Genomic DNA, 55,132 nt, shown 5'->3' with positions numbered 1-55,132 from the left:
ACATAGAACATATGTGCATTAGTTTTGTGATAAATGACAGGCAGACCACGAGGTCCACCCAGTTGAATGCGGGGGGCGGGGTAAGAGGTGTAAAAGAGACGGGGGCACCAAGAGTGGGGGAAAGAGGGTTCGGACCCGCCAATGGCGGGCTGCTGCTGGCCTGCCTCTGGCGGCACAACGCCAGGTCGGCAGCGAAGCCGATGCGTTACAGGCGCTGGCCGAGCTGGGGGCGCCGGTAGTGGTCAAACCGGCGGGCAGTGTCGGCGGGCAGGGCGTGACACTGGCCGTTACAGCCACTGCCGAGCTACGTGCTGGCTATGCTGCTGCCGCCAGGCTGGGGTGTGGTGTCGTGGTCGAGCGTCAGATTGCCGGCGATACCCACCATGTCCAGCTGGTCGCGGGGGAGGTCCTGTTTGTCTCACGCCGGCGGCCGGCAGGTTTGCTGTCCGATGGACGGCACTCTATCCGCCAGTTGTTGGCCGCAGAGAATTTGCGGCGGAAGGCGCAGTTGTTATGGCAACGTCTGCCCCCGTTACCGGATGATGTGCAGGCCGCCGTGTGTCTGGCGCAGCAAGGCTACAACTGGGACAGCGTACCCGCTGCCGGCTGCCGGATATTCTTGCGGGCAGTGCCCAGTAATCTGGAGGGCTCGCAGGACGATGACCTGAGTACACAGATACATCCGGACAATATCGAACTGGCATGCCGTGCCGCCCGTCGGTTGGGCCTGAGCATGGCCGGGGTGGATATTCTCTCTCCCGACATCAGTGTTCCCTGGCATTGCAATGGTGCCGTGGTGCTTGAAGTCAATCATGCGCCGCAAGCGGACCATGCCAACATGACGCGCTATCTTCCCGTGTTACTGCAACGACTGCTACCTGCTGGTGGTCGTATTCCGGTAGAGGTTTTCGTCGGTGACAACAATGCACTGATTGCGGCTCTTCAACGGCAGCGCGAGTTGATAGCCAGCGGAGTGAATTGCTTTATCTGCAGCGAAACACAGTGTCTCGACCCGCAGGGTTTGCCACAGGTACATGCCGTCAATGGCAGCTTTGCCTGTGTGCAGGCAATGTTGCGTCAGCCGCATGTGCAAGCTTTGCTGGTGGTGCTGCAGCAGGATCACTGGTTGCAGCAGGGCATCCCGCTGGACAAGATCTCGCGCCTGGAGCTGGTGAGCGACAAAATTCTCAGCCCCCTGCCAGGTGACGCCGAGCCAGCCGATTGCGGCCAACTGGTGAGACTACTGCGGCAACATCTGGCTGCTGGAAATGAATACCCATGAGTCATGCTGTCATGTCATGCCCGAAGGGGGCGCAATTAACCATCCGCCTTCCGGCGCTGCCTGCGGCAGAGGATTGGACTGTGGTTGATAGCTGCTTGTTGTCCTGGCTGGAGTACGACATACCTGCCGTAAATACTGCCGTTGAGCCGTCGGTCGCCGGACAGCTGGCGGCACGCATCGCGGCTGCTACCGCCAGCGTGTTACGTGGCTGCGGCATTCCGCTGACGGATGAGCCAGTGGTGAGTTCTGTTGTTCCGCTGGCGCGGGAAGGTTGGGCTTGTGAGCTGCGGTTTCCTTTGCCGGATGGCGTGGCCGAGTTGCCGGTATTGCAGGTTTGCGAGGCGTGCTGCAACTGGCTGCTGCAACTGCTGGCCAGGCCGGAAGCAGAGGCGACCCCCTTGCCGTTTTTTGACCATTTGACACGTGAACTACTGCCACAGCTGCTGCCGCACGCCATTGCGCCACCATCGACCATGGCTCTGCTACTGGCGGCAACTGCCGCCGATGTGCCATGGCGGCATGAGGGCAATGGCGTTTTCCAGCTTGGCTGGGGCTGCAACTTGCGGCATGCATTTACCAGCCGGCTGGACAGCGATTCGTCGATCGGTATCCAGGTGGCAGGTAATAAGCAGCTGACTGCCCTGTGGTTGCAAGGCGCCGGGCTGCCGGCAGCGCGCCATCTACTGGCCAGCAGTGAGCCGCAGGCCCTGGCGGCGGCACGGCAACTGGGTTGGCCGCTGGTGATCAAGCCGGTGGCGCGTGACCGCGGGGAAGGGGTCAGCGTCAATCTGCGGGACGATGCCGGTCTGCTGGCAGCTTTTGCGCGAGGTCGCCAGTTCGGACTACCGCTGCTGGTAGAACAGCAAGCGGCGGGGTATTGCCATCGTCTGCTGGTGGTAAAAGGCGAGGTGATGTATGTCGTCAGGCGCCTGCCGGTAGCAGTGCAGGGAGATGGCCGGCAAACTATCCGCGCACTGATTGCCGCGGCCAACATGCAGGCTCTGCAGTTGCCGCCGTGGCGTCGTCCGCCGCCGTTGCAAGCGGATATGCGCAGTGAAACCTGTCTGCATGCAGCCGGCTGGCAGCTTGATGCCGTGCCGTCCGCCGGGCAGTGGGTGGCGTTGCGAGACATAGAGTCCAGTGCCGATGGCGGCCGTGACGAAGACATGCTGACTGTCGCCCATGCGGACAACCTGGCGCTGGCGGTGCGGGCTGCGGCATTGTTCGGACTGGAGATGGCTGGTATCGATCTGATCACCCCTGATATCAGCCAGCCTTGGTATTGCAACGGCGCCATCATCAATGAGGTGAATGCGGCGCCGGCGTTGGGGGCCAGCGACAGTTCGCTGCAGGCCATGCCGCGACTGTTGCGGCGGCTGTTTCCGCATGGCGGCCGTATTCCGCTGGAGGTCTATGTCGGCGGCAAGCAGGCACTGATTGCCGCTCGCCAGCGGCGCGACGATCTGGTTGCTAGTGGGCGGGCCTGTTACCTTGTTAGCGCTGGCGAGAGCGAGAATGCGGCCGGGCGGCCGCATTACCTGCAGGCCGCCGGTTGCTACCAGCGTTGTCTGGCGCTGCTGACCGACCGCAAGGTGGAGGCATTAATTCTGGTGATGGGCGAGCAGGAATGGCAGCAATCCGAGCTGCCGGTAGATAGGGTTGACCGGGTGGAGTTCATTGCATGAACAAGGGCAAAACGGAAAGCGGATGCGGGTATGTCGCGCGCAGAATGCTGACTGCGGCCATGCTGTTGCTGGTCGCTGCCTGTGTGCAGATCCCGGATCTGGCACAGCGACGCAGTACGGCAGACACCCTGGCAGCAGAGCATGGCTGGCAGGCCACCAGTTTGCCAAGCGACAGTTTCCGCCTGCGAGCCTACCTGCCTCCCGCGCCTGTCGCGGCCAACATGTTGACGGTGTATTTGGAAGGAGACGGCCTGGCCTGGCTATCACCGGATACGCCTTCTGCGGACCCCACACCCACCAACCCGCTGGCGCTGCAACTTGCCTTGCGCGATCGTCAGCCGGCTGCCTATCTGGCGCGCCCCTGCCAGTATGGGTCTGCAGAAGAGAGTCCATGCCGGCAAGTATTCTGGACCAGGCTGCGGTTTGCGCCAGAAGTCGTGCAGGCCAGCAATCAGGCACTGGATCAACTCAAGCAGCGCTTTCGCGCGCAGCGGCTCTTGCTGGTCGGTTATTCCGGAGGAGGAACCCTTGCCGCGTTATTGGCAGCACGTCGGCAAGATGTTGCTGGTTTGATTACCATTGCGTCCAGCCTGGACCATCTGGTCTGGGCGCAGGATAAACGGTTATCCCCGCTGACTGGCTCGCTTAACCCCGCGGATGATTGGCGGCGCTTGCAGTGGGTGCCGCAACGCCACTATGTTGGCACTCTGGACAAACAGGTTGGCCGCATGCCGGTGGCTGCCTATGTTGCCCGCTTTCCGGTAGAGCGGCGGCCCGAGCTGGTGGAAATGCCGGATTTCGACCACCACTGTTGCTGGTTGCAGCATTGGCCGGCGCTCAAACTGGATGCTCTGGCACGCTGGCATCTGTCTGTCGATTAGGTTTTGACCTGCACTGGTTTCGTGGCGCAAATAAAGGAATGCCCGAGCCGCCCCGGCCCCCTGGCGGGCTTATCCCGTGCGTACTGGGTGCGGCGTTTTCTGTACTAAAAGCGATTCAGCATCGTGGCTCAGATCTGAAGCCAGTCAAACTGCCGATCAAATTCGTGGCTTCAGGCCGTCTGGCTGCAGCTTGAGGCTGGGCATCTTCGTTAATGCATAAACCCCCGCAGGGCGGGGGTTTTGGGGGAGTACTTTACAAATACTCTCAGGTGTAAATTAGAACGGAATATCGTCGTCCATGTCATCCATGCGCGGGGCCGGTTTCGGCTCCATGCGGCGTGGCGCGGCCGGCGGTGCTTCGGCGCGCGGAGCCGGGGCGCTGTAGCCGTCGTCCATCGGTGGCATGTCGTCGCGGCGGCCGCCCTGCAGCGACAGTTCGTTGACGCGCACGTCCGGAGAGGTACGTTTTACGCCTTCCTTGTCGGTCCACTCGCGCAGGGTCAGCTGACCGTATACGGTAACCTGCTGGCCTTTGGCCAGGTAGTTCTTCAGCGATTCGCCACGCTTGCCCCATACCTGGCAGCTAAACCAGTTGGTGGTCTTGCGCTCGCCGAAACCGATGTCGCTGGCAACGCGGAAGCTCAGCACCGGCTCGCCGCTGGGGGTGTAACGCAGCTCGGCGTCGGCTGCCAGACGGCCATCAAAAGTAATGCTGTTCATGGAGTTCTCCGGAAAATTCAATCGAGCAGGGCGCCGGTTTCCGGCACGCCTGCGCAGTGTAGCGGTAAGGCCTGTCCATGACTATGGCTTGGCAAGGGGCAGCAGTTTGCGCACGCCGGCTTCATCCCAGCCTTGCTGGGCGACCTTGAGATAGGCCACGCCTTCGTCCTGCATGATCACCACTTCGCTGATGCCATCCAGGGCCAGCAGTTTGCCGGACAGGGTGCTGCTGTCGCCGCGCCAGTTTTCGTCCAGATGGAACATCTGCGTTTTTACTGCCTTGGGCGGCACCATGGTGATGGCAAGCAGTAGCCAGCTGGCCATCAGCAGGCTGGTAAAGCCGAACACGCCGGCAGCGCCGAAGTGACCGTACAGCCAGCCGCCCAGTGCGGCGCCAAGGAACAGGCCGATAGACTGGGACGTATTATACACGCCGATGGCGGTTCCCTTGGCGTCCGCCGGCGCGATCTTGGAGATCAGCGACGGCAGGGTGGCTTCCAGAATATTGAAGGCGATGAAGTACAAGGTCAGCCAGATGACAATCATCCAGAAGCTGGACAGTGCCAGTGCCATGCCCAGTTGCGCGGCAGTCATCAGCGCGACGGCCGCAACAAATACCTGTTTGAGCTTGGCCTTTTTCTCGCCGTAGATAATGGCCGGCACCATCAGGAAGAAACCGGCGACCACTACCGGCAGATACACCTGCCAGTGGTCGGCCTTGTCCAGGTGGCCGGTGCTGGTCAGGGCAAACGGGATGGTGACGAACATCGCCATCTGCGCGGCGTGCAACGCAAAGATGCCGTAGTTCAGGCGCAGCAGTTCCGGGTGTTTCAGTACTGCCGGCAGGCGCTTGGTGTTGGCCTCGGCATCGGAGTGGAAGCGCGACACCACCGGGTCCGGAATCACTTTCCACACCCCGATCAGTGCCAGTAGCGACAGGATGCCGGTGAGGGTAAAGATGCCATCCACGCCGATATGCTTGGCCAGCAGTGGTCCCAGTACCAGGCTGACGGCAAAGGTGGTGCCGATGCTCATGCCGATGATCGCCATGGCGCGGGTACGGTTTTCCTCGCGGGTCAGGTCGGCCAGCAGCGCGGTGATGGCGGCGGAGATGGCGCCGGAGCCCTGGATCACGCGGCCGATGATCAGCCAGGTGATATCGTGGGCGTTGCCGGCGACAAAGCTGCCGGCGGCAAACAGCAGCAGGCCGAAGTAGATCACCTTCTTGCGGCCAACCTTGTCCGACAGCATGCCCAGCGGCAGTTGCAGGATGGCTTGTACCAGGCCGTAACTGCCCAGCGCTATGCCGATCAGAGCGGGATGATTCGTGGCGCCGAGATCTTTTGCATACAGGGCGAATACCGGCAGGATGAGAAACATGCCCAGCATGCGCAGGGCGTAGATACCGGCCAGGCCAAGGCTGGCGCGCAGTTCGAGTGCAGTCATTCGGAGTGTGTTCAGGCTAAGCGGGCAGCAACGCAGGGGACAAGCTGCCGGTACAGTGTAACGCGGGCGGGTTCTGCTTTACGTTTCAACAGGTAACCGCGGCGTGATACCCGCATTGCCCGGCGGGTAGAGCGCGGTACGCCAAGTCCGGTATAGTAGCAGGTTCCCCGAATCACGGTGAGACAGGCATGGACTCCATCCGCATCCGCGGTGCGCGCACGCACAACCTCAAGAACGTCAACCTCGACCTGCCACGGCACCAGCTGGTGGTGATTACCGGGCTGTCCGGCTCCGGCAAGTCGTCGCTGGCGTTCGATACGCTGTATGCCGAAGGGCAGCGCCGCTACGTGGAAAGCTTGTCGGCCTACGCGCGGCAGTTCCTGCAACTGATGGAAAAGCCGGACGTAGATCTGATCGAGGGCCTGTCGCCGGCGATTTCCATCGAGCAGAAAGCCACCAGCCACAACCCGCGTTCTACCGTGGGTACGGTGACCGAAATCCACGACTACCTGCGCCTGCTGTTTGCCCGTGTCGGCGACCCGCATTGCCCGGAGCACGACGTGCCGCTGGCGTCGCAGACGGTAAGCCAGATGGTGGATCACGTGCTGGCACTGCCGGCCGAGACGCGGGTGATGATCCTGGCGCCGGTCATCGTTGGCCGCAAGGGCGAGAACCTCGACCTGTTCGAAGATCTGCGCGCGCAGGGCTTCGTGCGCGTGCGTGTCGATGGCGAGGTGTACGAGCTGGAGGCGGTGCCCAAGCTCGACAAGAACAAGAAGCACACCGTCGAGGTGGTGATCGACCGCCTCAAGGTGCGCGAGGACATGCAGCAGCGGCTGGCGGAAAGCTTCGAGACCGCGCTGCGCCACGCCGATGGCCGTGCCATCGCGGTGGAAATGGATAGCGGCCAGGAACACTGGTTCTCCGCCAAGTTTGCCTGCCCGGTGTGTAGCTACAGCCTGCCGGAGCTGGAGCCGCGGCTGTTCTCGTTCAACAATCCGATGGGCGCCTGCCCCAAGTGCGATGGCCTGGGCGAGATAACCTTCTTCGATCCCAAGCGCGTGGTGGCGCATCCGGAGCTGACGTTGGCCGCCGGCGCCATCAAGGGCTGGGATCGCCGCAACCAGTTCTACTACCAGATGCTGCAGGCGCTGGCCGAACATTACGATTTCTCGCTGGAGCTGGCGTTCGAAGAGCTGCCGCAGCGGGTGCAGCACGTGGTGCTGCACGGCTCCGGCCGCGAGGAAATCAACTTTACCTACCAGTCCGAGCGCGGCACCAAGTTCCAGCGCGCGCACAGCTTCGAGGGCATCATCCCCAACCTGGAACGCCGCTACCGCGAAACCGACTCCAGCACCGTGCGCGAGGAGCTGGCCAAGTACCAGAACAACCAGTGCTGCCCGTCCTGCCATGGCTCGCGCCTGCGGCTGGAAGCCCGCCACATCTTCATCGGCCGCAAGACGCTGCACCAGATCAACCAGATGGCGCTGAAGGATGCGGCCAACTTCTTTGCCGGCTTGGAGTTTGCCGGCCAGAAACAGGCGGTGGCGGAGAAGATCGTCAAAGAAATCAGCGAGCGGGTGTCGTTCCTGAATAACGTCGGCCTTGATTACCTGTGCCTGGCACGCTCAGCCGATACGCTGTCCGGCGGCGAGGCGCAGCGTATCCGGCTGGCCAGCCAGATCGGCTCCGGTCTTACCGGCGTGATGTACGTGCTGGACGAACCGTCCATCGGCCTGCACCAGCGCGATAACGACCGCCTGCTGGCCACGCTGATGCGGCTGCGCGACCTGGGCAACAGCGTGATCGTGGTGGAGCACGACGAAGACGCCATCCGCGCTGCCGACTACCTGGTAGACATGGGGCCGGGCGCTGGCGAGCATGGTGGCAATGTGCTGGTGGCCGGCTCGCCGGAAGAAGTGGCCGCCTGTACCGATTCCATTACCGGTGACTTCCTGTCCGGCCGCCGCGCTATCGCGCTGCCGGCCGAGCGTCGCGCGGTGAACCCGGAGCGGCTGCTGACGCTGGAAGGCGCCAGCGGCAACAACCTCAAGGACGTGACGCTGGAGTTGCCGCTGGGCATGCTGGTCTGCATCACCGGCGTCTCCGGCTCCGGCAAGTCCACGCTGATCAACGACACCTTGTACAAGATTGCTGCCCGTGACCTGAACGGCGCCAGCGAGGAGCCATCGCCGTACCGCGTGGTAAAAGGGCTGGATCATCTGGACAAGGTGATCAACGTCGACCAGAGCCCGATCGGCCGCACGCCACGTTCCAATCCTGCCACCTACACCGGCCTGTTCACGCCGATCCGCGAACTGTTTGCCGGCGTGCCGCTGTCGCGCGAACGCGGCTACGGTCCGGGGCGTTTCTCGTTCAACGTCAAGGGCGGCCGCTGCGAGGCGTGCCAGGGCGATGGCGTGATCAAGGTGGAAATGCACTTCCTGCCGGACGTGTACGTGCCGTGCGATGTGTGCCACGGCAAGCGCTACAACCGCGAAACGCTGGAAGTGCAGTACAAGGGCAAGAACATTACCGAAGTGCTGGAGATGACGGTGGAACAGGCGCTGGAGTTCTTCAGCGCGGTGCCGACCGTGGCGCGCAAGCTGAAGACGCTGATGGATGTCGGCCTGGGCTATATCCGCCTCGGGCAGAGTGCCACCACGCTGTCCGGCGGCGAGGCACAGCGGGTGAAGCTGGGGCTGGAACTGTCCAAGCGCGATACCGGCCGCACGCTGTATATCCTGGACGAACCGACCACCGGTCTGCATTTCCACGATATCGACCTGCTGCTGCAGGTGCTGCACCGCCTGCGCGAAAACGGCAACACCGTGGTGGTGATCGAGCACAATCTGGACGTGATCAAGACGGCCGACTGGCTGATCGACCTGGGGCCGGAAGGCGGTGCCGGCGGTGGCCAGATTATTGCTTGCGGTACGCCGGAACAGGTGGCGGCCAACCCGGCCAGCCATACCGGCCATTATCTGGCGCCGCTGCTGCGGCCGCGGGCATAGTCGTTGCTGTGTTACCGGTAAAACCGGTTAGAATTCAGATATTGGCCGCCGCATACTGCTGGTGGCCGGCTTAGGGGACAGCATGCGTAGTCTGGGCAAGATCGATCACATCCACATCCGCGTCAGCGACAGCGCGCGCGCTACCGACTGGTACAGCCGCGTGCTGGGCCTGGCACCGGATGCGCGCTACCGCCACATGCAGGAGGGGCCGCACGGTGTCGTCATGATGGCGAATCCAAGTTCCACCGTGCGACTGGCCATCAGCCAGGAGGACGGTGCCGGAGCGATTTCCGGCGCCATCGCCTTTGTGGTCAGTGGCCAGGATTTTCTGGAGTGGATCGATCAGCTGGCCGGTGAGCGGGTACTGAACAGCGAAGGCCAGACCATTGCGCGTGACAGCGTGCGTGACCACGGTTTCTTCTGCTCGCTGTCGTTTGTCGATCCGTTCGGCAACCCGTTCGAGATCGTCAGCTACGACCATACCTGGCTGTCCGGCAAGCTCAAGCTGGCCAAGCGTACGCCGGCCTGAGTGAGCGCCGCGCTGAGATGACAAAACCCGCCGCTGGCGGGTTTTGTTTTGCCTGCCGCTTGCCGGCTACAGCACCTGGGCCTTGGCCTGGAAATAACCCTGCATCTGCTGTTGCGGCAGCGGGTAGCCATAGAACACCACGTTGGCCGGCAGGCTGGCCCATTGCTGTACCGCGTTATTGTCCATATCGCTGGTCAGCACGATATCGATGCCTTCCAGCGGGTGACTCGGCTGCTGCAGCAGCTGCAGCAGATCGAAGGTACTGACCCCGGGCATCAGCAGGTCGATGATCAGCACATCCGGCCGTTCCTGGCCGATGGCTACCAGCGCGCTGATGCCGTCATCAAAGGTGCGCACGCGGATCGGCAGCTGCCAGTCCGTCAACATCTGCGCCAGTTGCTGGCGTTTTTGTTCCTGCTTCTCCACGTGGTAGACCAGCAGTTGCGACCGTGCCTTGCGCGCCGCCTTGCCGGTGATATAGGCAGTGAGCGAGACCCGGCTGATGCGACGGTGGCCGCCATTTGTTTTCCAGGCCTTCAGCTGGCCCTGTTCCACCATGCGCTGGATGGTGCTGTAGCTGACGCCGATGATTTCGGCGGCCTGGCGGGTGGTGAAGAATTCCTGGTCTGACATGTCGATTCCGGGCAGAAAGCGCTGCGGCCGCCATGCTACTGGCAGCTCGCGATTTTGGCAATAAATGTGCAATCTGTGCGGTAAAACGTTCAAAATGTGCAAAATAGCAAAATCATTTATAGAAGCATTGACGATACATTTTTGACTGCCGCAAGATGGTTTTGCCCGGCCGCCACAAGCGCCGTATCGCGCAGCTTGCCGGGGCATCGGGCAACAGAAAAGGTCAGTGCATGTCTTCGCGTATCCAGCTTTCTCCCCAGGGCTACATCATCAATCCGCTTACCGGCCAGCAGCAGAAAGTCAGCGCCAACGAATACCGTCTGCTGCGTGCGTTCCCGCGCGACGGGCTGGACAAGGACGGCCTGATCAAGCTGGTATGGGCAGGCCGCGGCCGTGAAGTCGGGGACTCCAGTTACTACAACCTGATCTACCGCCTGCGCCGCAATCTGGCGGCGATCGGTATCGCCGATGGCGTGATTACCAATCCGGGTTCCGGCGTGCTGTTGCGCTGCGAGGTGGAACTGGTGCTGTCGCAGCCGCTGAGCTTCAACGACCCGCAGTAACGCGTACCGCACCGACAAAAACAGCCGGATCAAACGATCCGGCTGTTGCTTTTCCGGCTGCGGCCAACGTTGGCCGCAGGCCTTACCACTTGTAGCTGACAGTGGCGCTGACGCTGCGGCGGGCGCCGTAGTAGCAGCCAGTCAGATCGTAGCAAGACGCCACATATTCCTTGTCCAGCAGGTTGCTGACGTTCAGGCGCAGCGAAGTGCCTTTCATGCCGGCGTAGCGGGCCAGATCGACACGCAGTGCCATGTCCAGCAGGGTGTAGGACGGCAGCTTGGCGGTGTTTTCGTTATCGGCCCACATGCTGCCGATGTAACGCACGCCGCCTCCCAGCCCCAGCCCGTTGCCGAGGTTGTAGTCGGCCCACAGTGTGGCCATGTTCTCCGGCGCCATCACCGGGGTATTGCCGGTGGTGGCGCTGCTCAGGCCTTTGACGATTTCCATATCGGTGCGGGTGTAGCTGGCCAGCAGGCTCAGGTTGCGGGTGAGCTTGGTTTTGGCCTCAAGCTCCAGACCGCGCGAGCGCACGTCACCTACCTGCTTGTAGTAGTACACGCTGGAGTCGTAATAGGCGACGTTGCTCTGCTCCAGCTGGTAGACGGCGGCGGTCAGCAGGGTGTCGGCATCCGGCTGGTACTTGATGCCCAGCTCATGCTGCTTGGTGGTGGACGGGCTGAGAATCTTGCCGTTCTGGTCGGCATTGCCGGCGCCACTGACCTTGAAGCCCTCGCTGTAGCTGTAGTACGGCACCAGGGCATCGCCGAGCAGATAGCTGACGCCCAGCTGCTTGCTGAGCTTGTCGCCCTGCCAGCTGTTATTGCTGTTGTTGCTCTCGCTGTACGGCGACACCTCGGCGTGGTCGTTGCGCAGGCCAAGGGTTACGCGCCAGTTTTGCCATGCCAGCTGATCCTGCAGATAGCTGCCCAGCTGCTGGTTGCTGCGCTGGTAGTGGGACTTGGTGATGGTGCCGTAGGCGACGTTGTAGTTCGGGTTGTCGGTATCCAGGTTGCTCAGCGCGGCAGAGCCGATGTTGTCGCTGCTGTCCATGTCCTGATAATCGAGGCCGGCCAGCAGGCTGTGGCGTACGCTGCCGGTGGCGAACTTGCCGCTCAGCTGGTTATCCAGCAGCAGGGTCTTGGTGTTGGCATCCTCGGCGGTGGCGTAGCGGATCAACTGGTTGCTGTTGCCGCTCCAGCCGTACTGGTAGGCATAGGTGCCGTCGACCGAGACTTCCTGATAGCGGGCGTTCTGGCGGAAATGCCAGTTGTCGTTGAAGTCGTGCTCGAACTGGTAGCCGTAGAACATCTGCTCGCGCATCACGCCATCGTTGGCCGCACCATCGTAAAAGCGGCTGGACAGGGTCTTGCCGTTGCGGGCGACGACGGTGCCCTCATACGGCAGCGAACCGTTGGTGCCGCTATCCGGCGCGTGCGACAGGTAGGCCTGCAGCAGCAGGCGGTTGTTGCTGTCGATCTTCCAGCGCAGCGACGGCGCCAGCGTGTAGTTCTCCACCGCACCGTAATCCTGCTGGCTATCCGATGCATAGGCTTTGCCCAGCACGCGGTAGCTGACATCGTCGCTCAGGCTGTCGGCGTAGTCGAAAGCGGCCGCCCGCTGCTTGTTAGTGCCGACGGTAAGCTCGATTTCGTGATAGGCGCTGTCCAGCGGCAGCTTGCTGGTCGAGGCCACCAGGCCGCCCGGTGCGGTAGTGCCGTAGGCCACCGAACTGGGGCCTTTCAACACTTCCACCCGCTCCATGAAATACGGGTCCAGCTGGATCTGTGCCAGCGTGGAGCCATCCGATACCAGACGCAGGCCATCCAGATACTGGTTGGTGGTCATGCCGTCGTTGAAACCGCGCAGTACCACGTTATCGAACTGACCATACGCGCCGCGGCCGCCATTGAAGGTGCCGGCGCTGTAGCCCAGTGCCGCGCCCACCGTCTGCGCGCCCTGATCCTCGATCTGCTGCTGGGTGACCACGCTGACCGACTGCGCGATTTCTTTCAGCGGCGTGTCGGTCTTGGTGGCGCTCTTGCTCGATTTCACCGTGTAGCCCTGGGTGGGGGCGCTGGCGCCGGCGTCCTGATTGCCGGTCACCACCACGGTATCCAGCGTGGTGCTGTCGGCGGCAAAGGCCTGGCTGACGGCCAGGGTGAGGGTGGCAATGCACAGGGCGCTGCCCAGCTGATGTGCCGGCTGGCGGCGACGGGCCTGTTTCTGGTTCTGCATGTAGCTGTGTCCGTGTGTTGAATCGCGCTGCGATGGAGTGGAAGGAGCAGGGCCGTGCCAGCCGCTGCGCCGGTGTGTGCTGCCTGCGGAAGCGAATCCGTACTGCAACAGTGCGAATCATATTGATAATTATTATCATTGGCAATATGATGGCAACCATGTCAGACAGGAGTACGACGGAATGGATCACCACAATCGACACCGCCCGCCACGCCGCACCGCCGCGGCCGAAGCGACGGGCGCCTGTACGCAGACGGGCCGCAGCTTGCTGCTGCCCCGCGTGTAACAGGCTTGTGTCAGCACGGCGCTGCGGCTGCGGCCGGTAGCGCCGGATACAGGCATGGACCACCCACCCTGTCGTGATGACAGGCCATGCGAGACTTGAACATGTCCATCAAGCAAATCGTAGGCAGCGAGCGCCAGACGCATTCGGCTGCCGACGTGCCGGGCAAACGGCATCTCTTCAACCAGCACAACCTGGCGGCGTTCCGCCAGGGCATCGAACAGAGCCTGCAACTGGTGAGCCACAGGTTGGCCGCAGTGTCGCAGCCGTTCAGCGGTGTGCTGCCGCAGGAGCTGGCGCCGGCCTTTGCCGGCATCGATCTGGATACGCCCGCCGCCGACCAGGCCGCGGTACTGGCCGAGCTGGCCGCGCTGTATCTGGACGATGCCGTCTACTTTCACCATCCGCGTTACGTGGCGCACCTGAATTGCCCGGTGGTGCTGCCGGCGATCATGGCCGAGCTGGTGCTGGCATCGGTGAACTCGTCACTGGATACCTGGGATCAAAGCGCCGGCGGTACCTTCATCGAACAGAAGCTGATCGACTGGACCATCGGCCATATCGGGCTGGGGCCGGACGCCGACGGCGTGTTCACCAGTGGTGGCACCCAGTCCAATCTGATGGCGCTGCTGCTGGCACGCGATACCTACCACGCCCGCCGTGGTCACAGCGTGAAGCTGTCCGGGCTGCCGGCGGAGGCCCGTCGTCTGCGCATTCTGTGCTCCACCGCCAGCCACTTCAGCGTGCAGAAATCCGCCGCCTTGCTGGGGCTGGGCTATGACTCGGTGATCTGCGTGCCATGCGACGAACGCCAGCGCATGGATGTATCGGCGTTGGCCGCCACGCTGGCCCAGTGCCACGCTGCCGGTGAAGTGCCGCTGGCGGTGGTGGCCACCGCCGGCACCACCGATTTCGGCAGCATCGACCCGCTGCCGGAGATTGCCGCCCAGTGTCGCGCACACGGTATCTGGCTGCATGTGGATGCCGCCTACGGTGGCGCACTGTTGCTGTCACCGACGCGCCGCCACTGGCTGGACGGCATCGAGCTGGCGGACTCGGTGACGGTGGACTACCACAAGTCCTTCTTCCAGCCGGTGAGCTGCAGTGCCTTCTTCGCCCGCGAGCGCCGCGACTTCGCCCACCTGACCTGGCACGCCGATTACCTCAACCCGCTGAGCGCGGCGCAGGAAGGTACCCCCAACCTGGTCAACAAGAGTATCCAGACCACGCGCCGCTTCGATGCGCTCAAGCTGTGGCTGACGCTGCGCAGCATGGGCGCTGCCGAAATCGGTGCCATGTTCGATCACGTCATCGATCTGGCGCAGCAGGGCTACCGCCTGTTGCATGGCGAGGCGTGGCTGCAGTTCGCCGCCGCGCCGCAGCTGTCCACGCTGGTGCTGCGCTATGCACCGGATAGTGCCCAGGACGACGCGCAGCTGGATGCGGCCAACGCCTACATCCGCAAGGCCATCTTCCGCTCCGGCGAGGCAGTGATCGCCGGCACCAGGGTCGGTGGGCGGCAGTACCTGAAGTTCACCCTGCTGAACCCGGAAACCACGCTGGATGATCTGGCCGCGGTGGCGACGCTGATCCGTCGTTACGGCGACGAGTATCTGGCCACCACCCGCGCGCCGCTGGCGCTGTCGGCATGAGGAGCAACAGCATGCACAGCAAGATTCATGATTTCGTCGCCATCGGCATCGGCCCGTTCAACCTCGGGCTGGCGTGCCTGACCGAGCCGCTGGCCGGCGTGGACGGGGTGTTTCTCGACAAGGCCGAGGGCTTCAACTGGCATCCGGGCATGCTGCTCGACAGCGCCACGCTGCAGACGCCGTTCCTAGCCGATCTGGTGACGCTGGCCGACCCCACCAGCCGCTTCAGTTTCCTCAACTACCTGAAAACCAGCGGCCGCATCTACGGCTTCTATATCAAGGAAGACTTTTTCATGATGCGCCACGAGTACAACCAGTACTGCCAGTGGGTGACAGCGCAGCTGCCGGCGCTGCGCTGGCAGCGCTACGTGGAGCGGGTCAGCTACGAGGACGGCGTGTACAGCGTGCACTGCGTGCATACCCGCAGTGGCGAGCGCGAGTTGTATCGCGGCCGCCATCTGGTGCTGGGTACCGGCACCGTGCCGTGGCTGCCGGAAAATTGCCGTGATGTCGCCGACCGCATCGGCCATTCCGCCAGCTATCTCGCCGACAAGGCCGAGCTGCAGCAGAAGCGCAGCATCACCATCATCGGCAGCGGCCAGAGTGCTGCCGAAATCTACTACGACCTGCTGCAGGACATCGAACGCTGCGGCTACCGGCTGAACTGGTTCACCCGCTCGCCGCGCTTCTTCCCGCTGGAGTACAGCAAGCTGACGCTGGAGATGACCTCGCCGGAGTACATCGACTACTTCCACAGCCTGCCGATGGCGCGTCGCGACCAGCTGATGCAGGAGCAGAAGGGCTTGTACAAGGGCATCAACCTGTCGCTGATCAACGCCATCTACGATGCGCTGTACAACAAGCGGCTGCAGGGCGAAGTCGATACCCGGCTGATGACCAACACCGCGCTGACCGCCTGCGACTACGACGACGCCAGCGGCAGCTTCCGCCTCGGCCTGCACCAGCAGGAACAGGACGTGCATTTCACGCTGGACAGCGAGGCGGTGGTGCTGGCCACCGGCTACCGCTACCGCGAACCGGCCTTCCTGCAGCCGATCGCCGGCCGCATCCGCCGCGATGCTCGCGGCCGCTTCGAGGTTGGCCGCAACTACAGCATCGACCACGCCGGCAGCGAGATCTTCGTGCAGAACGCCGAGCTGCATACCCACGGCCTGGTGACGCCGGACCTGGGCATGGCGTGCTACCGCAATGCGTGGCTGATCCGCGCCATCAGCGGCGTGGAGCACTATCCGGTGGAGCGGCGCATCGCCTTCCAGCAGTTTGCCGCGCCGCAGGTGCCGGCACATCGCGCGGAGCGGCTCAGCGCATGAGGCAGACGTTTTTGCTGATGGGCCTTACCGCGGTGGCGGTGGTAAGCGATGCCATGCTGTTGCCGTTCTACCCGCAGTTCTTTGCCGCCCGCTTCGGCATGCACGATCCGCAGCATGTCGGCGCCTATGTGGCGGCGATGTGCCTGGTGGTGATGTTCGCCTTGCCGCTGTGGGCGCGGGTGGTGCGCTATGTGCCACTGCTGCAGCTGCTGCTGTTCACCCAGCTGGCCGCCGGCCTGCTGTGCCTGTACTGCTACTGGAGCAGTTCGCTGGCCGGTTTCTGGCTGGTGTCGCTGGCGATGATTGCCTGCAAGGGCAGCTCCCTGCTGGTGTATCCACAGCTGATGGCGCTGGCCGGCGAGGGCGAGCACACCGCCACTGTCGGGCTGCTGTCGGTGATCGTGCACTTTGGCGGCATCGTCGGCGCCTTGCTCGGCGGGCTGGCATTGCAGGGTATCGATGGCGGCGAGGTGTTCCTGCTGATGGCGGCGGGGGACGCGATCCAGATCGGCATCTGCCTGTACCTGCTGTGGCGTTGCCCGTTGCCGGTGGCCGCTGCGGCCAACCTGGCGTCGCCGGCAGCGCCGGACAATGCCGTGCGGCTGGCGCGGGTGTACCGGCTGGGGCTGCTGATGCTGCTGTTCTACTTCAGTGCCTACCTGGTGCGCGCCTTCTTTGCGCTGCACTGGCAGGCGGTGAGCGGCATCGGCGACAGCCGGCTGGCGGCGGCGGTATTCGCCTTGCCGGCGCTGCTGGCGCTGGGCGGGCTGTGGCACAACCAGCGCCGTGCACGGGCCGGGCAGGCGCCGCTGGGCAGCCTGCCGGCGATGCTGCTGCTGGGCTGCGGCGGCCTGCTGCTGCAGGCGTTGCCGGATAGCAGCAGCCTGCTGCTGGGCCGCTGCCTGTTCGGCTGGGCGCTGTTCCAGCTCACCGTGCAGCTGGATGTGCAGCTGTTCCAGCTGGGCACCCCGGCCAGCTACGCCGCCGACTACAGCAAGATCAACTTCTGCCAGAACCTGGGGGTACTGGCCGCCTCCTACGCCGCCGGCCTGCTGGTGGCGGGGCAGGGGCTGGCTACGCCTTTCCTGGTCGCCGCCGCCGGCTTTGTGCTGAGCGCGCTGCTCTATCCCTTGCTGGCGGCAGCGCAGCCGCAACCGGCTGCCGCCTGAGGAATCACCCATGACGACGACAACCTTTGCGCCGGCGGCTGACGCTGCGGCCAACCTTTCCGATTGCCACGTTCCGGCGGTCGGCGACTTCAGCCTGCGACCGCTGGCGGTGCCCGGCGACATGCCGCTGCTGCATGGCTGGGTAACGCAGGAACACGCCCGCTACTGGGGGATGCTGGATGCCACGCTGCAACAGGTAACAGACGCCTACCGCGCGCTGCAGCAGGGCGCGCATACCGCCTGCTATCTCGGGCTGTTCCGTGGCGAGCCGGCCTTCCTGCTGGAGTGCTACGACCCGGCGCACGACGTGCTGGGCGAGTACTACCCGGTGCAGGCCGGCGATATCGGCATGCACTTTCTGGTAGCGCCGCCGACGCGCCCCATCCCCGGCTTCACCCGTGCGGTGATGCGCGTGATCCTGGCGTTCCTGTTCCGCGATCCGGCCACGCTGCGCGTGGTGGTGGAGCCGGACGTGCGCAACGACAAGATCCACGTCATCAACCGCCACGCCGGTTTCGTCTACCAGCAGGAGCTCGCGCTGCCGCACAAGCGCGCGCACCTCGCCTGCTGCACCCGGGAACAACATCAGGCCGCGCTGCAGCGCGGCCAGTAAAGGACATCACATGAACACCATCATCTTCGACCAGCCGCAACAGGCGGCTGCCCACCTGCAACCGGCAATCTGGGCCAAGGTCAACCGCCTGCTGTTACGCAAGGCCATTGCCGAATTCGCCCACGAGCTGCTGCTGCAGCCGCAACTGGCCGCCCGCGATGGCGACTGGGGCGACTACCGCCTGCCGGTGCCGGAGCGCGACATCGTCTACCGCTTCCGCGCCCGCCTGCTGGCGCTGGAGCACTGGGACATCGATGCGGCCTCCATCGCCAAGCAGATCGCTGGCAACGATGCGCCGCTGGACGCGCTGGCGTTCATCATCGAATTCAAGGCGGCGCTGAACATCGGCGACGACATGATGCCGGTGTACCTGGACGAGATCAGCAGCACGCTGTACGGCAGCGCCTTCAAGCATGGCCGAGCCGGGCTGTCCGCCGACGAATTGACCCGTGCCGACTTCCAGTCGGTGGAAACCTCGATGATGGAAGGCCATCCGTGCTTCGTCGCCAACAACGGCCGCATCGGCTTCGATGCCGCCGACTACGGCAACTATGCGCCGGAAGCGGCGTCGCCGCTGCGGCTGATCTGGCTGGCGGTGCACAAGGACAAGGCCACCTTCAGCAGCATCAGCGATCTGTCCTACCAGCAACTGCTGGAGGAGGAGCTGGGTGCCGACACCCTGGCCGCCTTCAGCCGCCAGCTGGCGGCGCGCGGTCTGAACGGGGACGACTATCTGCTGATGCCGGCGCACCCGTGGCAGTGGTTCAACAAGCTGGCGCAGTGCTTTGCCGCCGACGTGGCCACGCAGCACATCGTGTGCCTGGGCTACGGCGAGGATGGCTATCTGGCGCAGCAGTCGATCCGCACCTTCTTCAATATCAGCCAGCCGCACAAGCGCTATGTGAAGACCGCGCTGTCCATCCTCAACATGGGCTTCATGCGCGGGCTGTCGCCGTACTACATGCTGGCCACCCCGGCCATCAACGAGTGGATCAAGAACCATGTGGCCAGCGACCCGCTGCTGGCGGCCAACGGTTTCACCATTCTGCGCGAGGTGGCGGCCATCGGTTTCCGCAACCACTACTACGAGCAGGGCATTCAAAAGGACACGCCGTACAAGAAGATGTTCTCGGCGCTGTGGCGCGAAAGCCCGCTGCCGCTGCTGGCACCCGGCCAGCGCTTGATGACCATGGCCTCGCTGCTGCATATCGATGCCGACGGCAACGCGCTGCTGCCGGCGCTGATCCGCAGCTCCGGCCTGGATGCCGGGCAGTGGCTGCAACGCTATCTGACCGCCTACCTGACGCCGCTGCTGCATTGCTTCTACGCCCACGATCTGGTGTTCATGCCGCATGGCGAGAACCTGATCCTGCAGCTGGAAAACAATGTGCCGCTGCGCGCCATCATGAAGGACATCGCCGAGGAGTGCGCCATTCTCAACCCGCATGCGCGGCTGCCGGCCGGGGTGCAACGTCTGGCGGTGGAGGTGCCGGAAGAGCTGAAGATCCTGTCGCTGTTCACCGACGTGTTCGACTGCATCTTCCGCTTCATCGGCGCCATCCTCGACCACAGCGGCACGCTGCCGGAGCAGGACTTCTGGCGCGCGGTGGCGCAGTGCGTGCTGGATTACCAGGCCAGCCAGCCGCAGCTGGCGGACAAGTTCGCCCGCTATGACCTGTTCGCGCCGGAGTTCACCCGCTCGTGCCTGAACCGGCTGCAGCTGGGCAATAACCAGCAGATGATCGACCTGGCCGATCCGGCGAAGAACCTCAAGTTCGCCGGCACGCTGCAGAACCCGATCGCGCGCTTCAAGCCGCGCTAAGCCCGCGCCCGCCATGCCCCTGCGGGTGTGGCGGGTGTGTTGACTTCATTCATCGCCGGCACGGCCCCAGCCCGGAGCGTGCCGCTGCTGCCGGATTACTGCATGTCGCCACTGCTTTCCGTTCCCGATCCCGCCAGCCTGCTGGCCGCCATCAGCCGCTGCCTGCCGGGACTGGACGGCACGCTTGATGCCGCCACGCCGGATGCGCTGACCGCCGATGCGGCCAACCCCGACCCGGTGGCCGCGCTGCTGCAGCACTGGCAGCAGGCACACCCGGAAGCGGGGCCGCACTACTGGGGCAGCCGGGTGTGGACGCTGCTGGTATGGCAGCCGGTGTACCTGGCGGTGCTGGCGGTGCAGCTGGCGGGCTGCCTGCCGCCGCTGGGCGGCATGGCGCAGCGCCAGCGCGGCGGTTTTGTCGCCGGTTTCAGCCTGGCGCAGGGCGATCTGCAGCACGGCGATGAAGCCACACTGATCGCTGCTGCCGGCCAGGTGCTGCAGGCGGCCTGCCAGCCGTATCTGGCCATGATCAACCAGCAGTTGAAGCTGCATCCGAAGATGGCCGGCCGCTTGCAGGCCGACTGCCTGCTGGCGGCGCTGTTGTTCGTACAGCGCTGTGATGCGCGTTACGACAATGCGCGGCTGCAGGCGCTGGCGCCGCAATGGTTGGCCGCTCTGGCGCAACCGGAGGCCAGCGGGCTGATGACGGTGACGCTGGACGATGGTCGCCACAAGCTGGCACTGGAACGCAAGGTGTGCTGCCAGCACTTCCGCCGCTGCGACGGCGAGCTGTGCAGCAGCTGCCCGAAATTGAAACCCGCAGCGCGTCTGGCGCTGCTGAAACAGGAGTTGTCTGCCGATGCTGTCACTGCGTGACATTCGCGTCTGTCGCGATGGCCGCGCCATTTTGGCGCTGCCGGCGCTGGCGCTGGACCCGCGTCAATTCACCGTGATCCTGGGCCACAACGGCTCCGGCAAATCCACGCTGCTGAATCTGCTGGCGCGGCAGCTGGCGCCGGATCACGGCCACATCAGTCTCGACGGCCAAACGTTGGCCGCCTATTCCAGCCGCGAGTTTGCCCGTCGCGTGGCGTTCTTGCCGCAACGGCTGCCGGAGGCGGCCGGGCTGACGGTGGCCGAACTGGTGCGCCTCGGCCGTTACCCGTGGCGCGGGCTGCTGGGACGCTGGCAGGCGGACGATGCCGCCATTGTGCAGCAGGCGATGCGTGCCACCGACATCGGCCACCACGCCAGCCATCTGACCGACCTGCTGTCCGGCGGCGAGCGCCAGCGCGCGTGGATCGCCATGCTGCTGGCGCAGCAATCGCCGCTGCTGCTGCTGGACGAGCCGACCTCGGCGCTGGACCTGGCACACCAGTACGAGCTGATGGCGCTGCTGCGCACGCTGAACCGCGAGCAGGGGCGCGGCATCATCGCCATCCTGCACGACATCAACCTGGCGGCGCGCTACGCCGACCGCATCGTGGCGCTCAAGCGCGGCGAGCTGTTCTTCGACGGCACGCCGCACGAATTGCTGCATTCACCGCAGCTGTCCGCGTTGTTCGATATCGATATCCGGCTATTGCCGCGGGAACAGGGCGCCCATCCGGTGGCGGTGGTGGCCTGAGATGCAAAGCGTGCTGAAACTTGCCGCGCGGCCACAGGGTTGGTCGCGGCGCTACCCGCTGGCGCTGCTGGCCATGCTGCTGCTGGCGCTGTGGCACAGCCAGATCGGCAACCCGTTGCCAGCGGCGACGCAGTGGGCGCTGTTGACGCGGGCGCCGGCGGATTTCGCCGAACTGCAGTGGTGGCATGCCAGCCTGCCGCGGCTGGCGATGGCGCTGCTGGTGGGCGCGGCGCTGGGTTTCTCCGGCAGCCTGCTGCAGCAATTGACGCAGAACCGGCTGGTGTCGCCGATGACGCTGGGCGCCAGCGCCGGCGCCTGGCTGGGGCTGGTGTGCGCCAGCATCTGGCTGCCGGCGCTGGCGGCGGAGCACAGTGAATGGCCGGCGCTGGCCGGCGCCATGCTGGCGGTGCTGCTGGCGCTGGCGATTGCCGGCGTGCGCGGCATCGGCGGCTTGCCGCTGGTGCTGGGCGGCATGGCGCTGAACCTGCTGCTGGGGGCGCTGGCGTCCGCCATCGTCATGCTGCACGACCAGTACAGCCGCAACCTGTTCCTCTGGGGCGCCGGCGACCTGACGCAGAACGACTGGCACTGGGTGCTGTGGCTGCTGCCGCGGCTGGCGCCGATGTTGCTGCTGCTATGGCTGGCGCCGCGCCCGCTCACCCTGCTGCGGCTGGGCGCCAGCGGGGCGCAGGGGCGTGGCCTGCGGCTGTGGCCCAGCATGCTGTTGCTGCTGTTGGCCGCGCTGTGGCTCAGCTCGGTGGCGATCGCCGCGGTGGGGCTGATCGGCTTCATCGGCCTGCTGACCCCCAATTTCGCCCGTCTGTTGGGTGCGCGCGGGGCGCGTGACGAGCTGGCGTTCAGCGCGCTGCTGGGGGCGCTGCTGCTGCTGGCCACCGATGCGCTGGCCGTGCTGGCCAGCAGTTACAGCGTGGAGCTGGTGCCCAGCGGCGCGGCGGCGGCGTTGATCGGCGCGCCGGCACTGCTGTGGTTCACCCGCCGCCAGAGCGCCGGCAGCGGGCAGCAGAACCTGTCGCTGGCTCCGGCGGCGCGGCCGTTGTCGCGGCGCGGCTGGGGGCTGTTGCTGGCCGGCCTGCTGGCGCTGGTGCTCGTCAGCCTGACGCTGGCGCCGGGCACGCACGGCTGGCAGCTGGCATGGCCGGATGCGCTGATCTGGTCGTTCCGCTGGCCGCGCACGCTGGCAGCGGTGGCCGGCGGTGCCGCGCTGGCGCTGGCCGGGGTAATCCTGCAGCGATTGCTGCGCAATCCGCTGGCCAGCCCGGACATTCTCGGCCTGTCGGCCGGTGCCACGCTGGCGCTGTTGGCCGCCACACTGTGGCTGGGACGCCCGCTGCAACAGGGCGGGGCGCCGCTGGCGTTCGGCGGCAGCATGCTGGTGCTGGGGCTGCTGCTGTGGCTGGGGCGCCGCCAGCAGTACGCGCCGGGCATGATGGCGCTGGTGGGCATTTCGCTTGCGGCGCTGCTGGAGGCGGTGCTGCAGTTCGCGCTGGCGCGTGGCACGGCGGACAGTTTTGCCATCCTCGGCTGGCTGGCCGGTTCCACTTACCGTGTGTCCGGCCAACAGGCGCTGCTGCTGGCCGGCGGCGCGCTGCTATTGGCCGTGCCGGTGCTGTGCGGCCAACGTGCACTGACCCTGCTGGCGATCGGTGACGGCGTGGCGCAGGGGCGCGGCTTGCATCTGGCGCGCAACCGGCTGGCGTGGCTGACGCTGGTGGCACTGCTCACCGCGCTGGTGACCAGCGTGCTGGGGCCGGTGGGTTTTCTCGGCCTGCTGGCGCCGCATATCGCCGCCATGCTCGGTGCGCGCCGGGTGCTGCCGCAACTGCTGCTGGCCGCCTTGCTGGGCAGCGTGCTGCTGCTGGTGGCGGACTGGCTGGGGCGGGTGCTGATCTTCCCGCTGCAGGTGCCGGTCGGCATCCTGGCCTCGGTGCTGTGCGGCGGTTATTTCATCTTGTTGTTGCTGGCGCAGCGCGTGCGCCGGGGGAGAGCGTGATGGCGCGGACGATATGGGTCATGTTGGCCGCAGTGCTGCTGCTGTGTTCGGGAATGGCGGCTGCGGTGACGGTGCGCGATAGCGATGGTGTGCATCATTTTGCCCGCCCGCCGCAGCGGGTGGTGGCGCTGAGCTGGGAGTCTGCCGAGCAGCTGCTGGAGCTGGGCATCACCCCGCTGGCGGTGGCTGATGCCGACGACTACCGGCAGTGGGTGGTGCGGCCAACCTTGCCGCCAGCCACGCTGCCGGCCGGCGGTCGGCTGGAACCCAACCTGGAGCTGCTGGCCAGCCTGAAGCCGGACCTGATCATCATCAGCCCCAGCCTGCTGGACATGCGGCCGCAGCTGGCACGCATCGCGCCGGTGCTGTACTTCGATGCCTACCGCCACGATCACGACAACGCGCAGGTGGCGCGCGACATTTATCTGCAACTGGCCGGCTTGTTCGGGCGCAGGGCGCTGGCCGAGCGGCGGCTGGCGGCGCTGGAGCAGGGCTTTGCCAAGCTGCGCGGCCGGCTGCAGCAGCATTTCGGCGCGCAGCTGCCGCGGGTGGACGTGGTGCGTTTTGCCAGCCCGGCGGTGGTGTACCTGTACGGCAGCAACTCGATGCCGCTGCACGCGCTGCAGAGGCTGGGCATCGCCGGCACGCCGCAACCGGCGGCGTCGATTTGGGGGGTGACGCAGCAGAAGGTGGTGCAGCTGGGCAGCCTGCGACACAGCGTGGTGCTGTACCAGCAGCCGTTCGAACAGGCCGGCAAGCTGTTCGCCACCCCGTTGTGGCAGGCGATGCCGTTCGTGGCACAGCAGCGTTTTGCCGCGGTGCGCTCTACCTGGAGCTATGGTGGCATCTTCTCGCTGTACTACCTGGCCGAAGCGATGACCGATGCGCTGCTGACGCTGGATCGGCAAAGCATAGTGTCTGGGACGAGGTAATGAAGCCGGTAATGGCTACGGCGTTAGAGCAGATTGACTATCCGTTCGAGGAACAGCGCCGAAGTCTGCAATTGTGACTGCTGAGGTATGAGATCGACCAGCGCCGGGGGGCGTGGATCCGGCCAAACACGGTGGGGACCGTCACTGCCACATGGCCGCGCAGACCGGCGTTGATCCCGGTGGCGGCATCGTCGGTTTTGTCGGCCTCGCCGAGAATTCGCTGCGCGTCTTCAGATCGCACTGCCTTGATGCGATGGTGCGCGCCTGGCTGGTAGTCCGGTGAACAGCTTGACCATGAGGCGTGCCTCCAGCACGGCTACCGCGATAGAAGAGCTGATCAGATGAAACCGGTTTATTTTATTGTTCCAGTAAATGGAATAATGAATTGCACTATGCGTGAATTCTTTTCTTAACTGGATTTTGGCAAAGTGATGTCACTTATTGCGCCACCGCTTGTCGTGGCAGCGAGCCGCCTCAAACTGTGGGGCTGTGCCTCGCAGCAGTGCGAAGGCGGCCGCGATTCGTAGTACCGCGCTCCGAGCGAGCGGCTGACTCTCATCCGCACCGAGGCCTTTGACTAGCACTGCCTCAAGCACCAGCCTCGGCTTTGCGACGAAGCTCAGTTAAGCACCATCATCGAGGCCGACCGACAGTGTCGGCAAGACTAGGGAGCCCCCATGTTTGTCCTGGCAAAACACCTGCGCGCCGCCTTGGCGCGTATCGACCAGCTAGAAAGCGAATTGGCCGGACGAGATGCCGAGCTAGCGCAGGCCGATGCCCAACTCCGTGCCAGCGACACGCAGCGGCAGAGTGCAGAAGAACGCTACACGCAAACCCGGCAGTTACTCGAACAACTGCAAAGCGTCGGCACCGCCATGACCCAGGCGCAGGCCAGTATGGGCGGCCTGGCACAGGGCATGCGCGCAGAACGGGACCGTGCCCGGGAAACTTGCGCCGTCGCGGATCAATGCTCCATGGAGATCTCTGCCATAGCCGAGCAGCTCGGCCACCTTGCAAGGGACTCGGTAGCTGCCGCCGAACAGGTATCCAGTCTGGATGGACGAGCCCGGCAGATCGGCGGCATCGTGCAATTGATCAAAGACATTGCCGATCAGACCAACCTGCTCGCCCTCAATGCGGCCATCGAGGCTGCCCGCGCGGGCGATGCCGGGCGAGGCTTTGCGGTAGTGGCCGACGAGGTGCGCAAACTGGCAGAACGGACGACTGGTGCGACCGGTGAAATCGCCGATTTGGTTGCTGCCATGCGTAATGACAGCACGGCCAGCCGCAGCCAGATGGAAATTCTTGCAGCACAAGCGGGCGAGTTCAGCCGCAGCGGCAAGGACGCCGTTGCCACCATGAGTCACGTGCTCAAACTATCGCGCCTTGCAGAGGGCAGCACGACGGCCTCATCCCTGCGCGGCTTTTGCGAGGTGGCCAAGATCGACCATCTGCTGTTCAAGTTCCGCGTCTATCGTGTCCTCTTCGGCATGTCGCAAGAAGGCGCCCAAGACTTCGTTGACCACACCCAGTGCCGCCTTGGCCAATGGTATTACACAGGCGAAGGACAGCAGCACTCGCACCTGCCGGTCTACAAAGACATGGATGTACCGCACCTTAACCTGCACAAGCATGTTCAGGACGCACTGACCGCTCACAGTCGAGGCGACGCTGGCGCCGCCCTGGCTGCCGTGGTTGCCATGGAGGCGGCTGGTAGCCAGGTGCTGGCCGCGCATGAGAGCATGGCGCAGGTGGCGGAGTCTGCATAGCCCGTGAATCTTTCGCGGTCAATCAACCCGAGCGTCTTTGTAATCCCGGCATCAGGTCAACAGCGCCGCGCAGAAATCAGCGGTTAGACCAACATTGCCTGGAGTGGCCGGAACGGATCGGTAGCTGCGGCCTGTTGGCCGGGGTGCGAACTTCCGCAAAGGCCAGGGTGTGCGCGTTCAAGAAACGCCCTGAATCTATTTGCCACTCAGTTCGCAGCCGGTACTCTGTCCGAGCAACGATGGTCCGCAGAGGGGGGAAAGCGGTTGTATCTGCAAGGTTGTAGCGGAATGCCTTGTTGCATGAGCTTTGGTCGAGGCAGGAATAATCTATTGTCTGCTTTGGACCGACTTTTTATTTTTGAGCTCGCTGCCGCTGTAAAGCCCAAGGCCCCGCTATGCGGGGCCTTGTTCGTATGCGTTGCGGCCAACGTTGGCCGCAAGGCAGGGCTTACTGGATGATGCCGCCGCCCAGGCAGATATCGCCGTCGTACAGCACGGCAGACTGGCCGGGGGTGACCGCCCATTGCTTGTCGCGGAAGGTGAGCGTGGCCTTGCCGTCGACGATGGGCGACAGGCTGCAGGCCGCGTCGGCCATGCGGTAGCGGTTCTTGGCGGCGTAGTCGCCGGCAGCCGGCGGCTGCGGCAGTGTCCACGACAGGTCGTCCATCTGCAGCGCCGGTTTCAGCAGCAGCGGGTGGTCGTGGCCCTGCACCACGATCAGCTTGTTGCCGGCCATGTCCTTGCCGCCGACAAACCACGGCTCGCCGTTGCTGTCCTTGCTGCCGCCAATGTTCAGGCCCTTGCGCTGGCCCAGGGTGTAGAACATCAGCCCGACATGCTCGCCGACCACCTTGTCGTCCGGGGTGACCATCTCGCCCGGTTTGGTCGGCAGGTAGCGCTGCAGGAACTCGCGGAACGGGCGCTCGCCGATGAAGCAGATACCGGTGGAGTCTTTCTTGGCGGCGGTGGGCAGGCCGGCTTCTTCAGCCAGGCGGCGCACTTCGCTCTTGTGGATGTCGCCCAGCGGGAACAATGCCTTGGCCAGCTGGTGTTGTTGCAGGCGGTACAGGAAGTAGCTCTGGTCCTTGCTCTGGTCCACGCCTTTCATCAGGTAATGGATGCCGTCTTGTTCCAGTTTGCGCGCGTAGTGGCCGGTGGCGATGCAGTCGGCACCCAGTTCCATCGCGTAGTCGAGAAAGGCCTTGAACTTGATCTCAGCATTGCACAGCACGTCCGGGTTGGGGGTGCGGCCAGCCGAGTATTCCTTGAGGAAGTACGAGAACACGCGGTCCTTGTATTCCTTGGCAAAATTGACGATCTCCATGTCGATGCCGACGATGTCGGCCACGCTCATGGCGTCCAGCGCGTCCTGCTTGATGGAGCAGTATTCGTCGTCGTTGTCGTCTTCCCAGTTCTGCATGAACACGCCGATCACCTCGTGCCCCTGCTGCTTCAGCAGCCAGGCGGTTACCGACGAATCCACACCGCCGGACATGCCGACGACAATACGTTTCTTACCCTTCACGGGGACAATCCTTCCTTCCAGAGTGCAAGAGGCACCACCACAGGTGGTGCCCCGAAATCTCGCGGCCAGGCATCGATCACCCAGTGTTCCGGGCTGTCGATGGCATCAATGCCGACGGCGTAGTGCTGGTTGAACAGCAGCGGGGCGCGGAATACGGCCCCGGCAGGATGGTAGAAGTGCAGCCACTGCCGCGAGTCCAGCAGTTGCAGCAGCTGGGCGATATTGCGGCTGTGGTCGATGCAGTCCATGCGGTCGAGGATGCGGGCATCCTCGTTATTGCCGCCGCGGTCGGCGGCAATCGGTGTCTGTTGCGCGGCCAGCTGGTAGTAGGCCAGCACCACATCCTGCAGTGCGGCGCGCTCGTCGCTGGCAGAGTCGGCGGCTTGCAGGCGCAGGTTCATCCAGCTGAGGGCATCTTCACCCAATTCAAGGGTGCTGCTGCGATCACAACCGTAATGGTAACAGAGGGTTAGCCCGGCCGCACCGGCCGGTAGCGCGAGCAGCGACAGCCACAGCAGATATGGCCAGGCGCGGCGCATGCTCTAGCGGCCGTGGTGGTGCAGCAGGGTGAGCGGAAAACGCTGGCCGGCGAGGTAGTCTTCCACGCAGCGGCCCACCAGCGGGCTACGCCAGATGCGCTCTTGCTGACGGATTTCATCTGCGCTCAACCACACCGCCTCGATGATGCCCGCGTCAAGCTGGCTGCGTTCTGCGTTGGCCGCGGCATCGCAGGCAAAGGCAAAGCGCAGGTAGGTGATGTCGCTGCTGTCTTCCTTGTCGGCCAGATAGATGCCGACCAGTGCGGTGGCGCTGGCGCGGTAGCCGGTTTCTTCCAGCGCCTCGCGTGCGACGGCTGCCGGCAGGGTTTCGCCATACTCCAGATGGCCGGCCGGCTGGTTGAGGCGCACGCCGTGCGGGGTGTGCTCGCGCACCATCAGAAAGCGGCCGTCACGCTCGATGATGGCGGCGACTGTGGTATTCGGTTTCCATTGCATGCTGCGGTTCCTGATTCTAATTGACAATCGTTATCATTGAGTTCTATTATTTTCGTACTGAGACTAATTCTTGATACGGATGTCATCCATGTACGTCTGCCTCTGCCACGGTGTAACCGACCGCGACATCCGTGCCGCGGTATGTAATGGCGCGACCCGCATGAGCGATCTGGCAAAAGAGCTGGGCGTGGCCACCGAGTGCGGCCGCTGTGCCTGTGCGGCCAACCAGCTGCGCAAGCAGACCCTGCTGCAGATCAGCGAGCCGGAACTGGCTGCTGCCTGAGTTTTTCTGCAGTCTCCGGAAAATCCGCCCGGCATTTTTCGCCCCGCCTTTCGCCTTGTGCTGGCATGACGATGTGCCATAATCCACGCACTCATTCCCCTCAGGAGCTGCGTCCATGCAAGGCGACAAGAAGGTTATCAAATACCTGAACCAGATTCTCAGAAACGAACTCACCGCCATCAACCAGTATTTCCTGCATGCCCGCATGTACAAGAACTGGGGCCTGAAGGAACTGAACGAGCACGAGTACCACGAGTCCATTGACGAGATGAAGCATGCCGATCGCCTGATCGAGCGCATCCTGTTTCTGGAAGGGCTGCCGAACCTGCAGGACCTGGGCAAGCTGTATATCGGCGAGCATACCAAGGAAATGCTGGAGTGCGATCTGAAGCTGGAGATGGAAGGTATTCCGCTGCTGCGCGAGGCGATCCACTACTGCGAATCGGCCAAGGACTACGTGACTCGCGAACTGCTGGCAGACATTCTGGAAAGCGAAGAAGAGCACGTGGACTGGCTGGAGACCCAGCTGGGCCTGATCGAGAAATTGGGTCTGCAGAATTACCTGCAAAGCATGATGGCCGATTGATCCGCTTTGGCCGGCAACAAAAAACCCCACCGTGAAGCGGTGGGGTTTTTTGTTTATCCGGGTGTTACTGCGCGGCAGAAGCCACGGCCGGCGGCGGCTCTTCGGTTTCCTGCCACGGCAGCGCCACCTTCTGCTGGTTGACGCGCAGCTCGCCACCGCTAAAGCGCAGCGAAGTGGACAGTTGGCCGCCGTTACGCTTGATCAGCTGCAAGTGTTCCCACTCCGACAGCTGGGCTTCCAGCAGGCTGCGCGCCAGGTTGTCGACCTCGTCCATATTCGGTTGCTCTTCGGCGCTGGCATCGACGGTGAACAGGTTGCGGGCCTGTGCGACTACCAGATTCTGCAGCGTCTGCTCCGGCAGCTCGATGTTGGCCTGCGCGGTGAAGCGCTTGAGGAAGGCAATCGGGTTTTTGAGGTCGGCATCCTGCAGCCCGGCCAGTGTCAGGCTGCCATTGGCTTTTGCCTCGCCATTGGGCATGCGCAGGTAGAAAGTGTTTACCAGCAGCTTGGGGTTGTTTTTCAGCAGCGGCAGACCCTGGTCGATGACAGTGTCGAGGTAGCGCTTGCGCAGCTCGACCGGATTCTTGCCTTCGAACGGCAGCCGCGATAGTGCCTCGTCCAGTTTCACCAGCGTCGGGCCGTGCAGGTGGCTGGCGGAAACATCCAGTTTCAGCGGGCCGTAGATGCTGTCGTTGTAGGCAAAGCGCTCGAAATCCAGCTTGCCGCGGGTATTGACGAATTCGTCCTGCTCGCTGGTCACCACCTGGTAGCCCAGCTTGGACAGCTCCACGTTGGACGGGCGGAATTCGCCGGACGGGTTGATGAACTCGCCGACGCGCACGCGGCCAACCAGGTAGATCAGCTCGTTGAGCTTGATGCTGTAGGGGATGGCCTCGTTCCAGTTGAGTTTGATGTTGTCTACGGTCAGCTCGCTGTTGCCGAGCTTCACGCCGGTATTGCCCGGACGCACCTGCGAAAGGTACTTGATGCCGCTGAAGGCAAAGCGGCCCTTGGGCCCGGCTTGCAAAACAAAGCCCGGGGTGGTCGATTCCACGTTGTACTCGTGGTAGCCGCCCTGGTAGTCCACCTTCAGGTCGAAGCCTTGCCAGTTCATTTTTACGCCGGACAAGGTTTCTTCGTAATCGAACTTGGGTACCTTGACGGTCAGCTCGCCGCCACCGCCCAGTCCGAGCCGGTTGACCACGGTAATCGGCTCTGCATCGCCAAAGAAGCGCTGCAGCGTCTTGCGGGTGGTGTCGGACATGTCGAATTCGGTGCGCACGATGGCGCGCGCCGGGCGCAGGTCGAAATCGAACAGGCCGGGCAGCGGACCATGTTTTACCTGATGGTGGTAGCGCAGGGTGCCGGCCAGCAGCGGACGCATGTTTTCCGGCAGCAGCCCGAGGTAGGGGCCAAGCAACTGTTTGTTCAGCTCGAGCTCGGTGGTTTCCTCGGAGGAGAACCAGCCGCGCTGATAACTGTGCGACTTGATGGTGAATACCGGGGACTGCGCAATCAGCCGGTGCTGCTCGGCCAGGGTTTCCTCGGCCTTGATGCCGGCCCAGTAGGCAAAGCCGCTGTACAGCGCAAAGGCGGCGACAAGGGCGCCGCCACCCAGAATGAGTTGATGCTTGGAGACGTTCACGGTCCGGCCTGGATAGACGAATGAAGCGGCATCTTACCCTACCTGCGGCAGCTTATGAATGATTGCCCGGCCGTCATGACTGCAAGTCACTGAAATCGGGTTGGTTTTTACGGCTTCATTGCGTGTAAAATGGCCAATCGTCTGTAAAACCTGAGGTTTGACTATCACATGGAATGGCTCAATGGTCTGATCGACCTGCCGTGGTGGGGCTACATCGTGGTAGCACTGGTGCTGACCCACATCACCATCGCTTCCGTCACCATCTTCCTGCATCGCCACCAGGCGCATCGCGCGCTGGATCTGCATCCGCTGCCCAGCCACTTTTTCCGTTTCTGGCTGTGGCTGACCACCGGCATGGTTACCAAGCAATGGGCGGCAATCCATCGCAAGCACCATGCACGCTGCGAAACCGCCGAAGACCCGCACAGCCCGCAAGTGCTGGGCATCAAGAAGGTACTGTGGGAAGGCGCCGAGCTGTATCGCGCCGCCTGCAAGGATCAGTCCATCATGGACAAGTTCGGTCACGGCACGCCGGATGACTGGCTGGAACACAACGTCTACACCGCACACAGCGGCAAGGGCATCCTGCTGATGCTGGCCATTGACGTGGCGCTGTTCGGCTTCGCCGGCCTGTCGGTATGGGCGGTGCAGATGATCTGGATTCCGTTTTTCGCCGCCGGCGTGATCAACGGCATCGGCCACTTCTGGGGCTACCGCAACTTCGAGAACGAAGACGCGGCGACCAATGTGCTGCCGTGGGGCATCCTGATCGGTGGCGAAGAGCTGCACAACAACCACCATACCTTCGGTACTTCGGCCAAGCTGTCGTACAAATGGTACGAGTTCGATATCGGCTGGATGTACATCCGCATGCTGGAAATCGCCGGCCTGGCCAAGGTGCGCAAGGTGGCACCCAAGCTGGTACAAGGCGTGTCGCGCGGCCAGCTGGATCTGGAACACCTGCAGGCCATCATCGCCAACCGTTACGCGGTGGCCTCGCGCTATGCCCGAGAGCTGAAGGCGGTCTACCGTGCCGAGGTGGAAAAACTGCAGTTGCCGGAACTGGGCAATACCGATCTGGCTCGCAAGATGAAAATCTGGCTGAAGCAGGATGCCAAGGACACCCCGGCGGCCGAGCGCGAGCAGTTGGCCGCCGTGCTGGCCAGCAGCCAGGTGCTGCACACCGTGTACACCATGCGCCAGGAACTGACCCGCTTGTGGGAGCGTTCGTCGCGTACCCGTGACGAGCTGCTGGCCGATCTGCAGGACTGGTGCAACCGCGCCGAAGCCAGCGGTATCGAGGCGCTGCAACGTTTCGCGCACAACCTGCGCCACGTCGCCGCCGCCTGATCACGGCAGGGTTGCGAGAACGCCGGCACGGGTTGCCGGCGTTTTTTTATTGCGTACAATGCGGCCAACCTTAAAGGAGAACACCGCATGAGCATTTACCGCCATCTGCCGGGCAAACGCATGTCCGAAGCCGTCGTCGTCAACGGATTGATCTACACCGTGCAGGTGCCGGAAAGCGGCCAGGGCGATGCCCGCGAACAGACCGCCGAGACCCTGGCGCTGGTGGACAAGGTGTTGGCCGAACTGGGCAGCGACAAGACCCGCATCATCGAAGCCACCATCTTCATGCCGGACCTGGGCGAATTCGACCAGATGAACGAAGCCTGGGATGCCTGGGTGGCCGAAGGCCACGCACCGGTGCGCTGCACCGTGGGCGCCAAGCTGGCGCATCCGGACTGGAAAGTGGAAATCCGTATCGTCGCCGCCGCCTGACCGGCGCGTCAGCTGTAAAAAAAACAGGGCAAGGTTGCAAACCTTGCCCTGTTTTTTATTGCGGCCAACGTTGGCCGCATGCCCTCAGTGACCGGCGTCCACCACCGGCGCCGCGGCGCTGCCCGGCTTGGGCGGGCGCGAGAACCAGATCAACCCGGTAATGCCGAGGAACAGAATGGCGCACAGCCAGAAGATCTCGTTGGCGCCGATGAACATGCCCTGGCGGCTGATGTCGCGGGCGATCACGCCGGCGGCCTGTTCGGCACTCATGCCCATTTGCTGCATGCCGGCCAGCGTCTGGCGCGTGGTCTCGTCGTACAGGCTGACGTGGTCGGTCAGCTGCACGTGATGGATGCCTTCGCGGCGCTCCCATTGCCAGGTAAACAGCGAGGCGCCGATGGAGCCGGCCAGCGTGCGCAGGAAGTTGGACAGGCTGGACGCACTGGCCAGTTGCTGCGGCTTCATGTTCGACAGCGTGATGGTGGTCAGCGGCATGAAGAAGCCGGCCAGCGCGATACCCTGTACGAACTGAGGCAAGGCCAGGTTGATGAAGGCCATGCCCGGGTTGAAGGTCTCGTAGCGCCACCAGAAGCAGAACGCGAACATCAGCATGCTGATGGTGACCACCACGCGCATGTCCAGCCGGTGCGCGTTTTTACCGATCACCGGTGACAGCAACACCGGCAGGATGCCGATCGGCGCGGTGGCCAGGCCGGCCTCGGTGGCGGTGTAGCCCAGCTGGGTCTGCATCAGCAGCGGCATCAGCACGATGGCGCCGAAATACAGCAGGAAGCCGATGCTGACCGAGATCACGCCGACGCTGAAGTTGCGGTCCTTGAACAGCGACAGGTCGATCACCGGATGGCGGTCGGTCAGCTCCCATACCACCAGGTAGGACAGGCTCAGCAGCGAGGTCACGCCGTAGATCACGATCTCGGTGGAGTGGAACCAGTCCAGCTCCTTGCCGCGGTCCAGCATCATCTGCAGGCAGCCGACGCCAAGCACCAGCAGGGTGAGGCCAACCTTGTCGATCGGCAGCTGCAGGATCGTGGTTTCGCGGTGCCGCAGTTCACGCCAGGTCAGCAGCGCGGACACGATGCCCACCGGCACGTTGATGAAGAAGATCCAGCTCCAGTGCCAGTTGTCGGACAGCCAGCCGCCCAGGATCGGGCCGAAGATCGGCGCCACGATGATGGTCATGGTCCACAGCGCCATGGCGATGGCACGCTTGGCCGGCGGATAGCTCTGCAGCAGCAGGCTTTGCGATAGCGGAATCATCGGTCCGGCCAGCGCGCCTTGCAGCACGCGGAACAGGATCAGCGTTTCCAGGCTGGGGGCGATACCGCACAGCAGCGAGGTCAGCACGAAGCCCAGGGTGGCGATCAGGAACAACCGCACCTCGCCCAGGCGCTTGGCCAGCCAGCCGGTGATTGGCACCGCGATGGCATTGGCCACGCCGAACGAGGTGATCACCCAGGTGCCCTGGCTGGTGGAGGCGCCCAGATCGCCCGAGATGGTGGGAATGGCCACGTTGGCGATGGTGGTGTCCAGCACCTGCATGAAGGTGGCCAGCGACAGCGCCAGCGTTACCAGCGTGCGCGAGCGGCCTTCCAGCGGAGGATGCGCCATGCCTGTGCTCCCTTACTTGCCGAGGTTGGCCGCAATGATGCCGGCTACCACGCGGTCTGCTTCCTGCAGGCGCTGGTCAAACACGCTGGTGGCCAGCACCGGCTTGTCTTTCGGCGCGGCTTGCAGCAGCGGGCCATCCTGTTGCTTGGTGTCGACATCCACGTTCATCGACAGGCCAAGGCGCAGCGGGTGGGCTTGCAGCTCTTTCGGTTCCAGACTGATGCGTACCGGTACGCGCTGCACCACCTTGATCCAGTTGCCGGTGGCATTCTGCGCCGGCAGCAGCGAGAACACGCTGCCGGTGCCGGCGCCGAGGCCGGCGACCTTGCCGTGATAGGTGACATCGCTGCCGTACACGTCGGCATGCAGGGTGACCGGCTGGCCGATGCGCAGGTCTTTCAGTTGCACTTCCTTGAAGTTGGCATCCACCCAGGCGCTGTCCAGTGCCGCGATGGCCAGCAGCGGGGTACCCGGCTGCAGGCGGCTCCCCGGCTGTACGCTGCGGCGGGCGATGGTGCCGGCAACCGGCGCGCGGATTTCGGTGCGCGACAGTGCCAGCCAGCTTTCGCGTACCGCGGCGGCGGCGCGGGCGACCGCCGGCTGCTGTTCGATGCTGTTACCCAGCACCAGCGCATGGCTGGCAGTCTTGTCCTCACGGCCAGCCAGCAGCGCGGCTTCCGCGGCGGCCAGGTTGGCGCGCGCGGTGTTGACCGCATCGCGGGCGTGCTGCACTTCTTCCTGCGACACTGCCTGCTCGCGGGCGGCCTGCTCGCGGCGTGACAGATCGCCTTCGGCACGCGCCACATCGCTGCGGGCGCGCAGCAGGTCGGCCTCGCGCTGCGCCAGCACCGCATCGGCGCGGCTGCTGCCGGCAATCAGCTGCCGGCTCTGGCGTACGGCTTGCGCCAGTTCGGCCTTGGCGCGGTCGAAAGCCAGGCGGGCATCGCTTTGTTCCAGTTTCACCAGTACATCGCCGGCGGCAACCTGCTGGGTGTCATCGGCATTGACGGCAACTACGTTGCCAGCAATCTGGCTGGAAACCGGAATCAGGTTACCGGCAACGTAGGCGTCGTCGGTACTCTGGGTGTTGCGCAGCGCAAAGAACCAGTAGCCGGCACCGACGATGCCGGCGACCACCAGCACGGCGGTCAGGCGGGTGAGGGCGGTGCGGCGGGCGTTGTTGGGAGTGGCTTGTTGTTCCATGTGTTTATTCCTTGTCGACCGGGAGGCTACCCAGTGCGCGCAGCAGCGCAGCCTGGGCCTGCAGGCGTTGGGTGCGGGTATCGAGGGTGCTCAGGCGTGCCTGCAGCAGGCGGCGTTGCTCGGCCAGGCCCTGGGTCGGCGCGGCCAGGCCGGCATTGACGCGGCCCTGTACCGAGCGGGCGGCATCGCTGCGGGCGGCAAGGTTGGCCACCGCGGCGGTTTCGGCCCGCAGCAAGGCCTGCAGGTTGCTGCTGCGATCGGCGGTATCGCGGATGGCAGCGAGCAGGGTCTGGTTGTAGCTGGCGACTGCGTAATCGTAGTCGGCAGTGCGGGCATCCAGACGGGCATTCAGCGCACCGTTGCTGAAGATCGGCAGGGTAATGGCCGGTATCAGACGCAGGCTGCGCGCACCGTAGGTAAACAGATCGCTCAGCTCGTTGGAGGAGAAAGCGGCCAGCGCACCAAGCTGGATGTCCGGAAAGAACTCGGTCTTGGCGGCTTTTACCGACTGGGCGCTGGCTTCCACCCGTTCGCGGGCGGCCAGAATGTCGGCACGCAGGCCGAGCTGGCCGGTTGCCAGTCCATCCAGATTGACATTCCAGGCCGGCAGCTCGGCCGCCGGCAGCTGGTCGATGCTGCCTTGCGGCTGTGCAGTCAGCGCGGCCAGGGCATGGCGGGCTTGCGCTTCGCGCATGGCAATGCGCTGCAGGCGTTCGTCGGCTTCTGCCAGCTGGGCGCGGTACTGGGCCAGTTCGTCACCGGTGGCGAGGCCGCTCTTCAGCCGCTGTTCGGCTTGAATTAGCTGCTTGCGTGCCAGTTGCTGGTCGTCCTGCAGCAGCTGGCGGCTTTGCTGGGCGCTGCGCCATTCCAGGTACTGGCTGCTGACCGCCCAGGCCAGCCATTGGCGGGCATCGTCGGCTTCCAGCGCGGCGGCACGTGCCTGGCCGCGGCTGGCGGCCAGCTGGGCGCGGGTCTTGCCCCAGAAGTCGAAGCGGTAGGACAGGTCGGCGCCAACCGTGGTCAGGTTGGTCCAGATGCCGGTCATATAGCTGGGCAGGTTGGCGTGTTCGGAGATGCGCTCGCGGGTGAAATTGGCGCTGCCGTTGATGTGCAGGCCATCGTTGCTGGCGACCAGCTCGCTACCGGCGCGTGCGCTGCGCAGGCGGGCATCGGCCTGCGCCAGGGTGGGGTGTTCGGCCAGCGCGCGGCTCAGCAGCTGTTGCAACTGGGTGTCCGGAATACTCTGCCACCAGTTGGCGGCCACCGTCTGCGGCGCCATGCTGCTGCCAAGCGATTCGGCAGTCAGCGGCTGGCTGGCCGGGGCGGCAACCTGCTGCGTGGCGCAGCCGGCCAGCAGCAGGCTGGCCGCAATGGCCAGCAATGTGCGTTGCGGGTTATGTTTACGCATGTAATGATCACCTGCGTTACTATTGGTGGGTAAAAAAGGCAAGCAGCGGGCTTGCCTGTGTTGCTTCAGCGATGATGACAGTTATCAAACGCTTGTTCTGTTTCGGTCTGTACAGCCGACCATGATTCTGCCCGGCTAGCCTTCCAGTTTCGACAGCAGCTTGCGCAGCAGTTTGTCCAGCAATGCCTTTTCTTCGGCGCTGAAATCCTGCCACAGCTCGCGCATGCGCTGGCGCTGCGGCGGCATGGCCTTGGCGATGAAAGCCTGCCCAGCTTCGGTCAGCACCAGGATGGTCTTGCGGCGGTCATCGGCGCAGAACAGCCGCTGGATCAGGCCGCGCTGGCACAGATCATCTACCACGCGGGTGGCATTGGTGCGCGAAAACGCCAGTGCATCCGACAGCTCGGACGGATTGATGCGTTGCTCCGGGCGTGCATACAGCACCAGCAGCGCCATCCAGGTGGTCTCGTTGATATCGAACGGCTTCAGCGATTCGTTGAAGTAACCGAGCAGATAAGGCTGGATGTGCAATATCAGACGCGATAGCAGCACTTCTTCCCGCGGTGCGCCAGGCAACTTGCGGGAAATGGTGTCGGTAGCCTGCTCGCAAGCCTTGAAGCTCTGGCAGGTAGGGCGGTTTTCTTGCATGGGCAACATAGTAACGTGCGTTACTAATTCGGGCAAGTGGCCAGCCAATGCTCCAGCTGGCGAGCGGCAGGAGTGAGCAGGTCGGCCTGCTGGCAGTCCAGCACGGTATTTTCCGGCATCGAACGCAGCCAGGTCAGCTGCCGCTTGGCCAGCTGGCGGGTGGCGACAATACCGCGATAGCGCAGCTCGTCGTAGTCATACTGACCATCCTGGTATTCCCAGGCCTGGCGATAACCGACACAGCGCATCGATGGCAACTCCAGCGATAGCCCGGCGTAATGCTGACGCAGGCGGCTGACTTCATCGAGAAAGCCCTGTTGCAGCATCTGCTCGAAGCGCAGCGCGATGCGGTCGTGCAGCCACTGGCGATCGTCCGGCACCAGTGCCAGCCGCAGGCTGGCAAAGTTGGCCGCCGCATCGCGGCCGCGGGCGATCAGCTGCGACATCGGTACCCCGGCCAGGCGCTGGATTTCCAGCGCGCGGCCGATGCGCTGCGAATCGTTGGGCGCCAGCCGGGCAGCGGTGACTGGGTCGATCTCGGTCAGCAGCTGGTGCATCGCCGGCCAGCCGATCGTGGCGGCCTGGGCTTCCAGTTCGGCGCGCAGCGCGGCATCGGCCTGCGGCAGATCGGAGAGTCCCTCCAGCAGCGCCTTGTAATACAGCATGGTACCGCCGACCAGCAGCGGGATATTGCCGCGCGCGCAGATGTCGGCAATCAGCCGGTTGGCATCGGCGTGGAACTGTGCCGCCGAGTAGCTCTCGGTTGGGTCGATGATGTCGATCAGGTGGTGTGGGCAGCTGGCCATTTCGGCGGCCGTCGGTTTGGCGGTGCCGATGTCCATGTCGCGATAGACCAGCGCCGAATCGACGCTGACGATTTCCACCGGAAAGCGCTGCGCCAGCGCCAGTGCCAGCCCGGTCTTGCCGCAGGCAGTGGGGCCCATCAGCAGCACGGCACGCAAAGAAGAGCTCATGAAGGCAACTACAGAAAAGTCAGGGCGCTATTGTCGCACAGCCGCAGGCGTCGCCACAGTTGGCCGCAGCATCAGCGGCTGGCGAGCAGCTGGCGCAAGGCGCTGACGACCAGCAGGTGGTCTTCCACTTGCGGCAGGCCGGAGACGGTGACCGCGCCGATCAGGCCGCCATCCTTGAGCCGCAACGGGAAGCTGCCGCCATGCGCACAGTACTGGCTGGCGTCGATGTGTACTTGCTGCTCGAATTCGCGGCCTTTGCCGCGCTGGTACTCGCCCAGATACAGCGAGCTGTGGCCGAAGCGCAGCACGCTGTTGCGCTTGCGGGCGATCCAGTGCAGGTTGTCCTGGCTGCTGCCCTCCAGCGCACAGCCGAACAGTTGCTGGCCATAGGCATGGATGTCGATGGCTACCGGGGCCTGCTGGGCTGCGGCCAACGTTCTGAGCAGGCTGCCCAGTTGCCAGGCATCGTCATGGTTGAAGCGGGGCAGTTGCAGCTCGGTTTCCTGCTGTAACAGTTCGGGCAGGCTGGGGGCGAGGGGCATGGCGACTCCGTAGGCTGAAAAACGACAAGGCCCGGCAATGCCGAGCCTTGTGAACATACGTCGAGTACGGAATGTAGGCCAGCGCTTACATCACCAGCTTGGCGCCGATCAGCGCCATCATGATGGCCAGTGCCGGGCGCAGCCATTGTTCGGCCACGCGGCGGGTCATGTGGCTGCCCAGCCAGATGCCGGGCAACGAGCCGACCAGCAACTGGCTCAGCAAGCCGTAGTCCATATTGCCCATGCTGGCGTGACCGATGCCGGCAACCAGTGTCAGTGGTACGGCGTGGGCGATTTCGGTACCTACCAGGCGGGCGGTCGGCAGCAGCGGGTAGAGGGCAAAGATGGCCAGCGTACCCAGCGCGCCGGCGCCGATGGAGCTGAGGGTGACGATCACGCCCAGCACGACGCCGGTAACCACCGTGGCTTTGGCCGGTACATAGCCTTCCGGCCGCTTGGGCAGCAGACGGGTCAGCAGACGCAGAATCAGCGGCTTGAACAGGATGGCCAGCGCGGTCAGCATCAGCGCAAAACCCAGCATCACCTTGATCAGGCTGTTGGCGGCCTGGGTATCCAGTTTCATGAAGTGCAGCGCGACCAGCGTCAGCAGCGAGGCCGGAATGCTGCCGGCAGCCAGGTAGCCGGTGATGCGCCAGTCGATCTGCTTGTGCTTGTGATGCACGGCAACGCCGCCCATCTTGGTGATGCAGGCATACAGCAGGTCGGTGCCGACGGCGGTGGCCGGGTTGATGCCGAACCACAGCAGGATAGGGGTCATCAGCGAACCGCCGCCCACCCCGGTCAGGCCCACGACAAAGCCCACCGTCAATCCCGCTATTACGTATCCCAGCTCCATGCTGTGCTTTCTGCCTGAATCATAAACAGGCTGTCATGCTAACTGATGGCGTTATTCCTCTTTAGACGAATTAAGAGATTGCTTATAACAACGGGGCGGTTTTTCTGCGCTGGTGATGCTCAGGCGCCCGGCAGTTGCGCGCCCCATTGTGCCAGCGCCTGCAAAATGGCTTGCTGTGCTGGCGTGGCTTGCTCGCCCAGCCGAGCCAGCTCGGCGCGGAAGTCGGCATGGCTGCGATTGCCGGGTTGGCCGCTCACCAGCTTGAGCGCACACCACTCCTGCCAGTGGCGGGCTTCTTCGGCGGACAGGCTGTGCGGGAAGTTGCGCGCCCGGTAGCGCCACAGCAGGCGGCTGAGCTGGCTATCGTCAAATGGCGGGTGTTCTGCGGCCAACTGTGGCGCCGCCAGCTGCCGCAGGCGGTTGAGTTGCCGCCGGTCGTGGTTGCTGACAAAGCCGCCATACAGGTTCTCGTCTACATCGGCGGGGTCACCCGCCTCGCGGCGGTAAACCTGGCGCCACAAGTTGTCCAGCGGCGGCAGGGTGGCGGCGATGGCTGCATGGCGCTCGATCTGCGCCATGTCGATGCCCAGCTCGGCGGCCCGCGCCGGCGGCAGCACGCGCAGATCGCTGACCACGAACGGCGACTTGTTGACGTGCAAGCCCTTGATCGGCAGGCGGCTGACGCCTGCCGGCAGTGCATCGCTGCGGCTGAACATGCGCAGGCGCGCTTCGTCCGGGGTCAGACTCAATAGCTCGGACGGGTCGTGTGCCAGATCCCAGACCAGCACCTCGTTCTTGTTGCTCGGGTGTTCCGCCAGCGGCCAGACAATGGCCAGGTTGCCGCGGGCGGTGCCGAACATGCCGGAAACATGGATCAGCGGCCGCGGCGCATGCAGCGACAGCTGGTGGCGCACGCTGTCTTTCTGCCGCAGCGACAGGCAGAAGGCAAACAGCTTGGGGTGGCGATCGCGGATCAGGCGCGCCAGTGCGATGGTGGCGCGTACATCGGACAGTGCATCGTGTGCCGCCTCGTGCAGCAGACCGTTGGCCGCAGCCAGGTGCTCCAGCTTGAAGCTGATCTGGCCGTCTTCGTGGCGCGGCCACTCGATGCCGTCCGGGCGCAGCGCGTAGGTGGCGCGTACCACGTCCAGCAAGTCCCAGCGGCTGCAGCCGTTTTGCCATTCGCGCGCATACGGGTCGATCAGGTTGCGCCAGAACAGGTAGCGCGTCACCTCGTCATCGAAGCGGATCGAGTTGTAGCCGACGCCGATGGTGCCCGGGGTGGCCAGTTCTTGCTCGATGGCGGCGGCAAACTGGTGTTCCGGCACGCCGCGCTCGGCACACAGTTGCGGCGTGATGCCGGTGAGCAGGCAGGCTTCCGGCGCCGGCAGGTAGTCCGGGGCCGGCTGGCAGTACAGCATCACCGGCTCGCCGATCTCGTTCAGCGCGGCATCGGTACGGATGCCGGCAAACTGTGACGGACGATCGCTGCGCGGCACCGCGCCGAAAGTTTCGTAATCAAGCCAGAAGAAGGTGGGCTGGGTCATGGGGCTAACGGCTGCATGGCAAAGCGCCGATTGTCGCATTGCTGCCTTGCTGCGGCCAACGTTGGCCGCAACTGCCTGCTATGGAACTTTGTTGCCGCACGGCTGACCAATTCACGGGCGTCGTTCTGACGTTTCCTCCCCTGATCGTTTCATGTACTTTGCCGAACCCGTGCGCGGGTTCGGTGTTCTTTTTTGTTCACTTTAGAAAATTTTGTTTTGAAAACGAACTCATGCCATGTCATGGTGCATGCCGTGTGTTGCTGCGCAGCATTGGTGCTTGATGCGGCAGGCTGTTCGGGGCTGAAGCGGGGAGGAGTGCGGGCTGCGCGGCTTGCGCGGGTGCGGTAACTGGCAGGTAAGTGCTTGAAATGGCGCTTTTGCGGACGACAGGCAAAAAAAATGCGCGGGGTTTTATGCCCGCGCCAAGTCTACAAAGGAGAAATAGAGGAGAAACTATCAAGAAGCAATTGCTGCATCTCAACAAGACCGGATTATCCCGATCATGGTGCATGGTGTCAATGTATACAATTTCGAAAAGCGCAAAAAACATAACATTTTGTCGCGTCGTGAATACAAATTTGTTTGAAAGTGAAAATCGAGCGCTTGCTCGTGCGGCAATTTGGCCCGCTTTGCTCTCTTCGGCCGGCAAGCTGTGCGACAATAACGCCTTTGCCGAATCCGACATCCATTGGTCCTGCAATGAGCGATTTCACTCCGGTTTTGCCCGATCCGCGTCAGTATCCCGAATCTTCTCCTTCTAATATGTTGATCCATCACGCCGAGGCGATTGCCAAGGCGGTGACCGAGGACGACCGCGAGCTGTGGCGCGACAATCTGCGTGCCAGCCTGCTCGAGCTGCTGGAGCGCGATGAGCTGCTGTCGCTGTCGGTGGCGCTGGCGATGGTGACTTCGCAGCAGACCTACCAGATCCTGTGGGATGCACTGCGCGATGCTGCCGAGCGGCCGGGCAGTGGCCGCCATGCGGTCATCTTCGCGGTGCCGGTGGTGCTGGTGATCGGTAGCAAGAACAAGGTCACCCTGCCGGATCGCATCGGCGATGTCGACCGGCTCAATGCCATCTTCCGCGAGCATGGCGTGTTTGCGCCGGGTGCCGAAGTGTTCCTGTCCGGCAAGCTGCTGCATCCGGATTCGGTGGTGGGCATTTCCTCCTCCCAGATTTACCGCTACACCCGCCAGTTGGCCGATGCGGCCAGCGGTCTGCCGCTGGCACTGCCGGCGGCGGCCATCACCGCCAAGGATGAAGGGGTGTTCCTGCGCTACCTGATCGGCGTGGCGATGCGCGACGACGGCGCCGAACCGCCGGTGAAGCTGGGCGGCAGCGTGGGCGCCTGGGGCGTGCCGCTGATGAAGTTCCTCGGCGAGGAGCTCAAAACCGACGGTGTGACGCTGTTCCCGATTCCGCGCGTGCCGATGCCGCTGATGCAGGCCATCGTGGCGGCCAACCAGGCGCGACTGGAAGTGGCGCTGCAGGTGTTTGCCAGCACCCAGATCCGCAAGCTGCGCGATCAGGGTGAAGAACCGGTGGCCGTGGTGTCCGCGCACGATAATGGCGAGCTGCATTTCACTATTTCCGCCGCCGGTAATGCCAAGGACTGGGGCGGCTTCGTGTGGCCGCTGGCGGCGCAGGACGTGGTGGGGCAGATCGAGACCACCTTCCGCATCCTGATGCTGGAATGCCAGGTTAACGATGTGCGCGTGGTGCCGCAGGTGCAGCCGGAGCAGCAGGATGGCATTCCGCTGTTCTTTACCGCCGACGACTGGCCGGCGCAGCGTACCCTGCAATAACGCTCTGAAATGGTGGCTGGAAGATGAAAGCGATTCATGTTCCGTCCACCATTTGTTCATTTCGGCCTGGTGCCGGAATGCAGTAAAATTTCCCGATCCATAACCCATTGATGGAAAGTCAACGATGTTTGCTGATATCAAAATCGCCCAGTACGACCCGGAACTCGCCGCCGCCATGGCCGGTGAAGTGCAGCGTCAGGAAGATCACATCGAGCTGATCGCCTCCGAAAACTACACCAGTCCGGCGGTGATGGAAGCCCAGGGCTCCCAGCTGACCAACAAGTATGCCGAAGGCTACCCGGGCAAGCGTTTCTACGGTGGTTGCGAATACGTTGACGTGGTGGAGCAGCTGGCCATCGACCGCGTGAAGCAGCTGTTCGGTGCCGAGTACGCCAACGTGCAGCCGCACTCCGGCTCGCAGGCCAATCAGGCGGTGTACTTCTCCATCCTGAAGCCGGGCGACACCGTGATGGGCATGAACCTGGGTCACGGCGGTCACCTGACCCACGGTTCCCCGGCCAACCTGTCCGGCAAGCTGTTCAACATCGTGGCTTACGGCCTGAACGAGAACGAAGAAATCGACTACGACGACATGGAGCGCGTAGCGATGGAAACCAAGCCGAAGCTGATCATCGGTGGTGCTTCCGCTTTCGCACTGCGCTTCGACTTCGAGCGTATGGGCCAGATCGCCAAGAAGTGCGGTGCGTACTTCATGGTCGACATGGCGCACTACGCCGGTCTGGTAGCTGCCGGCCTGTACCCGAACCCGGTGCCGCACGCCGACTTCGTGACTTCCACCACCCACAAAACCCTGCGCGGTCCGCGTGGCGGCATCATCCTGGCCAAGGCCGAATACGAGAAAATGCTGAACAGCAACGTGTTCCCGACCCTGCAGGGCGGCCCGCTGATGCACGTTATCGCCGGCAAGGCAGTTGCGTTCAAGGAAGCGCTGACCCCGGAATTCAAGGAATACCAGGCCCAGGTGATCAAGAACGCCGACGTGATGGCCCGTACCCTGGCCGAGCGCGGTCTGCGCATCGTGTCCGGCCGTACCGAGAGCCACGTGTTCCTGGTTGACCTGCGAGCCAAGGGTCTGACCGGCAAGGCTGCCGATGCCGCACTGGGCAAGGCGCACATCACCGTGAACAAGAACGCCATTCCGAACGATCCGGAAAGCCCGTTCGTGACTTCCGGTATCCGTATCGGTTCCCCGGCCATCACCACCCGCGGCTTCAAGGAAGACGAAGCCCGCATCGTGGCCAACCTGGTGGCCGACGTGCTGGATAACCCGAACGACGAAGCCGTACTGGCCCGCGTTGCCAAAGAGGCAACCGAACTGTGCCACCGCTTCCCGGTGTACAAGAAGTAATCTTTCCTGCGCGGAAACAGAAAAGCGGCCCCGGTGGCCGCTTTTTTTATTGTTTGCCGTGCGCTAGCCGGCGGGGCGGCAGGCCCTGTCCACCAGCACCATCAGGTGCTGGTAGGGAATGCCGCCGTGCTCGGACAGGCCGATCTCGCAGGTGGCGCTGGTGGAGAAACCGCTGCCGCAGTCGCGCACCTGCTGGCGCAAACCGGTCAGTGCGCTTTCGTTCAGCTCCGGGTGGCTGAAGCCCTTGTCGCCGGCAAAGCCGCAGCAGGTAATGCCGGCCGGTTCGATCACCGTCCTGGCGCAGCGTTTGGCCAGTGCGTTAAGGCTGGCGGCCTGGCCTTTCTTGCGCATTGAGCACACCACATGCAGCGCTACGCTTTCGTCCAGCGGGCTGAACTGCAGGTACTGCGCCGCTTCCTCTTGTACAAACGTCGTCACGTCCACGATACGCAGCCGCGGATCCTGCACCCCATCCAGCAGTGCCGCGGTGCACACGCCGTTGTCGATGATCACCGGCCAGCGGCCGTTGTCCGTCGCCGCCAGCAGCGCGGCCTCCACTTCGTTGATTTTCTTCTGCGCCGCATCGCTGGCACCCTTGGACTTGAACGGCGTGCCGCAGCACAGATTGGACAGGTTGTCCGGGTACAGCAGCTGGTAGCCGGCTTTGTCCAGCACCGAGGCCACCACTTCGTTCAGCGGCCGTGTATCCGGCAGCTTGGCCGCCGGCGCAAAGGTGCGCGTCAGGCAGGATGGCAGGTACACCACCTTGCGTGCACTGCCGGCGCGGCCGCTGGCCAATTGCAGCTTGCCGGCGGCGCGCGGGAAGTAGCGGGTCCAGCGCGGAATCTTGCGGCCAACCACCTTGCGCAGGCCGCGCATGATGGCGCCGGTAGCGGCATCGCCGGCCACCGCGTGCAGGGTGTCCAGCGCCTTCAGCCCCAATCTGGCGCCGCTGGCGGCAGTGGCGAAGTTGTCGGCCAGATTGTTGGCCGCAGCCCAGCCGACGTCGGACAGGTTGGCCGCACGGATCAGGCTGGTGAGGCTGCCGGTGTTGATGCCCACCGGGCAGGCGGTTTCGCACAGGCCGCAGGTGGTACAGGTCTCGTCGCCGGCGTACTGGTAGGCGGCGCGGATCTCGGCCAGTCGCTCGCTGTCGCCCTGTTTTTCCAGCAGCGCCATCTCGCGGTTGGCGACGATGCGCTGGCGCGGGGTGAGGGTGATGGCGCGGCTGGGGCACATCACCTCGCAGAAGCCGCATTCGATGCACTTGTCGATCAGCGAGCTCACCGCCGGAATCGGCTTCAGGTCGCGCACGTGCAGCAGCTTGTCGTGGGTGATGATCACGTCCGGGTTGAGGATGCCCTGCGGGTCGAAAAGTGCCTTGATTTCCTGCATCAGGCGGTAGGCAGCCGGGCCCCATTCCATCTCCACGAACGGTGCCATATTGCGGCCGGTGCCGTGCTCGGCCTTCAGCGCGCCTTCGTATTCCACTGCCACTAGCTGGCACACACCCTCGATAAACGCCTCGTAGCGGGCGATCTCTTCCGCGCCGCTGAAGTTGGGGGTGAACACGAAGTGCAGGTTGCCTTCCAGTGCGTGGCCGAAAATGATCGCCTCGTGGTAATGGAACTGTTTGAACAGTGCCTGCAGCTTCAGCGTGCCTTCGGCCAGATGCTCGATCGGGAACGCGACGTCTTCGATGATCACCGTGGTTTCGGCGGCGCGCATCGCCCCCACGCTGGGGAACATGCCCTTGCGGATGTTCCAGTACTGCGTGTACTCGGCCACGTCACTGGTAAAGCGGATGCCAGTTTCGGTGTGGATGTGGCCGATGAAGCCGGTTATGGCCGCTACGTTGGCCGCAATCGCCTCCGGGCTCTCGGCACGGGTTTCCATCAGGATGGCGGCGGCGTCCGGCCCCAGCGTCTTGATGAACTCCGGCACGCCAGCTTTGTTTTCCACCGATTTCAGGCTGGCGCGGTCCAGCAACTCGGCCGACGACACCACGTCCTTGTGCTGCGCCAGAAACTGGATGGCGTCGCAGGCGGCCTTAATGTCAGGGTAAAACACCAGGGCCGAGGCCTTGTGCGGATGCTCCACCACGGTGTGGTAGGTCACCTCGGACACGAAGCCCAGCGTGCCCTCGCTGCCGACGATCAGGTGGGTGAGGATGTCCAGCGGGTCGGCAAAATCCAGCAGCGCGTTCAGGCTGTAGCCGGTGGTGTTCTTCATCTTGTACTTGCGGCGGATGCGTGCGGCCAACATGTCATCGGCCAGTACCCGCGCCCGCAACGCGGCCAGTTGTGCCAGCAAACTGGCGTGGCTGACGCGGAACGCCGCCACGCTGGCGGCGTCGCCGCTGTCCAGCAGCGTGCCGTCGGCCAGCAGCAGGCGCAGCGATTTCAGCGTTTTATAGGTGTTTTCGGCGGTGCCGCAGCACATGCCGCTGGAGTTGTTGTCGACGATGCCGCCGATCATCGCCCACCACGATGGCATCGTCCACCAGGATGCCGATGGAGAAGATCAGCGCGAACAGCGACACGCGGTTGAGGGTGAAGCCCCACGCCCAGGAGGCGAACAGGGTGGCGGTCAGCGTCAGGATCACCGCCACGCCGACGATGGCGGCCTCGCGGCGGCCCAGCGCCAGCATCACCAGCGCCACCACCGAGGCGGTGGCAAACGCCAGTTTCTGGATCAGCTTCTGCGCCTTGTCGTTGGCGGTGGCGCCGTAGTTGCGGGTGAGGGTGACCTCGACGTTGTCCGGCACCATGCTGCCGTGCAGCTGGTCGACGCGGGCGACCAGCGCGTTGGCGATGTCCACCGCGTTCTGCCCCGCTTTCTTGGTGACGCTGATGGTCACCGCCGGCGCTTCGCCGCGGGCCGAGCCAAACCACACATAGTGCGATGGCTGCAGAGCGCCGGCGCTGACCTCGGCCACGTCACGCAGGTACACCGGCTTGCCGCCGCGTACCGCCACGATCAGGTCGGCGACCTGGCTGGTGTTTTGCAGGAAGGGGCCGGCTTCCAGCGTCATGGCGCGCTGGTCCACGGTCTGCCCCAGCGGCAGCGCAAAGTTGGCTCCGGCCAGTGCGCGGTGCAGATCGTCCACCGTCAGGCCGGTGGCGGCCAACCTTTGCGGCTGCAGGCTCACGTTGATGGCCTGGCCGGGGCCGCCGATGGTGGTGACCTCGCGGGTGCCGGGCACGCGCTTGAGCTCGCCTTCCAGCGCGTGGGCAATACGCTCCAGATCGAAGCTGCCCAGCGTGTTGTCGCGGCTATGCAGGGTAAAGGTGACGATGGGCACATCGTCGATGCCCTTGGGTTTGATCAGGGGCTGGCCCACGCCCAGGCCTTGCGGCAACCAGTCGGCGTTGCTGTTCACGGTGTCGTACAGCCGTACCAGTGCATCGATGCGCGGCACGCCTACCTTGTACTGCACGGTAATCACCGCCATGCCGGGGCGCGATACGCTGTAGACGTGATCCACGCCGTCGATCTGCCCCAGCACCTGCTCGGCCGGCTGGGCCACCAGGCTTTCCACGCTCTCGGCGCTGGCGCCCGGGAAGGGCACCAGCACATTGGCCATGGTGACGTTGATCTGCGGCTCTTCCTCGCGCGGGGTGACCAGCACGGCGAACAGGCCCAGCAGCAGCGCCACCAGCGCGATCAGCGGCGTGATGCGCGCGTGCTGGAAGAACGCCGCCAGCCGGCCGGCGATGCCCATCTTGTCGCTGCTGTGCATCAGTGTGCTCCTGCCGGCGGGTTGGTCAGTGCGGCGGCCTGCTCGGCGTTGGCCGCAATGCGTTCGCCGGCTTTCAGGCCGGACAGCACCGGATACTGCCCGCCTTGCTCGCTGCCCAGTCGCACGTAGCGCAGGCCGGGTTTGCCGGCGGCATCCACCACGTAAACGGCGTCGAATTCGCGCTGGTGGGTGACGGCCGCCAGCGGTACGCTCAGGCGGGTGACGCTGGTCTTGACGGCAAAACTGGCACTGGCCAGTTCGCCAATGCCGGCACTGCTGCCGGCGGCCAGATTGATGCGCACGGTGCGGGTCTGGCTCTGTGCATCGGTTGCCGGAAACCATTCGATACGGCCCGGCTGTACATTCTGGCCACGCCAGCTAAGCTGAACCGGAGCGTCCTGGCGGATCTGCGCGAAGACGCTGGTCGGTAGTTGTACTTCCACGCGCAGGGCGGCCGGATCGTACATTTCCACAATCGGCTGCCCCGGCATGGCCAGCGCGCCCTGGTCGCCATTGACACGGGCGATGATGCCGCTAAACGGGGCGGTGAGACGGAACAGGCCGGCCTGGGCGCCGGCGGCACGGGCGGCCGCAACTTGCGCGCGGGCTTGCGCCTCGGCGGGTTTCAGCTGTGCCTGGGCGCGCTCCAGCGCGGCGGCACTCAGGTATTGCTTGCTTGCCAGCGACTGGGTGCGCTGATACTCGCGGCGCGCCTGCTCCAGCTGGGCGTTGGCCGCAGCGATCTGCGCCTGGCTGGCGGCAGCGTTCTGTTGCGCGGCCTCGCCATCGACCTGGGCCAGCAGCTGGCCGGCTTTGACTTGTTGCCCGGCATGTACATTCAGGCTGCTCAAGCGGCCGGCAACCGGTACCGACAGCTGGGCGCTGTGCAGGGACTGGATCAGCCCCTGCTGGGTGTACAGGTGGTCGCCACTGGCGCGGCCAACTTCCAGCGTGGCAAGCGGGGCAGCGTGGACCGTGGGCAGCATCAGCAGCAACAGGCTGGCGGCAATCAGATTGGTGCGGAACATAGACGACGTTCTCCATCGGCAGTACGCCGAATTTGTATGCTTTGAAACATAATATAAAAAATGATAATGTTCAACTGGAATGACGCCGGCACTCTCGCCGGTGTGACTTCACCATTAGTAGAGGAAAGCACAATGCTCAAGCAAACCGCACATGATCTGGTGATGGCGGCCAAGGCCCAGATTCGGGAATGTTCCCTGCAACAGGCGCAGCAACAACTGGCAACGGATCAGTTGCTGGTGCTGGATGTGCGCGAACCGGACGAATATGCCGCCGGCCATCTGGCCGGGGCCGTGAATATTCCGCGCGGGCTGCTGGAGTTTCGCCTGTCCGGCGATCCGGCGCTGGCCGATGTTGGCCGCAAGGTGGTGGTGTATTGCAAGAGTGGCGGCCGTTCGGCGATGGCCGCCAAGGTGATGCAGGACATGGGCTATCAGGACGTGCAGTCGATGGCCGGGGGTTTTGATGCCTGGGCGGCGGCAGGCTTGCCGCTGGAGCAGCCGCGCAAGCTTGGTTTCGATTGACTGCCAGGAGTACACCGCGGCCTGGCTGCGGGCGCCGGCCGCGGTGCCGGGGCTAGTACAGCCCGAAGATGCCCAGCAGGGCGAAAATCAGCACAAAACAGGTCACGCCGGTCAGGATCAGATTGGTGTGCCGCTCTTTGGCCAGGGTGACTTCAAGGGCGCGTTCCTGGCTCTTGATGGTAGCCAGCTGCTTCTGCAGCTCCTGCTTCTCCGCGTCCAGTCGCGCGACATTATCCAGCAGCAGGCTTAACGGCACCTCGGTGATCTTGTCGGTTTCCCAGCTGCTGATCAGGTTGCCGGCCCGGCTCTTGAAGTAGCGGCCGGCGCTCTGCTCGCTGTCAATCCATTCGAATTCGAAACCCTGGGCAGCCAGACGCGAATTCCGTTTGATGCGCGCTTCTTCGCCGTCGGCTTCCGGGCTGGGCAGGGTAGTCGGCGGCACGCTGTAGTCGGCAAAGTAGTTCTTCAGCCACTGGATAATCTGGGCATAGGCGTAGCTGGTCAGGCCCAGGTTGGCCAGTTCCGGGCTAAGCAGGAAACCGGAGCGCGGTCCGAACTGCACGATGCGCCGTGCGTGATCCACGGTGACCTGCAGGCAGTTGCGGGTATTCATCCAGTCGCTGGCTTCGCCCTGCATGTTTTTCCACTGGGTACCATGCACCATGGCGTAGGCCTGGAACTGCAGACGGTAAAAGTCGGAAAACTGGGTCTTGGCCAGGCTGCGGCGCACAAAGACGTAGATGATGGTGCCGTTGTTGCTCAGCGCCAGCAACTGGTCGCCGTGGCTGACAGACTGGCTGGCAAGAAAGGTTTCGTTTTCTTGCGGCGGTAGCGGCGGCGGCTCGGCGGGAGCGGCGACTTGAGCGGGTTTGCTGGCCTTGATATTCATCGCGGAGCGGGTAGAAGACTTTAAACACACTCAAGCGTACACGATTTTTATCAATACGGTGGGCGGCTGCGCGAGTGCGGGTGGATAAGTGTCAATTCAGGGCATGACGCACTGCTTTTGGGCGTGAAAACGCAATGTCAGCGCCATGATGGGTCGCCTGGATGGCGGAATTTCGTCGCCGGGGCTGGCATGGGGATTGCTGATAGTCGGCTGCGGAGTCTGCATGCAGACCCCCGCTTGAGAGTCTGTCCCGTTGCTTCTGTCTCACCATCATTCAGAGACCGCCCGTTCCAGCAGGAGCGGGCGATTTTTTTTGCCAGAGTGATGGGGTAATAAAAAACGCCGGGGCAGACGATGGGCCTGCGTGCCGGCGTGCAGATACCGCGAAAGTGATCAGTCCCAGGGAACATCTGCGGCATCGCCATTGCTGGCGGTGGCGACCGTTACTGTTGCCGGAGTGGAGTCTGCTGCGCGCTGGCTGTCTTCCAGACCGCCAAGCGCCGCAACCAGGTCGTCCACCAGTTCGCCCAACTCTTCCGCCATCAGCAGGAATGTCGCTTCGAACAGGCTGGCCATGTCGTCACCGGCCTGGCTGGCTTCTTCCTGCAGTACATCCAGAAATTGCAGGCGCTTCAGTTGCAGCTGCTCGGTCAGCACAAAGCGGATGCGTTCGCGCCAGATCAGTCCGAGACGGGTGACCTGTTTGCCGGTGGCAATGTGCTGGCGAATCTCGTCTGCGGTCAGGTCGATACGGGTGCAGCGCACCACGGCGCCGTTCTCGCTGCTGTCTTTGAGCTCGCACTCGGCATCCAGCTCGAAGCCGCCCGGCGCTTCGCCACTGGCCAGCCAGTCGGTCATTGCCGCATGCGGCGACACCGCGGTACGCGGTAGCGCGGCCGGGAACGGCGGCAAGGCCTCGCGCAACTGGGATACCAGATTCTCTGCCTTGCTGGCGGTGCCGCTATCAACCATCAGCCAGCCGCGCGCGCTATCCAGATAGGCCGTGGTGCGGCTGGAGCGGGTAAAGGCGCGTGGCAGCAAGTCGTCGGTAATCTGTTCCTTCAGCGCCAGTTTTTCCTTGCGGCCAACCTTGCGCAATTCTTCGGCCTCGATCTGGCTGATCTTGCCGTCGAGGTGGTCGCGGATTACGCCGGCCGGCAACACCTTGTCTTCGCGGCGCAGGCTGAGCATGCGGTAGTTGCGCTGGCTATGCAGCGGGCTGTCCAGATGGCCGGCAGGCGGTACCCAGCCTTCGCTGAACCAGTCCAGACCACTGCAGCGCTGGAAGGGACGGGCGGCCAGGGCATCGGCGAGTTTGTCTTCGTCGATGGCAAAGCTTTCGTCCAGACGGAAAAAAGAGAGTTGCTTAAACCACATAATTGATAGATAATCTTTCGCCTCAGTGATCGACAGATTGTAGCGCAAAAACGCAGCGATCTACGTGTCTTTCACGATGAATGAATGCACGGCGGGGTGTAGCTTAGCCTGGTAGAGCGCTACGTTCGGGACGTAGAGGCCGGAGGTTCGAATCCTCTCACCCCGACCATTTCATTCATTTTGCAAGTGCAGCCCAGATGCGGGGTGTAGCTTAGCCTGGTAGAGCGCTACGTTCGGGACGTAGAGGCCGGAGGTTCGAATCCTCTCACCCCGACCAGAGCTGTTGCTTGCAAGAACAACTTAATTCGGGGTGTAGCTTAGCCTGGTAGAGCGCTACGTTCGGGACGTAGAGGCCGGAGGTTCGAATCCTCTCACCCCGACCAGGATATAAAAAAGCCAAATCAGCCATTGTGCCGGTTTGGCTTTTTTGCGTTTTGGCCACTGCCTGCGGCCAACTGGTGTCGACCGCAGGCTACGCTTGGCTGGCATCAGTTGCCAGCCAGCTCCGCGACGCGCTGTAGTCCGCGTTCGTAGGCATCGCTCCACGGGTAGCAACAGGACAGCCGGATGCAGTTGCGGTAACGTCCGCGCGGCGAGTACAGCGCACCCGGCACCAGCAGCATTTTCTCGGCGTAGGCGGCGCGCGACAGTGCCAGTGAGTCGGCCTCGCCCGGCAGCTCCACCCACAGTACGCAGCCGCCGGTGGGCGAGGTGGCGCGGGTGCCGGGCGGAAAGTAATTGGCCACCACGTCCTGCAGCCGCGACATCTGCGACTGGTAATGCCGGCGCAAAAAGCGCAGGTGCTGGTCGTAGGCGCCATCCTGCAGGTAGCTGGCCAGGGTTTCTTCCAGCAGCCGCGGCTGCGACAGCGAGGAAGCGAACTTGAGCCGCGTCAGCTCGCGGCGGTAGCGCCCCGGCGCGATCCAGCCGGTGCGAAAGCCCGGCGCCAGTGTCTTGTTGAAGCTGCCGCACAGCAGCACGTAGCCGTCGCGGTCGAAGGCTTTTACCGCGTCCGGCGTCAGCTGGCCGTAGAACAGGTCGGCGTGCGGGCAGTCCTCGATCAGCGGCACCTTGTGCTCGTTCACCAGTGCGGCCAACCTTTTCTTGTTCTCCAGCGGCATGGTGGCGCCCAGCGGGTTGTGCACCGTGGGCATGGCCACGATGGCGTTGAGCCGCCCCTCGCTCAACAGCAGTTCCAGTGCATCCAGCGACAGGCCAGTGGTGGGGTGGGTAGGAATCTCGATCACGTTCAGCCCCAGGCTTTTCAGCAGCGGCAGCAGCAGGAAATAGGTGGGCGATTCCAGGCCGATGGTGTCGCCGTGCTTGCACACCGTGCGCAGCGCCAGCTGCAACGCTTCGGTACAGCCATTGGTGGTGACGATGTCGTCCGCGGTCAGCGCCACGCCCCAGGCCAGCGCGCGGCGCGCCACCTGCTCGCGCAGCGCCAGCGAACCCGGCGGGTAGCTGTAGTCGGTGGCCAGCTCCGGCTGCTCGCGGGTGAGCTTGCCGAGAATGCTCTTGAGGCGGCTGGTGGGGTAGAAATCGCTGCCGCGCGGCGAGGCCATCGATAGATCCAGATAGCCCGGCTGCTGCTGTGCGGCCAACACCAGTTCGATATTGTCCAGCACCTCATCTCCGGTGGCCACGGTGCCGCTCTGGCGCCGCATGTGCGGCAGCGGCAGCCGCGTCTGTGCCCGCACATAGAAGCCGGACTGCGGCCGCGCCTCCACCAGGCCGCGCTCCTCCAGTAGCCGGTACGCCGACAGGATGGTGGCCGGGCTCACCTGATACTGCTCGCAGGCCTTGCGCACCGACGGCATCTTCTGCCCCGGCTGCAATTGTCCGCGTTGCATCATGGCGGTCCATTCGCTGACCAGTCGCATGTAGAGGGATTCTTGCGCCATATTGCACCTGCACAGTTTGGGGTGGCAAAGACCATAACAGTTTGTCCAATGCCAAACTGTTATGGTTGCAAATTGAAATTTCTGAATCTGTTATTGTAGCTCGGCAATCCTTATCATCACAGCCATCGAAAACAGCTTTGTGATGTCGCGTCATGAATACCGCAGCACTGGTGATTTACCTGGCCGTAATGGCCATCACCCCCGGCCCCAACAACCTGATCCTGGCCGCCTCCGGCCTGAATCACGGCTTCCGCCGCACCGTGCCGTCGCTGTTCGGCATCGCCACCGGCATTGCGCTGCAGGCTGCCACCATCATCGTGTTCATGGGACAACTGACCGGTTTGCTGGGTAGCTTCAAGCCATTGCTGACCTTCGCGGGCTGCGCTTACCTGCTGTACCTGGCGTGGCAGATCCAGCGCAGCAGCGTGCTGGACGACAAGGACGGCGCCAGCAAGCCGATGTCGTTCATGGGCGGCATCTGGTTCCAGTGGCTCAACCCCAAGACCTGGATGATCAGCCTGAACATGGGCATGGTGTTCCTGCCGCAGAGCATGCCGGCCAGCCAGGCGGCGGTGCTGTTCTTTGTGGTGGTGTTCGCCACCATGATGCCGTGCATCAGCGTGTGGGCCGGTGCCGGCGTGGCGCTGCAACGGCTGCTGAACACTCCGCGCCGC

Annotated in this window: 47 protein-coding genes, 3 tRNA genes and 1 pseudogene; 28 read left to right on the top strand and 23 right to left on the bottom strand. The window is 63.8% G+C overall.

Annotated features, from left to right (window positions below; all coding sequences use genetic code 11):
- Positions 1–154: 154 nt before the first annotated feature.
- The 3 genes and pseudogenes from HU218_RS06780 to HU218_RS06770 form a co-directional block, all read left to right on the top strand.
- Positions 155–1,282, top strand: a pseudogene (locus HU218_RS06780) (ATP-binding protein); the annotation flags it as partial.
- 80 nt (positions 1,283–1,362) lie between these two features.
- Entirely contained in the window at positions 1,363–2,967 is a 1,605-nt protein-coding gene (locus HU218_RS06775; RefSeq protein WP_174874181.1) for a hypothetical protein, read from the top strand.
- The gene (locus HU218_RS06770; protein WP_217450743.1) at positions 2,964–3,848 is read left to right on the top strand and encodes an alpha/beta hydrolase family protein; all 885 of its coding nucleotides are present in this window, start codon (positions 2,964–2,966) and stop codon (positions 3,846–3,848) included. The genes HU218_RS06775 and HU218_RS06770 overlap by 4 nt, the downstream gene beginning before the upstream one ends.
- Positions 3,849–4,124: 276 nt before the next feature.
- On the opposite strand, the gene HU218_RS06765 is transcribed toward HU218_RS06770, so the two are convergent.
- Positions 4,125–4,568, bottom strand: a complete 444-nt coding sequence (locus tag HU218_RS06765; protein WP_174874180.1) for a single-stranded DNA-binding protein — start codon at positions 4,566–4,568, stop codon at positions 4,125–4,127.
- A gap of 81 nt (positions 4,569–4,649) precedes the next feature.
- Positions 4,650–6,014 carry an MFS transporter gene (locus HU218_RS06760; RefSeq protein ID WP_174874179.1) on the bottom strand — a complete coding sequence of 455 codons (1,365 nt, stop codon included), beginning with the start codon at positions 6,012–6,014 and terminating at the stop codon, positions 4,650–4,652.
- A gap of 188 nt (positions 6,015–6,202) precedes the next feature.
- On the opposite strand from HU218_RS06760, the gene uvrA reads away from it, so the two are divergent.
- Complete coding sequence (gene uvrA, locus HU218_RS06755) at positions 6,203–9,028, top strand: excinuclease ABC subunit UvrA (protein WP_174874178.1); 2,826 nt, start codon at positions 6,203–6,205, stop codon at positions 9,026–9,028.
- Between the two features lie 82 nt (positions 9,029–9,110).
- Positions 9,111–9,557: a VOC family protein gene (locus HU218_RS06750; protein WP_174874177.1), complete on the top strand. Its 447-nt coding sequence runs from the start codon at positions 9,111–9,113 to the stop codon at positions 9,555–9,557.
- Positions 9,558–9,623: 66 nt separating this feature from the next.
- Here HU218_RS06750 and HU218_RS06745 read toward each other — a convergent pair whose 3' ends face one another.
- On the bottom strand, positions 9,624–10,190 hold the full coding sequence (locus tag HU218_RS06745; RefSeq protein ID WP_174874176.1) for a MerR family transcriptional regulator: 567 nt from the start codon (positions 10,188–10,190) through the stop codon (positions 9,624–9,626).
- Positions 10,191–10,420: 230 nt separating this feature from the next.
- Here HU218_RS06745 and HU218_RS06740 point away from each other — a divergent pair, with 230 nt between their 5' ends.
- On the top strand, positions 10,421–10,753 hold the full coding sequence (locus tag HU218_RS06740; RefSeq protein ID WP_174874175.1) for a winged helix-turn-helix domain-containing protein: 333 nt from the start codon (positions 10,421–10,423) through the stop codon (positions 10,751–10,753).
- 82 nt (positions 10,754–10,835) lie between these two features.
- On the opposite strand, the gene HU218_RS06735 is transcribed toward HU218_RS06740, so the two are convergent.
- Positions 10,836–12,989, bottom strand: a complete 2,154-nt coding sequence (locus tag HU218_RS06735) for a TonB-dependent siderophore receptor (RefSeq protein ID WP_174874174.1) — start codon at positions 12,987–12,989, stop codon at positions 10,836–10,838.
- Between the two features lie 387 nt (positions 12,990–13,376).
- Here HU218_RS06735 and HU218_RS06730 point away from each other — a divergent pair, with 387 nt between their 5' ends.
- The 11 genes from HU218_RS06730 to HU218_RS17020 all read left to right on the top strand — a co-directional run bounded on the left by HU218_RS06730 (position 13,377) and on the right by HU218_RS17020 (position 26,198).
- Positions 13,377–14,924, top strand: coding sequence for a pyridoxal phosphate-dependent decarboxylase family protein (locus HU218_RS06730; protein WP_174874173.1), 1,548 nt, complete (start codon positions 13,377–13,379; stop codon positions 14,922–14,924).
- Between the two features lie 11 nt (positions 14,925–14,935).
- Positions 14,936–16,255 carry a lysine N(6)-hydroxylase/L-ornithine N(5)-oxygenase family protein gene (locus HU218_RS06725; RefSeq protein WP_174874172.1) on the top strand — a complete coding sequence of 440 codons (1,320 nt, stop codon included), beginning with the start codon at positions 14,936–14,938 and terminating at the stop codon, positions 16,253–16,255.
- Positions 16,252–17,424 carry an MFS transporter gene (locus tag HU218_RS06720; protein ID WP_174874171.1) on the top strand — a complete coding sequence of 391 codons (1,173 nt, stop codon included), beginning with the start codon at positions 16,252–16,254 and terminating at the stop codon, positions 17,422–17,424. Before HU218_RS06725 ends, HU218_RS06720 begins: the two co-directional genes overlap by 4 nt.
- Before the next feature lie 10 nt (positions 17,425–17,434).
- Positions 17,435–18,037: a GNAT family N-acetyltransferase gene (locus tag HU218_RS06715; protein ID WP_174874170.1), complete on the top strand. Its 603-nt coding sequence runs from the start codon at positions 17,435–17,437 to the stop codon at positions 18,035–18,037.
- 10 nt (positions 18,038–18,047) lie between these two features.
- Positions 18,048–19,859 (top strand): IucA/IucC family protein, encoded by a 1,812-nt coding sequence (locus HU218_RS06710; protein WP_174874169.1) that lies wholly within the window; start codon positions 18,048–18,050, stop codon positions 19,857–19,859.
- Between the two features lie 102 nt (positions 19,860–19,961).
- The gene (locus HU218_RS06705) at positions 19,962–20,735 is read left to right on the top strand and encodes a siderophore ferric iron reductase (RefSeq protein WP_174874168.1); all 774 of its coding nucleotides are present in this window, start codon (positions 19,962–19,964) and stop codon (positions 20,733–20,735) included.
- On the top strand, positions 20,719–21,486 hold the full coding sequence (locus tag HU218_RS06700) for an ABC transporter ATP-binding protein (RefSeq protein ID WP_174874167.1): 768 nt from the start codon (positions 20,719–20,721) through the stop codon (positions 21,484–21,486). Before HU218_RS06705 ends, HU218_RS06700 begins: the two co-directional genes overlap by 17 nt.
- Before the next feature lie 10 nt (positions 21,487–21,496).
- Positions 21,497–23,497 carry a Fe(3+)-hydroxamate ABC transporter permease FhuB gene (gene fhuB, locus HU218_RS06695; RefSeq protein WP_217450742.1) on the top strand — a complete coding sequence of 667 codons (2,001 nt, stop codon included), beginning with the start codon at positions 21,497–21,499 and terminating at the stop codon, positions 23,495–23,497.
- On the top strand, positions 23,497–24,429 hold the full coding sequence (locus HU218_RS06690) for an iron-siderophore ABC transporter substrate-binding protein (protein ID WP_217450741.1): 933 nt from the start codon (positions 23,497–23,499) through the stop codon (positions 24,427–24,429). The genes fhuB and HU218_RS06690 overlap by 1 nt, the downstream gene beginning before the upstream one ends.
- Positions 24,430–24,580: 151 nt before the next feature.
- Positions 24,581–24,712 (top strand): hypothetical protein, encoded by a 132-nt coding sequence (locus HU218_RS17025; RefSeq protein ID WP_281357128.1) that lies wholly within the window; start codon positions 24,581–24,583, stop codon positions 24,710–24,712.
- Between the two features lie 394 nt (positions 24,713–25,106).
- Positions 25,107–26,198 (top strand): methyl-accepting chemotaxis protein, encoded by a 1,092-nt coding sequence (locus HU218_RS17020; RefSeq protein WP_174874165.1) that lies wholly within the window; start codon positions 25,107–25,109, stop codon positions 26,196–26,198.
- A 448-nt stretch (positions 26,199–26,646) separates the two neighbouring features.
- Here HU218_RS17020 and mnmA read toward each other — a convergent pair whose 3' ends face one another.
- The 3 genes from mnmA to HU218_RS06670 are packed head-to-tail and all read right to left on the bottom strand — an operon-like array spanning position 26,647 to position 28,718.
- A complete protein-coding gene (gene mnmA / locus HU218_RS06680) occupies positions 26,647–27,723 on the bottom strand; it encodes a tRNA 2-thiouridine(34) synthase MnmA (protein ID WP_174874164.1) in 1,077 nt (358 codons plus the stop codon).
- A complete protein-coding gene (locus HU218_RS06675) occupies positions 27,720–28,262 on the bottom strand; it encodes a hypothetical protein (protein WP_174874163.1) in 543 nt (180 codons plus the stop codon). The genes mnmA and HU218_RS06675 overlap by 4 nt, the downstream gene beginning before the upstream one ends.
- A 3-nt stretch (positions 28,263–28,265) precedes the next feature.
- Positions 28,266–28,718, bottom strand: coding sequence for an NUDIX hydrolase (locus HU218_RS06670; protein WP_174874162.1), 453 nt, complete (start codon positions 28,716–28,718; stop codon positions 28,266–28,268).
- Between the two features lie 88 nt (positions 28,719–28,806).
- Here HU218_RS06670 and HU218_RS06665 point away from each other — a divergent pair, with 88 nt between their 5' ends.
- Together HU218_RS06665 and bfr are read left to right on the top strand one after the other, a co-directional pair.
- Complete coding sequence (locus HU218_RS06665; RefSeq protein WP_174874161.1) at positions 28,807–29,001, top strand: (2Fe-2S)-binding protein; 195 nt, start codon at positions 28,807–28,809, stop codon at positions 28,999–29,001.
- Positions 29,002–29,116: 115 nt separating this feature from the next.
- On the top strand, positions 29,117–29,587 hold the full coding sequence (gene bfr / locus HU218_RS06660) for a bacterioferritin (protein ID WP_174874160.1): 471 nt from the start codon (positions 29,117–29,119) through the stop codon (positions 29,585–29,587).
- Between the two features lie 64 nt (positions 29,588–29,651).
- Here the strand turns inward: bfr and HU218_RS06655 are convergent, their stop codons facing one another.
- Positions 29,652–31,232 (bottom strand): YdgA family protein, encoded by a 1,581-nt coding sequence (locus HU218_RS06655; protein ID WP_174874159.1) that lies wholly within the window; start codon positions 31,230–31,232, stop codon positions 29,652–29,654.
- Between the two features lie 168 nt (positions 31,233–31,400).
- Between HU218_RS06655 and HU218_RS06650 the strand changes: the two genes are divergently transcribed.
- Together HU218_RS06650 and HU218_RS06645 are read left to right on the top strand one after the other, a co-directional pair.
- Positions 31,401–32,582 (top strand): DesA family fatty acid desaturase, encoded by a 1,182-nt coding sequence (locus HU218_RS06650; protein WP_174874158.1) that lies wholly within the window; start codon positions 31,401–31,403, stop codon positions 32,580–32,582.
- Between the two features lie 87 nt (positions 32,583–32,669).
- The gene (locus HU218_RS06645; protein WP_174874157.1) at positions 32,670–33,014 is read left to right on the top strand and encodes a RidA family protein; all 345 of its coding nucleotides are present in this window, start codon (positions 32,670–32,672) and stop codon (positions 33,012–33,014) included.
- 84 nt (positions 33,015–33,098) lie between these two features.
- Here the strand turns inward: HU218_RS06645 and HU218_RS06640 are convergent, their stop codons facing one another.
- From HU218_RS06640 to HU218_RS06600, 9 genes are all read right to left on the bottom strand, one after another.
- The gene (locus HU218_RS06640) at positions 33,099–34,643 is read right to left on the bottom strand and encodes a DHA2 family efflux MFS transporter permease subunit (RefSeq protein ID WP_174874156.1); all 1,545 of its coding nucleotides are present in this window, start codon (positions 34,641–34,643) and stop codon (positions 33,099–33,101) included.
- A gap of 12 nt (positions 34,644–34,655) precedes the next feature.
- Positions 34,656–35,846 (bottom strand): HlyD/EmrA/EmrK family protein, encoded by a 1,191-nt coding sequence (locus tag HU218_RS06635; protein ID WP_174874155.1) that lies wholly within the window; start codon positions 35,844–35,846, stop codon positions 34,656–34,658.
- A gap of 4 nt (positions 35,847–35,850) precedes the next feature.
- Positions 35,851–37,254 (bottom strand): efflux transporter outer membrane subunit, encoded by a 1,404-nt coding sequence (locus HU218_RS06630; RefSeq protein WP_174874154.1) that lies wholly within the window; start codon positions 37,252–37,254, stop codon positions 35,851–35,853.
- Positions 37,255–37,389: 135 nt separating this feature from the next.
- Positions 37,390–37,911, bottom strand: a complete 522-nt coding sequence (locus HU218_RS06625; RefSeq protein WP_246210769.1) for a MarR family transcriptional regulator — start codon at positions 37,909–37,911, stop codon at positions 37,390–37,392.
- 14 nt (positions 37,912–37,925) lie between these two features.
- Positions 37,926–38,876 (bottom strand): tRNA (adenosine(37)-N6)-dimethylallyltransferase MiaA, encoded by a 951-nt coding sequence (miaA, locus tag HU218_RS06620; protein ID WP_174874153.1) that lies wholly within the window; start codon positions 38,874–38,876, stop codon positions 37,926–37,928.
- A gap of 71 nt (positions 38,877–38,947) precedes the next feature.
- The gene (locus HU218_RS06615; RefSeq protein WP_174874152.1) at positions 38,948–39,418 is read right to left on the bottom strand and encodes a heme-degrading domain-containing protein; all 471 of its coding nucleotides are present in this window, start codon (positions 39,416–39,418) and stop codon (positions 38,948–38,950) included.
- A gap of 85 nt (positions 39,419–39,503) precedes the next feature.
- Positions 39,504–40,274, bottom strand: a complete 771-nt coding sequence (locus HU218_RS06610; protein WP_174874151.1) for a sulfite exporter TauE/SafE family protein — start codon at positions 40,272–40,274, stop codon at positions 39,504–39,506.
- Between the two features lie 119 nt (positions 40,275–40,393).
- Complete coding sequence (gene sbcB, locus HU218_RS06605; RefSeq protein WP_174874150.1) at positions 40,394–41,821, bottom strand: exodeoxyribonuclease I; 1,428 nt, start codon at positions 41,819–41,821, stop codon at positions 40,394–40,396.
- 238 nt (positions 41,822–42,059) lie between these two features.
- Entirely contained in the window at positions 42,060–42,506 is a 447-nt protein-coding gene (locus tag HU218_RS06600; protein WP_174874149.1) for a hypothetical protein, read from the bottom strand.
- A 77-nt stretch (positions 42,507–42,583) separates the two neighbouring features.
- Between HU218_RS06600 and HU218_RS06595 the strand changes: the two genes are divergently transcribed.
- Positions 42,584–43,627 (top strand): hypothetical protein, encoded by a 1,044-nt coding sequence (locus HU218_RS06595; protein WP_246210760.1) that lies wholly within the window; start codon positions 42,584–42,586, stop codon positions 43,625–43,627.
- Between the two features lie 124 nt (positions 43,628–43,751).
- On the top strand, positions 43,752–44,996 hold the full coding sequence (gene glyA / locus HU218_RS06590; RefSeq protein WP_174874147.1) for a serine hydroxymethyltransferase: 1,245 nt from the start codon (positions 43,752–43,754) through the stop codon (positions 44,994–44,996).
- Positions 44,997–45,059: 63 nt separating this feature from the next.
- Here the strand turns inward: glyA and HU218_RS06585 are convergent, their stop codons facing one another.
- From HU218_RS06585 to HU218_RS06575, 3 genes are read right to left on the bottom strand one after another with little or no spacing between them, the layout of a single operon-like run.
- Positions 45,060–47,492, bottom strand: coding sequence for an FAD-binding and (Fe-S)-binding domain-containing protein (locus HU218_RS06585; RefSeq protein ID WP_217450740.1), 2,433 nt, complete (start codon positions 47,490–47,492; stop codon positions 45,060–45,062).
- Complete coding sequence (locus tag HU218_RS06580; RefSeq protein WP_217450739.1) at positions 47,407–48,738, bottom strand: efflux RND transporter permease subunit; 1,332 nt, start codon at positions 48,736–48,738, stop codon at positions 47,407–47,409. The genes HU218_RS06585 and HU218_RS06580 overlap by 86 nt, the downstream gene beginning before the upstream one ends.
- The gene (locus HU218_RS06575; RefSeq protein ID WP_174874146.1) at positions 48,738–49,766 is read right to left on the bottom strand and encodes an efflux RND transporter periplasmic adaptor subunit; all 1,029 of its coding nucleotides are present in this window, start codon (positions 49,764–49,766) and stop codon (positions 48,738–48,740) included. The genes HU218_RS06580 and HU218_RS06575 overlap by 1 nt, the downstream gene beginning before the upstream one ends.
- Positions 49,767–49,898: 132 nt before the next feature.
- Here HU218_RS06575 and HU218_RS06570 point away from each other — a divergent pair, with 132 nt between their 5' ends.
- A complete protein-coding gene (locus tag HU218_RS06570; RefSeq protein ID WP_174874145.1) occupies positions 49,899–50,288 on the top strand; it encodes a rhodanese-like domain-containing protein in 390 nt (129 codons plus the stop codon).
- Between the two features lie 52 nt (positions 50,289–50,340).
- Here HU218_RS06570 and HU218_RS06565 read toward each other — a convergent pair whose 3' ends face one another.
- On the bottom strand, positions 50,341–51,177 hold the full coding sequence (locus tag HU218_RS06565) for a hypothetical protein (RefSeq protein ID WP_174874144.1): 837 nt from the start codon (positions 51,175–51,177) through the stop codon (positions 50,341–50,343).
- Between the two features lie 393 nt (positions 51,178–51,570).
- Entirely contained in the window at positions 51,571–52,554 is a 984-nt protein-coding gene (locus tag HU218_RS06560; RefSeq protein ID WP_174874143.1) for a recombination-associated protein RdgC, read from the bottom strand.
- A 92-nt stretch (positions 52,555–52,646) separates the two neighbouring features.
- Here HU218_RS06560 and HU218_RS06555 point away from each other — a divergent pair.
- The 3 genes from HU218_RS06555 (at position 52,647) to HU218_RS06545 (ending at position 52,937) form a co-directional block, all read left to right on the top strand.
- A tRNA-Pro gene (locus tag HU218_RS06555) sits at positions 52,647–52,723 on the top strand.
- Between the two features lie 31 nt (positions 52,724–52,754).
- Positions 52,755–52,831: transfer RNA gene (locus tag HU218_RS06550), tRNA-Pro, on the top strand.
- 29 nt (positions 52,832–52,860) lie between these two features.
- A tRNA-Pro gene (locus HU218_RS06545) sits at positions 52,861–52,937 on the top strand.
- A 105-nt stretch (positions 52,938–53,042) separates the two neighbouring features.
- On the opposite strand, the gene HU218_RS06540 is transcribed toward HU218_RS06545, so the two are convergent.
- Entirely contained in the window at positions 53,043–54,458 is a 1,416-nt protein-coding gene (locus HU218_RS06540) for an aminotransferase-like domain-containing protein (RefSeq protein WP_174874142.1), read from the bottom strand.
- 152 nt (positions 54,459–54,610) lie between these two features.
- Between HU218_RS06540 and HU218_RS06535 the strand changes: the two genes are divergently transcribed.
- Positions 54,611–55,132: LysE family translocator (locus HU218_RS06535; protein WP_174874141.1), on the top strand; the 522-nt coding region annotated here is incomplete at its 3' end.

The organism is Vogesella oryzae (genome assembly GCF_902829295.1).
GTDB classification, from domain to species: Bacteria; Pseudomonadota; Gammaproteobacteria; order Burkholderiales; family Chromobacteriaceae; genus Vogesella; species Vogesella oryzae.
Note: the sequence above shows the minus strand (reverse complement) of the source record. Positions and strands in the feature narration are given on the sequence as shown.

Excerpts from the sequence above, each read along its gene's own strand:
- HU218_RS06770 (WP_217450743.1), top strand. The coding sequence starts at position 2,964 with ATGAACAAGGGCAAAACGGAAAGCGGATGCGGGTATGTCGCGCGCAGA.
- HU218_RS06765 (WP_174874180.1), bottom strand. The coding sequence starts at position 4,568 with ATGAACAGCATTACTTTTGATGGCCGTCTGGCAGCCGACGCCGAGCTG.
- HU218_RS06760 (WP_174874179.1), bottom strand. The coding sequence starts at position 6,014 with ATGACTGCACTCGAACTGCGCGCCAGCCTTGGCCTGGCCGGTATCTAC.
- uvrA (WP_174874178.1), top strand. The coding sequence starts at position 6,203 with ATGGACTCCATCCGCATCCGCGGTGCGCGCACGCACAACCTCAAGAAC.
- HU218_RS06750 (WP_174874177.1), top strand. The coding sequence starts at position 9,111 with ATGCGTAGTCTGGGCAAGATCGATCACATCCACATCCGCGTCAGCGAC.
- HU218_RS06745 (WP_174874176.1), bottom strand. The coding sequence starts at position 10,190 with ATGTCAGACCAGGAATTCTTCACCACCCGCCAGGCCGCCGAAATCATC.
- HU218_RS06740 (WP_174874175.1), top strand. The coding sequence starts at position 10,421 with ATGTCTTCGCGTATCCAGCTTTCTCCCCAGGGCTACATCATCAATCCG.
- HU218_RS06735 (WP_174874174.1), bottom strand. The coding sequence starts at position 12,989 with ATGCAGAACCAGAAACAGGCCCGTCGCCGCCAGCCGGCACATCAGCTG.
- HU218_RS06730 (WP_174874173.1), top strand. The coding sequence starts at position 13,377 with ATGTCCATCAAGCAAATCGTAGGCAGCGAGCGCCAGACGCATTCGGCT.
- HU218_RS06725 (WP_174874172.1), top strand. The coding sequence starts at position 14,936 with ATGCACAGCAAGATTCATGATTTCGTCGCCATCGGCATCGGCCCGTTC.
- HU218_RS06720 (WP_174874171.1), top strand. The coding sequence starts at position 16,252 with ATGAGGCAGACGTTTTTGCTGATGGGCCTTACCGCGGTGGCGGTGGTA.
- HU218_RS06715 (WP_174874170.1), top strand. The coding sequence starts at position 17,435 with ATGACGACGACAACCTTTGCGCCGGCGGCTGACGCTGCGGCCAACCTT.
- HU218_RS06710 (WP_174874169.1), top strand. The coding sequence starts at position 18,048 with ATGAACACCATCATCTTCGACCAGCCGCAACAGGCGGCTGCCCACCTG.
- HU218_RS06705 (WP_174874168.1), top strand. The coding sequence starts at position 19,962 with ATGTCGCCACTGCTTTCCGTTCCCGATCCCGCCAGCCTGCTGGCCGCC.
- HU218_RS06700 (WP_174874167.1), top strand. The coding sequence starts at position 20,719 with ATGCTGTCACTGCGTGACATTCGCGTCTGTCGCGATGGCCGCGCCATT.
- HU218_RS06690 (WP_217450741.1), top strand. The coding sequence starts at position 23,497 with ATGGCGCGGACGATATGGGTCATGTTGGCCGCAGTGCTGCTGCTGTGT.
- HU218_RS17025 (WP_281357128.1), top strand. The coding sequence starts at position 24,581 with ATGGCCGCGCAGACCGGCGTTGATCCCGGTGGCGGCATCGTCGGTTTT.
- HU218_RS17020 (WP_174874165.1), top strand. The coding sequence starts at position 25,107 with ATGTTTGTCCTGGCAAAACACCTGCGCGCCGCCTTGGCGCGTATCGAC.
- HU218_RS06675 (WP_174874163.1), bottom strand. The coding sequence starts at position 28,262 with ATGCGCCGCGCCTGGCCATATCTGCTGTGGCTGTCGCTGCTCGCGCTA.
- HU218_RS06670 (WP_174874162.1), bottom strand. The coding sequence starts at position 28,718 with ATGCAATGGAAACCGAATACCACAGTCGCCGCCATCATCGAGCGTGAC.
- HU218_RS06665 (WP_174874161.1), top strand. The coding sequence starts at position 28,807 with ATGTACGTCTGCCTCTGCCACGGTGTAACCGACCGCGACATCCGTGCC.
- bfr (WP_174874160.1), top strand. The coding sequence starts at position 29,117 with ATGCAAGGCGACAAGAAGGTTATCAAATACCTGAACCAGATTCTCAGA.
- HU218_RS06650 (WP_174874158.1), top strand. The coding sequence starts at position 31,401 with ATGGAATGGCTCAATGGTCTGATCGACCTGCCGTGGTGGGGCTACATC.
- HU218_RS06645 (WP_174874157.1), top strand. The coding sequence starts at position 32,670 with ATGAGCATTTACCGCCATCTGCCGGGCAAACGCATGTCCGAAGCCGTC.
- HU218_RS06640 (WP_174874156.1), bottom strand. The coding sequence starts at position 34,643 with ATGGCGCATCCTCCGCTGGAAGGCCGCTCGCGCACGCTGGTAACGCTG.
- HU218_RS06635 (WP_174874155.1), bottom strand. The coding sequence starts at position 35,846 with ATGGAACAACAAGCCACTCCCAACAACGCCCGCCGCACCGCCCTCACC.
- HU218_RS06630 (WP_174874154.1), bottom strand. The coding sequence starts at position 37,254 with ATGCGTAAACATAACCCGCAACGCACATTGCTGGCCATTGCGGCCAGC.
- HU218_RS06625 (WP_246210769.1), bottom strand. The coding sequence starts at position 37,911 with ATGTTGCCCATGCAAGAAAACCGCCCTACCTGCCAGAGCTTCAAGGCT.
- miaA (WP_174874153.1), bottom strand. The coding sequence starts at position 38,876 with ATGAGCTCTTCTTTGCGTGCCGTGCTGCTGATGGGCCCCACTGCCTGC.
- HU218_RS06615 (WP_174874152.1), bottom strand. The coding sequence starts at position 39,418 with ATGCCCCTCGCCCCCAGCCTGCCCGAACTGTTACAGCAGGAAACCGAG.
- HU218_RS06610 (WP_174874151.1), bottom strand. The coding sequence starts at position 40,274 with ATGGAGCTGGGATACGTAATAGCGGGATTGACGGTGGGCTTTGTCGTG.
- sbcB (WP_174874150.1), bottom strand. The coding sequence starts at position 41,821 with ATGACCCAGCCCACCTTCTTCTGGCTTGATTACGAAACTTTCGGCGCG.
- HU218_RS06600 (WP_174874149.1), bottom strand. The coding sequence starts at position 42,506 with ATGTCGGATTCGGCAAAGGCGTTATTGTCGCACAGCTTGCCGGCCGAA.
- HU218_RS06595 (WP_246210760.1), top strand. The coding sequence starts at position 42,584 with ATGTTGATCCATCACGCCGAGGCGATTGCCAAGGCGGTGACCGAGGAC.
- glyA (WP_174874147.1), top strand. The coding sequence starts at position 43,752 with ATGTTTGCTGATATCAAAATCGCCCAGTACGACCCGGAACTCGCCGCC.
- HU218_RS06585 (WP_217450740.1), bottom strand. The coding sequence starts at position 47,492 with ATGCCATCGTGGTGGGCGATGATCGGCGGCATCGTCGACAACAACTCC.
- HU218_RS06580 (WP_217450739.1), bottom strand. The coding sequence starts at position 48,738 with ATGCACAGCAGCGACAAGATGGGCATCGCCGGCCGGCTGGCGGCGTTC.
- HU218_RS06575 (WP_174874146.1), bottom strand. The coding sequence starts at position 49,766 with ATGTTCCGCACCAATCTGATTGCCGCCAGCCTGTTGCTGCTGATGCTG.
- HU218_RS06570 (WP_174874145.1), top strand. The coding sequence starts at position 49,899 with ATGCTCAAGCAAACCGCACATGATCTGGTGATGGCGGCCAAGGCCCAG.
- HU218_RS06565 (WP_174874144.1), bottom strand. The coding sequence starts at position 51,177 with ATGAATATCAAGGCCAGCAAACCCGCTCAAGTCGCCGCTCCCGCCGAG.
- HU218_RS06560 (WP_174874143.1), bottom strand. The coding sequence starts at position 52,554 with ATGTGGTTTAAGCAACTCTCTTTTTTCCGTCTGGACGAAAGCTTTGCC.
- HU218_RS06540 (WP_174874142.1), bottom strand. The coding sequence starts at position 54,458 with ATGGCGCAAGAATCCCTCTACATGCGACTGGTCAGCGAATGGACCGCC.